The sequence below is a fragment of the Coriobacteriia bacterium genome, from assembly GCA_013336165.1.
In the GTDB taxonomy this organism is placed as follows: Bacteria; Actinomycetota; Coriobacteriia; order Anaerosomatales; family JAAXUF01; genus JAAXUF01.
On sequence record JAAXUF010000004.1, the window covers coordinates 115,344 to 173,014 of the forward strand.

Annotated in this window: 54 protein-coding genes, 1 pseudogene and 1 other annotated feature (2 of these 56 cut by a window edge); of the genes and pseudogenes, 1 reads left to right on the forward strand and 54 read right to left on the reverse strand. The window is 63.4% G+C overall.

Translation table 11 applies throughout. The features are described from left to right. The 35 genes from HGA39_04615 to ilvD form a co-directional block, all read right to left on the reverse strand. A protein-coding gene (locus tag HGA39_04615; GenBank protein NTW28628.1) for a tryptophan synthase subunit alpha crosses the window boundary here: on the reverse strand, positions 1–253 show its beginning. 545 nt of this gene lie to the left of the window's left edge; 253 of the gene's 798 nt are visible here — the first part of the coding sequence; its start codon is at positions 251–253; its stop codon lies off the left edge, out of view. After that, positions 250–1,476 carry a tryptophan synthase subunit beta gene (trpB, locus tag HGA39_04620; GenBank protein ID NTW28629.1) on the reverse strand — a complete coding sequence of 409 codons (1,227 nt, stop codon included), beginning with the start codon at positions 1,474–1,476 and terminating at the stop codon, positions 250–252. The genes HGA39_04615 and trpB overlap by 4 nt, the downstream gene beginning before the upstream one ends. Further along, the gene (locus tag HGA39_04625) at positions 1,473–2,117 is read right to left on the reverse strand and encodes a phosphoribosylanthranilate isomerase (protein ID NTW28630.1); all 645 of its coding nucleotides are present in this window, start codon (positions 2,115–2,117) and stop codon (positions 1,473–1,475) included. The genes trpB and HGA39_04625 overlap by 4 nt, the downstream gene beginning before the upstream one ends. 31 nt (positions 2,118–2,148) lie before the next feature. After that, positions 2,149–3,495 (reverse strand): TrpB-like pyridoxal phosphate-dependent enzyme, encoded by a 1,347-nt coding sequence (locus HGA39_04630; protein NTW28631.1) that lies wholly within the window; start codon positions 3,493–3,495, stop codon positions 2,149–2,151. A 55-nt stretch (positions 3,496–3,550) separates the two neighbouring features. After that, the gene (locus tag HGA39_04635) at positions 3,551–4,351 is read right to left on the reverse strand and encodes an indole-3-glycerol-phosphate synthase (protein ID NTW28632.1); all 801 of its coding nucleotides are present in this window, start codon (positions 4,349–4,351) and stop codon (positions 3,551–3,553) included. Then, positions 4,348–6,081: an anthranilate phosphoribosyltransferase gene (gene trpD / locus HGA39_04640; GenBank protein ID NTW28633.1), complete on the reverse strand. Its 1,734-nt coding sequence runs from the start codon at positions 6,079–6,081 to the stop codon at positions 4,348–4,350. Before trpD ends, HGA39_04635 begins: the two co-directional genes overlap by 4 nt. Then, positions 6,078–7,574: an anthranilate synthase component I gene (gene trpE / locus HGA39_04645; GenBank protein ID NTW28634.1), complete on the reverse strand. Its 1,497-nt coding sequence runs from the start codon at positions 7,572–7,574 to the stop codon at positions 6,078–6,080. Before trpE ends, trpD begins: the two co-directional genes overlap by 4 nt. 50 nt (positions 7,575–7,624) lie before the next feature. Further along, positions 7,625–7,898, reverse strand: a binding site (T-box leader). Between the two features lie 90 nt (positions 7,899–7,988). Next, positions 7,989–8,672 (reverse strand): SdpI family protein, encoded by a 684-nt coding sequence (locus HGA39_04650; protein NTW28635.1) that lies wholly within the window; start codon positions 8,670–8,672, stop codon positions 7,989–7,991. Positions 8,673–8,716: 44 nt separating this feature from the next. Continuing rightward, entirely contained in the window at positions 8,717–9,394 is a 678-nt protein-coding gene (locus HGA39_04655; protein ID NTW28636.1) for a bifunctional phosphoribosyl-AMP cyclohydrolase/phosphoribosyl-ATP diphosphatase HisIE, read from the reverse strand. 52 nt (positions 9,395–9,446) lie between these two features. Next, entirely contained in the window at positions 9,447–10,211 is a 765-nt protein-coding gene (gene hisF / locus HGA39_04660; protein ID NTW28637.1) for an imidazole glycerol phosphate synthase subunit HisF, read from the reverse strand. After that, a complete protein-coding gene (hisA, locus tag HGA39_04665; protein NTW28638.1) occupies positions 10,205–10,936 on the reverse strand; it encodes a 1-(5-phosphoribosyl)-5-[(5-phosphoribosylamino)methylideneamino]imidazole-4-carboxamide isomerase in 732 nt (243 codons plus the stop codon). The genes hisF and hisA overlap by 7 nt, the downstream gene beginning before the upstream one ends. Continuing rightward, the gene (gene hisH / locus HGA39_04670) at positions 10,933–11,562 is read right to left on the reverse strand and encodes an imidazole glycerol phosphate synthase subunit HisH (GenBank protein ID NTW28639.1); all 630 of its coding nucleotides are present in this window, start codon (positions 11,560–11,562) and stop codon (positions 10,933–10,935) included. Before hisH ends, hisA begins: the two co-directional genes overlap by 4 nt. Beyond that, positions 11,559–12,146 carry an imidazoleglycerol-phosphate dehydratase HisB gene (gene hisB, locus HGA39_04675; protein ID NTW28640.1) on the reverse strand — a complete coding sequence of 196 codons (588 nt, stop codon included), beginning with the start codon at positions 12,144–12,146 and terminating at the stop codon, positions 11,559–11,561. Before hisB ends, hisH begins: the two co-directional genes overlap by 4 nt. Positions 12,147–12,169: 23 nt before the next feature. After that, on the reverse strand, positions 12,170–13,264 hold the full coding sequence (hisC, locus tag HGA39_04680; GenBank protein NTW28641.1) for a histidinol-phosphate transaminase: 1,095 nt from the start codon (positions 13,262–13,264) through the stop codon (positions 12,170–12,172). Beyond that, positions 13,265–14,629: a histidinol dehydrogenase gene (gene hisD / locus HGA39_04685; protein NTW28642.1), complete on the reverse strand. Its 1,365-nt coding sequence runs from the start codon at positions 14,627–14,629 to the stop codon at positions 13,265–13,267. Further along, positions 14,629–15,357 (reverse strand): ATP phosphoribosyltransferase, encoded by a 729-nt coding sequence (locus tag HGA39_04690; protein NTW28643.1) that lies wholly within the window; start codon positions 15,355–15,357, stop codon positions 14,629–14,631. Before HGA39_04690 ends, hisD begins: the two co-directional genes overlap by 1 nt. Continuing rightward, entirely contained in the window at positions 15,308–16,495 is a 1,188-nt protein-coding gene (gene hisZ, locus HGA39_04695) for an ATP phosphoribosyltransferase regulatory subunit (protein NTW28644.1), read from the reverse strand. The genes HGA39_04690 and hisZ overlap by 50 nt, the downstream gene beginning before the upstream one ends. Positions 16,496–16,594: 99 nt before the next feature. Continuing rightward, complete coding sequence (locus HGA39_04700; protein NTW28645.1) at positions 16,595–20,086, reverse strand: DNA polymerase III subunit alpha; 3,492 nt, start codon at positions 20,084–20,086, stop codon at positions 16,595–16,597. Between the two features lie 13 nt (positions 20,087–20,099). Then, the gene (locus tag HGA39_04705) at positions 20,100–20,414 is read right to left on the reverse strand and encodes a TrpR-like protein YerC/YecD (GenBank protein NTW28646.1); all 315 of its coding nucleotides are present in this window, start codon (positions 20,412–20,414) and stop codon (positions 20,100–20,102) included. A 125-nt stretch (positions 20,415–20,539) separates the two neighbouring features. Beyond that, on the reverse strand, positions 20,540–21,940 hold the full coding sequence (locus HGA39_04710; protein NTW28647.1) for a hypothetical protein: 1,401 nt from the start codon (positions 21,938–21,940) through the stop codon (positions 20,540–20,542). Positions 21,941–22,297: 357 nt separating this feature from the next. Next, the gene (locus tag HGA39_04715; GenBank protein ID NTW28648.1) at positions 22,298–24,013 is read right to left on the reverse strand and encodes an FAD-dependent oxidoreductase; all 1,716 of its coding nucleotides are present in this window, start codon (positions 24,011–24,013) and stop codon (positions 22,298–22,300) included. A 499-nt stretch (positions 24,014–24,512) separates the two neighbouring features. After that, the gene (locus HGA39_04720) at positions 24,513–25,772 is read right to left on the reverse strand and encodes an MFS transporter (GenBank protein ID NTW28649.1); all 1,260 of its coding nucleotides are present in this window, start codon (positions 25,770–25,772) and stop codon (positions 24,513–24,515) included. 105 nt (positions 25,773–25,877) lie between these two features. Continuing rightward, a complete protein-coding gene (locus HGA39_04725; protein ID NTW28650.1) occupies positions 25,878–26,648 on the reverse strand; it encodes a fumarylacetoacetate hydrolase family protein in 771 nt (256 codons plus the stop codon). A 5-nt stretch (positions 26,649–26,653) separates the two neighbouring features. Beyond that, positions 26,654–28,216: a citramalate synthase gene (locus tag HGA39_04730; GenBank protein ID NTW28651.1), complete on the reverse strand. Its 1,563-nt coding sequence runs from the start codon at positions 28,214–28,216 to the stop codon at positions 26,654–26,656. Positions 28,217–28,232: 16 nt separating this feature from the next. Continuing rightward, the gene (locus HGA39_04735; protein ID NTW28652.1) at positions 28,233–29,150 is read right to left on the reverse strand and encodes a branched-chain amino acid transaminase; all 918 of its coding nucleotides are present in this window, start codon (positions 29,148–29,150) and stop codon (positions 28,233–28,235) included. An 84-nt stretch (positions 29,151–29,234) separates the two neighbouring features. Next, entirely contained in the window at positions 29,235–30,335 is a 1,101-nt protein-coding gene (gene leuB / locus HGA39_04740; protein NTW28653.1) for a 3-isopropylmalate dehydrogenase, read from the reverse strand. A gap of 2 nt (positions 30,336–30,337) precedes the next feature. Further along, the gene (gene leuD / locus HGA39_04745; GenBank protein ID NTW28654.1) at positions 30,338–30,832 is read right to left on the reverse strand and encodes a 3-isopropylmalate dehydratase small subunit; all 495 of its coding nucleotides are present in this window, start codon (positions 30,830–30,832) and stop codon (positions 30,338–30,340) included. Further along, complete coding sequence (gene leuC / locus HGA39_04750) at positions 30,829–32,127, reverse strand: 3-isopropylmalate dehydratase large subunit (GenBank protein ID NTW28655.1); 1,299 nt, start codon at positions 32,125–32,127, stop codon at positions 30,829–30,831. Before leuC ends, leuD begins: the two co-directional genes overlap by 4 nt. A gap of 13 nt (positions 32,128–32,140) precedes the next feature. After that, complete coding sequence (locus HGA39_04755) at positions 32,141–33,688, reverse strand: 2-isopropylmalate synthase (GenBank protein NTW28656.1); 1,548 nt, start codon at positions 33,686–33,688, stop codon at positions 32,141–32,143. A 131-nt stretch (positions 33,689–33,819) separates the two neighbouring features. Next, a complete protein-coding gene (locus HGA39_04760) occupies positions 33,820–35,400 on the reverse strand; it encodes a phosphoglycerate dehydrogenase (GenBank protein ID NTW28657.1) in 1,581 nt (526 codons plus the stop codon). 11 nt (positions 35,401–35,411) lie between these two features. Further along, positions 35,412–36,560, reverse strand: coding sequence for an alanine--glyoxylate aminotransferase family protein (locus tag HGA39_04765; protein ID NTW28658.1), 1,149 nt, complete (start codon positions 36,558–36,560; stop codon positions 35,412–35,414). Positions 36,561–36,620: 60 nt separating this feature from the next. Further along, positions 36,621–37,619, reverse strand: coding sequence for a ketol-acid reductoisomerase (gene ilvC / locus HGA39_04770; GenBank protein NTW28659.1), 999 nt, complete (start codon positions 37,617–37,619; stop codon positions 36,621–36,623). A gap of 54 nt (positions 37,620–37,673) precedes the next feature. Continuing rightward, positions 37,674–38,159: an acetolactate synthase small subunit gene (gene ilvN / locus HGA39_04775; GenBank protein ID NTW28660.1), complete on the reverse strand. Its 486-nt coding sequence runs from the start codon at positions 38,157–38,159 to the stop codon at positions 37,674–37,676. Then, the gene (gene ilvB / locus HGA39_04780; protein NTW28661.1) at positions 38,160–39,914 is read right to left on the reverse strand and encodes a biosynthetic-type acetolactate synthase large subunit; all 1,755 of its coding nucleotides are present in this window, start codon (positions 39,912–39,914) and stop codon (positions 38,160–38,162) included. It lies immediately after the preceding gene. Beyond that, on the reverse strand, positions 39,911–41,578 hold the full coding sequence (ilvD, locus tag HGA39_04785) for a dihydroxy-acid dehydratase (GenBank protein NTW28662.1): 1,668 nt from the start codon (positions 41,576–41,578) through the stop codon (positions 39,911–39,913). Before ilvD ends, ilvB begins: the two co-directional genes overlap by 4 nt. Positions 41,579–42,200: 622 nt before the next feature. Between ilvD and HGA39_04790 the strand changes: the two genes are divergently transcribed. Then, complete coding sequence (locus tag HGA39_04790) at positions 42,201–43,124, forward strand: polysaccharide deacetylase family protein (GenBank protein ID NTW28663.1); 924 nt, start codon at positions 42,201–42,203, stop codon at positions 43,122–43,124. Between the two features lie 71 nt (positions 43,125–43,195). Here the strand turns inward: HGA39_04790 and HGA39_04795 are convergent, their stop codons facing one another. From HGA39_04795 to HGA39_04885, 19 genes and pseudogenes are all read right to left on the reverse strand, one after another. Then, positions 43,196–44,287, reverse strand: a complete 1,092-nt coding sequence (locus tag HGA39_04795; protein NTW28664.1) for an isocitrate/isopropylmalate dehydrogenase family protein — start codon at positions 44,285–44,287, stop codon at positions 43,196–43,198. Positions 44,288–44,344: 57 nt separating this feature from the next. Then, a complete protein-coding gene (locus HGA39_04800) occupies positions 44,345–44,983 on the reverse strand; it encodes a hypothetical protein (protein NTW28665.1) in 639 nt (212 codons plus the stop codon). A 49-nt stretch (positions 44,984–45,032) separates the two neighbouring features. After that, positions 45,033–45,533, reverse strand: a complete 501-nt coding sequence (locus HGA39_04805) for a 3-isopropylmalate dehydratase small subunit (GenBank protein NTW28666.1) — start codon at positions 45,531–45,533, stop codon at positions 45,033–45,035. After that, positions 45,534–46,805: a 3-isopropylmalate dehydratase large subunit gene (locus HGA39_04810; GenBank protein NTW28667.1), complete on the reverse strand. Its 1,272-nt coding sequence runs from the start codon at positions 46,803–46,805 to the stop codon at positions 45,534–45,536. It abuts the gene before it with no gap. A 58-nt stretch (positions 46,806–46,863) separates the two neighbouring features. Then, complete coding sequence (gene nifV, locus HGA39_04815) at positions 46,864–48,036, reverse strand: homocitrate synthase (protein NTW28668.1); 1,173 nt, start codon at positions 48,034–48,036, stop codon at positions 46,864–46,866. Positions 48,037–48,243: 207 nt separating this feature from the next. Next, the gene (locus HGA39_04820; protein ID NTW28669.1) at positions 48,244–48,531 is read right to left on the reverse strand and encodes a hypothetical protein; all 288 of its coding nucleotides are present in this window, start codon (positions 48,529–48,531) and stop codon (positions 48,244–48,246) included. 97 nt (positions 48,532–48,628) lie between these two features. Beyond that, positions 48,629–49,168 (reverse strand): annotated as a pseudogene (locus HGA39_04825) (carboxymuconolactone decarboxylase family protein). Between the two features lie 65 nt (positions 49,169–49,233). Continuing rightward, positions 49,234–49,665 (reverse strand): FKBP-type peptidyl-prolyl cis-trans isomerase, encoded by a 432-nt coding sequence (locus tag HGA39_04830; protein NTW28670.1) that lies wholly within the window; start codon positions 49,663–49,665, stop codon positions 49,234–49,236. 82 nt (positions 49,666–49,747) lie between these two features. Beyond that, positions 49,748–50,038 carry a hypothetical protein gene (locus HGA39_04835; protein NTW28671.1) on the reverse strand — a complete coding sequence of 97 codons (291 nt, stop codon included), beginning with the start codon at positions 50,036–50,038 and terminating at the stop codon, positions 49,748–49,750. Between the two features lie 165 nt (positions 50,039–50,203). Beyond that, the gene (locus tag HGA39_04840; GenBank protein NTW28672.1) at positions 50,204–50,815 is read right to left on the reverse strand and encodes a hypothetical protein; all 612 of its coding nucleotides are present in this window, start codon (positions 50,813–50,815) and stop codon (positions 50,204–50,206) included. Positions 50,816–50,841: 26 nt separating this feature from the next. Next, on the reverse strand, positions 50,842–51,699 hold the full coding sequence (locus HGA39_04845) for a hypothetical protein (protein NTW28673.1): 858 nt from the start codon (positions 51,697–51,699) through the stop codon (positions 50,842–50,844). Between the two features lie 12 nt (positions 51,700–51,711). Continuing rightward, positions 51,712–52,005 carry a DUF1294 domain-containing protein gene (locus tag HGA39_04850; protein NTW28674.1) on the reverse strand — a complete coding sequence of 98 codons (294 nt, stop codon included), beginning with the start codon at positions 52,003–52,005 and terminating at the stop codon, positions 51,712–51,714. A gap of 73 nt (positions 52,006–52,078) precedes the next feature. Further along, positions 52,079–52,411 carry a hypothetical protein gene (locus HGA39_04855; protein NTW28675.1) on the reverse strand — a complete coding sequence of 111 codons (333 nt, stop codon included), beginning with the start codon at positions 52,409–52,411 and terminating at the stop codon, positions 52,079–52,081. 15 nt (positions 52,412–52,426) lie between these two features. Next, positions 52,427–53,623 carry a S41 family peptidase gene (locus HGA39_04860; protein ID NTW28676.1) on the reverse strand — a complete coding sequence of 399 codons (1,197 nt, stop codon included), beginning with the start codon at positions 53,621–53,623 and terminating at the stop codon, positions 52,427–52,429. Positions 53,624–53,672: 49 nt separating this feature from the next. Further along, positions 53,673–54,581 carry an ABC transporter permease gene (locus tag HGA39_04865; protein ID NTW28677.1) on the reverse strand — a complete coding sequence of 303 codons (909 nt, stop codon included), beginning with the start codon at positions 54,579–54,581 and terminating at the stop codon, positions 53,673–53,675. Next, positions 54,571–55,248: a cell division ATP-binding protein FtsE gene (ftsE, locus tag HGA39_04870; protein NTW28678.1), complete on the reverse strand. Its 678-nt coding sequence runs from the start codon at positions 55,246–55,248 to the stop codon at positions 54,571–54,573. Before ftsE ends, HGA39_04865 begins: the two co-directional genes overlap by 11 nt. Positions 55,249–55,475: 227 nt before the next feature. Next, on the reverse strand, positions 55,476–56,408 hold the full coding sequence (locus HGA39_04875; GenBank protein NTW28679.1) for a transketolase family protein: 933 nt from the start codon (positions 56,406–56,408) through the stop codon (positions 55,476–55,478). Continuing rightward, entirely contained in the window at positions 56,405–57,259 is an 855-nt protein-coding gene (locus HGA39_04880) for a transketolase (protein NTW28680.1), read from the reverse strand. The genes HGA39_04875 and HGA39_04880 overlap by 4 nt, the downstream gene beginning before the upstream one ends. Positions 57,260–57,386: 127 nt before the next feature. After that, on the reverse strand, positions 57,387–57,671 hold the final stretch of the coding sequence (locus HGA39_04885; GenBank protein ID NTW28681.1) for a YitT family protein. The gene runs 645 nt beyond the window's last position; only the last 285 of its 930 coding nucleotides appear in the window; its start codon lies off the right edge, out of view; it ends in the stop codon at positions 57,387–57,389.

Consider the following 57,671-nt stretch of genomic DNA (forward strand, 5'->3'; position numbering starts at 1 on the left):
CCAGATCGATGGTCTCGGCGAGGCCGAAGCCGCCCGGGTTTGCGCTGCGTGCGACCTCGGCGGCTTCGCGGATGACCGGACCGTCGGCAAGCGGATCGGCATACGGCACACCGAGCTCGATGAGATCGGCGCCCGCCTCGGCAAGCGCACGCAGGGCCGCAAGCGATCCCGCACGGTCGGGATAGCCTCCCATGACGTATGCCACGAGCGCCGGCCGGCCGTGCGAGAACGCTCGCGCGAGACCCGGACTCACAGGCCGGCCTCGCGCACGATGTCGATGTCCTTGTCGCCGCGGCCCGAGACCGTGACCACGACTACGCCTTCCGGCCCAAGTTCGGCCGCAAGGCGAGGCAGGAGCGCAAGCGCGTGCGACGACTCGATGGCCGGGATGATGCCTTCCGTACGAGTGAGCTGCGAGAATGCCGCGAGCGCCTCGGCGTCGGTGACCGCTTCGTAGCGAACGATGCCTTCGTCCTTGAAGAACGCGTGCTCGGGTCCGACCCCCGGATAATCGAGCCCCGCCGAGATCGAATACGCCTCGAGGGGATTGCCGGCATCGTCTTGGAGCAGGTAGCTGTAGAAGCCGTGGAGGATGCCCGGCGTGCCGAGCGACATCGATGCGCCGGTCCTGTCGGTATCCAGACCCAGCCCGGCGGCCTCCGCTCCGAACAGCAGCGGGCGCTTCTCGGCAGGCACCGTCGCCACGAATGGGTAGAGCGTGCCGATGGCGTTGCTGCCACCGCCGATACAGGCCACGACAGCATCCACGCGCTCGACGTGCTTCTCGGCGAGCTGGGCGATGATCTCGGTGCCGATCACACTCTGGAAGTCGCGGACGATCATCGGGTATGGGTGCGGGCCGACGGCGCTGCCCAGCACATAGAACGTGTCCTCGACGCGCTCGACCCAGTGGCGCAGCGCGGCCGTGACGGCGTCGGACAGGGTGCCCTGGCCGTCGGCCACCGGGATGACCTCGGCGCCCAAGAGGCGCATCTTGTAGACGTTGAGCGACTGGCGGCGAATGTCCTCCGTGCCCATGAAGACGGCGCACTCGAGGTCCATGAGCGCGGCTGCGGTCGCGGTTGCGACGCCGTGCTGGCCTGCGCCTGTCTCGGCGATCACGCGCTTCTTGCCCATGCGCTTGGCGAGTAGGCACTGGCCAAGCGTGTTGTTGATCTTATGCGCCCCCGTGTGACACAGGTCCTCGCGCTTCAGATACACGGCCGCCAGGCCCACAGCCTCGGCGAGACGGTCTGCGCGGTAGAGCGGCGTGGCGCGGCCGACATAGTCGCGCAGCAACAGATCGAGTTCGGCAACGAATGCGGGATCGAGGCGAGCGGATTCATAGGCCGCGGTAAGCTCCTCGAGGGCGGGAACCACCGTCTCGGGCACGAAGCGCCCTCCGTACGGGCCGTAGAAGCCGGCTGCGTCCGGTCCCGAGTAGACGCTTCCGGCTGAGGGGAACAGCTCGCTCATCGTGATTCTTCCTTCCGGTCGGCCGCACGCACGGCGGCACAAAGTGCACGCACTTTCTCAGGATCTTTGACGCCGGGCGACGACTCGACACCAGAGGAGACGTCGACGGCGAACGGATGGAGCGCCGCGATGCACTCCCCCACGTTTCCGGCGTTCAGGCCGCCCGCAACATAGAAAGGAGCCCAACCGGGCAGCTCGCCGATGGTATGCCAGCTGAACGTTTGCGAGGTACCGCCCGCCTGCCCCGCCACATACGTGTCGAGAAGGAGTGCGTCAACGTGCCCCCGGTAGGGCTCCAGCTGGGCTGTATCGAACTCCGTGCCAACCCGAAACGCCTTCACGACGGACGCAGGCGCGACAGCGCAGTTCTCCGGCGACTCGTCCCCGGAGAACTGCACCGCCGAGAGGCCACACAGCGTTACAGCGCGTGCAACCTCCTCGGCAGGCGCGTTCACGAAGACGCCGACGCGTTCTACTGCGGGCGGCACCGCCGAGAAGATCTCGGCCGCGCGAAGCACGTCGACCTGCCGTGGCGAAGGCGCGAAGACGACGCCGATCGCGTCGGCTCCGGCCGCCACAGCAAGAGCGGCGTCCTCGGCGCGGGTGATCCCGCAGATCTTGATTCGCGTTCGGCGAGACATCGGGTCCTCTCCTGAGCCCCGGCTAGGGCTATTATTCCGGCTCGCAGAGCGTCGAGCCGGCGGCGTAGTCGTAGTCGATGAGGCTTCCCGACAGGTACTGCTGGTAAGCTGACAGGTCGAAGTGGCCGTGACCCGACAGGCAGAACAGGATCGTCTTGTCCTCACCGGCCGCCTTTGCTGCGAGCGCCTCATCGATCGCAACGCGGATTGCGTGCGAGCTCTCGGGTGCGGGCAGAATGCCCTCGGCGCGGGCGAACTGCACCGCGGCGTCGAAGCATGCGACCTGATTCACCGCAACGGCCTCCATCTCGCCCTCGTGCATGAGCGCCGAAACCAGCTGAGAATCGCCGTGATAGCGAAGCCCGCCGGCGTGAATCCCCGCCGGCACGAAGTCGTGACCCAGCGTGTACATCATCATCTGTGGAGTCATGCCGGCCTCGTCGCCTAGATCGTAGCGGTACTCGCCGGCAGTGAGCGTCGGACACGCCTTGGGTTCAACAGCGAGCAAGCGCGTCTTGCTCTTGCCCTGCAGCCGGCGGTAGTAGTAGGGGAATGCGATGCCGGCGAAGTTGGAGCCGCCGCCGACGCAGGCAATAACGACATCAGGCTCGGCCTCGGCCATCTCCATCTGCAGAATCGCCTCTTGGCCGATGATCGTCTGATGCAAGCACACGTGGTTCAGGACGGAACCCAGCGCATAGTGCGTGCCGGGGTCCTTAAGGGCGACTTCGACAGCCTCTGAGATTGCGATGCCGAGCGAACCGGTCGACTCCGGGTTCATCTCAAGCACATGGCGGCCAGCGTCGGTAAGGTTTGTCGGCGAGGAGTGGACCGAGGCGCCGTAGGTCTCCATGAGGTTGCGGCGATACGGTTTCTGGTCGTAGGAGACCTTGACCATGAAGACCTCGACGTCGATGCCGTAAAGCGCACCGGCGATTGCGAGAGCGCTGCCCCACTGGCCGGCACCCGTCTCGGTGGAGATCTTCTTGATGCCCTCGAGTTTGTTGTAGTACGCCTGCGGAATGGCGGTGTTGGGCTTGTGCGACCCGGCAGGACTCACACCTTCGTACTTGTAGAAGATCTTGACGCCCTCGGGGAGGCCGAGGTCCTTCTCAAGCTGCAGCGCGCGGTTCAGCGGCGACGGACGATACGTCTTGAACACATCGATGACCGCGCCCGGAATGTCGATGAACCTCTCCTGCGACACTTCCTGCATCACGCATTCCATCGGGAAGAGAACCGAGAGCTGCTCGGCGGTGGCTGGGTTCCCGTCAGGTCCGAGCGACGGCGGAACCGGGTTGGGTAGATCCGGCTGGATGTTGTACCAAACCGTGGGGATGTCCTTCTCGTCGAGCATGAACCTTGTCCGGTCTGACATGATTTCGAGCTCCTCTCGTAACTGATCGCCTAATGAATCGTCCGCCGTTGGTTACCTATTCGATCGCGGGCCATCGAGCAACGCCCGTCAACTCCTGCAACACGTCCTCCGGGTACTCCGCCCTCATCAACGTCTCGCCGACAAGAACCGCCTTCGCTCCCGCCCTCGCGGCAGCCTCAACATCAACTCGACCCTTAACTCCGCTCGCCGAGACCACCGTGGCCCCCGCGCGAACCGCTGCCGCGATCGTATCGCGTGCAGCATCCGAGTCGACCACGAGTGTGTGCAGGTCGCGATTGTTGACGGCGATGATCTTCGCGCCTGCGGCCAGAGCGATCTGAAGTTCGGCTTCGTCGATGACCTCGACCAGCGGCGTGAGGCCGAGTGTCGCCGCCATGTCGATGTACTCGGCGATTCCGGTGCTGAGCACGCCCACCATGAGCAGGATCGCGTCGGCGCCATGGCCGCGAGCGACGAACAACTGCACCGGGTCGACCACGAAGTCCTTACACAGCACCGGGATGTCGACCGCGTCCGCGATATCAGAGAGATCCGTGAAGCTGCCGCCGAACGATTCCGGCTCCGTCAGCACGCTGATAGCCGCTGCCCCACCGTCTTGGTAGTGCAGCGCCTGTTTGGACGCCTCGCAGTCCGGCGCGATCGCACCGGCGCTCGGCGAGGCCTTCTTCACCTCGGCGATGACGGCGACATCCGTGCGATCCCGCAGCGCCGCGGCAAAGTCGCGTACCGGGCGGCCGCAACATGCGAGACGCTCGCGGTCAGCCGCCGAGAGGCCGCCGAACTCGGCGGTGATCCGGGCGCTCCTGCGTGCGATCATGTCGGTGAGGAAGCTCACGCGGACGCCCCCGCCGCGTCTGCGGCTGCGCGCTCAGCAGCGCCTAGGCGCTGCGAAGTCGCAACGAGCGCATCGAGCACGCCGACTGCACGTCCGGAGTCGATCGCTTCGCGCGCCAGCGCCACGCCCTCAGCAAGATCGGCGGCCTTGCCGGCTGCCAGGAGTGCGGCGGCGGCGTTCATGAGGACAACGTTGCGCCGAGGGCCGGCCTCGCCGCCGAGGATTGCCCGCGTGATCGCCGCGTTCTCGGCGGCATCTCCGCCCGCGAGATCGGCGAGCGTGCCACGCGGCAGGCCGACGGCTTCCGGCGTGACCTCGTAGGTGCGCACGATGCCGACGGCGATGTCGAACTCCGCAACCGTGGTGATCCCGCTCGCCGAGACCTCGTCCATGCCCGGGTGGCCGTTGACGACGAGCACCCGCTCGGCGCCTAGGCGACCGGCGACCTCGGCCATCAAGGGCGCGAGCTGCGGGTCGTATACGCCGAGCAGCTGGCGCTTGGCGCCGGCGGGATTGGTGAGCGGACCGAGGATGTTGAACACCGTGCGGATGCCGATCTCCTGGCGCGTCGGCCCCGCGTGCCGCATGCTCGCGTGCAGCGACTTAGCGAACAGGAAGCCGACACCTACCTCGTCGATGCAGCGCGCCACATCGGTTGCCGACAGCGAGATGTCGACCCCAAGCGCCTCGAGCACATCCGCACTCCCCGCCGCCGAGGAGACCGCGCGGTTACCGTGCTTCGCCACCGGAACGCCCGCGCCTGCGACCACGAAGGCAGTGGTCGTGGAGATGTTGAAGGTGTGCAGGCCGTCGCCGCCGGTCCCGCAGGTGTCGATGTAGCCGCGCACCGCGGGACGAACAGGCGTAGCGCACTCGCGCATTGCGCGAGCGAAGCCCACGATCTCGTCGACCGTCTCCCCCTTCATGCGCATCCCGGTGATGAGCGCACTGATCTGCGATGGCGTGGCCTGCCCGTCCATGATCTGCGTCATCACCACGTGCGCCTCGTCTTCGGAAAGCGAGGCCCCGGAGGCGACGCGAGCGATGGCGCCCGCTGCCGAGGTGATCTCGGCGGTTCCGGCGCTTGCACGCGCAGAGCCACCAACGGCTGCGACAAGGCCTGGGGTACCGGACACCCCACTGGTCAGCGGTACTTCGCCTGCCATGTCGAGGAAGTTCGCGAACAGCTTCGCTCCCTCGGGCGAAAGAACGCTCTCGGGGTGGAACTGCGCCCCGAAGATCGGCAGCGTCTTGTGGCGCAGCGCCATCACGATGCCGTCGGGCGTGGTAGCCTGCACCTCGATCGCCTCCGCCGGGATTGACGCGGGATCCACACACAACGAGTGGTACCGCGTCGCCGTAAACGGATTCGGCACGCCTGCGAAGATGCCCTGCGCGTCGTGATGGATCTCGGCGGTCTTGCCATGCACGGGCTTGAGCGCGCGACATACGGTCGCACCATAAACCTCAGCTATACACTGATGTCCCAGGCAGATGCCGAGAAGCGGCACGCCCTCCTTCGCCGCAAGACGGATCACGTCGCGCGAGATCCCGGAGTCCGCAGGCGTTCCCGGGCCCGGTGAGATCACGATGCCGCGTGCGCCAAGCGCGAGTGCCTCCTGAGGCGTGATGGCGTCGTTGCGTCGCACCTCGACCGCCGAGCCAAGCGCGGAGAGAAGCTGGACGACGTTGTAGGTGAAGGAATCGTAGTTGTCGACAACGAGGATCATCTCTTCGCTCCCTCGTCGCTGGAGCTCATGCCGGCGGTGAGCCGCAGTGCTTTGTGCATGGCGCCCGCCTTGTGTATGCATTCCTCGTACTCGGTCTCAGGGTCGGAGTCCGCTACGATCCCCGCGCCCGACTGCGCATACGCGCGACCGTTCACGAGAACCACCGTGCGGATCGTGATGCACATGTCCATCGCGCCATCGAGGCCGAAGTAGCCGACCGTCCCCGCGTACGGGCCGCGCGCCTCTGGCTCCAGTTCGCGGATGATCTCCATCGCACGCACTTTCGGGGCGCCGGAGACCGTACCCGCCGGGAACGTCGCCTTAAGAGCGTCGAACGCGTCCTTGCCGGGAGCCAGCGTCCCTGTCACATTGCTGGTGATGTGCATGACATGCGAGTAGTACTCGACCTGCATGAGTTCGTCGACCGTCACCGTCCCCGGCGCGCTCACGCGCCCGAGGTCGTTGCGGCCGAGATCCACGAGCATGACATGCTCGGCGCGCTCCTTCTCGTCCGCGAGCAGTTCCGCGCGCAGGCGGCTGTCCTCGGCGGCGGTGAGGCCACGCGGGCGCGTACCAGCAAGCGGGCGCGTCAGCACGGTGTCGTTCTCAACGCGCACCAGCGGCTCGGGGCTTGAACCGACGAGCGTCACGTCGCGTGTGCGCACGTAGAACATGTAAGGCGACGGGTTGACCGCCCGCATCACGCGATACAGATCGAGCCCATCCGCCGAGAACGGCGCCGAGTAACGCTGCGACAGCACCACCTGGAAGATGTCGCCGGCAACGATGTGCTCCTTGGCGGCTTTCACCTGCTCGACGAACTCCTCGCGCGAGGTGTGCGCCTCGATCGGCACCTCGACTTCGACGCCGTACGCGCCGAGCTCCGCACCGCGCGGGCCTTCGTCGATGCGGCGCAGGTACGAGTCGATACGCCTGAGCGCGGCATCGTAGGCGATGTCGGGCGCGCCGCCCGGACGCACGGGCGCGATGACCTGCATAACGCGCCGAGCGTGATCGAAGGCGACGACCACATCGGCGAACATGAACGTGAAGTCCGGCACGCCGAGAATGTCGTTGTCATGCCGCGGTACCTTCTCGAAGCTCGAGGCCGTCTCGTACCCCATATAGCCCACCGCGCCGCCAACGAACAGCGGCAGCCCCGGCACCCGCGCGACACTCCCTGCCTGCAGTTCACGGGACACGACGCGCAGCGGGTCTTCGGCGTATTCGCCGCGCACGCCGCCGTTCTCGATCACGACCTCATGACCGCGGGCGCTGATGACCTCGCGGTCGCCGACGCCAAGGAAGCTGTAGCGCCCGAGCCGCTCGCCGCCGATGACGCTCTCAAGGAGGAACGCATGCTCGGCGCCCTCGGCGAGCGCCATGAAGGCGCTGATCGGCGTGGCCAGATCCGCATAGACTTCGCGGGCGACCGGGACCACGTCGTAGGCGGCAGCCAGACGCGCGAACTCGTCTCTGCTCGGCAGTATCATCATGCGCCTCCTTTCCATCTTTGCCTGAGAATACAAAAAGCCCTCGTCCGTCAAGGGACGAGAGCTTGCTCTCGCGGTACCACCCTTGTTGACTCGCCGAGGAATCGGCGCGCCCACTTTGGTCCAACGGGTACTCCGGCGGCCATCGCCTTTCATACCCAGCCTCTTGTATCGGTGAGGATCCGTCGGCACTAATCAGTCGCTTGAGACCTTTGTGCCAATACCTCAGGGGCCCATTCCTTCAGAACCTTGCGCCAGGATTCCACCGTCCCCGGCTCTCTATCGCGTTGGTGCTGAAATACTCTTCCCCGTCACAGGTAACGTGTTCGGTTAGGGGCGAGGATATCATTGTTCACCTGCGAAGCACAACTGCCTCTCGGACCGTATTCTTCCAGGCCGCCGCTCCGCACCCTACTACCGGTCCTGCTTGTCTTCCGGCGGCGTCATCTCCTCGGGATGCAGCCTGCGGTAGAGCACCCACGAATACACGTAGGTGATCGGCACGAGGCCCAGCGCCGGAATCAGCAGAAGCACGATCCCCCACACAGGCGGCAAGAACGCACCAACGACCGCGAGCGCGCCAGCCAACATGAACAGCCGCCCGCCGAGCACGTTCGTCTTCGCCCACACGGTGTCATCCGACAACGTCCATGAATAGCGCACACCCATCGTCCAGTTGCGCTTCACTCGGCCCATGTAGTTGCCGAGCACAATGAACATGATGCCGACCGCAACTTCAATGATCGATGTCATCGGGAGCGCATGGTTCTGTGCTGCGAAGATTGTCCCAACGAAGACTACAGCCATTAGGCCGGTGATCAACTCGATGGCGATCGAATAGAACTGCTTCGAGCGGATGACGTTTGCTCGCTTGGGGTCAAGATACGGAGCCAGCCAAAGGAGCACATAGAGCCCGATAGCCATAAGTGGGGTCAGGAATACGCTCCAGAACGACTTCGCCGCCCAACCATCGATCTGACCTGTGGGCCCCCAGTGTATCGGTATCTGCGCGGGCATCGATGGGTAGACGATCGCGCCCGTCAGAAACATCGCGGCGATCAGCACCAGTGGGAGCTTGGGCATGTCCTTGAACCTCATCGCATCTCCCTTTCACGCATTGGCGTCCGATACGATTGTGCCCACTACTTCCGCCGCGAAGCGAGTTCCTCGGCGAGGTCGGCGGGCGTGAGATCGTTGCGTGCCATGACCACGAGCAAGTGGTAGATCACGTCGCCGATCTCGTACCGCAAGTGCTCCCGGTCGCCATCCTTGGCAGCCATGATCACCTCGCCGGCTTCCTCGGCGATCTTCTTGAGGAGCTTGTCCTCATGGCCGGAAAGCAACCGCGCCGTGTAACTCTCATCGGGCGACGCGCCGCGGCGCGACTCGATAACGTCCCACAGCCCGTCGATAACCTCGCCGAATGCACTGCTTGCCGTTCGTATGGGCACATCGAGCGCGACGTGTCCGATGCCCGGCGCAAGCCGCCGATAGAAGCACGAGAGCTCGCCCGTGTGGCACGCGCCCTCGCCGACTTGGTTGACGAGCACCAGCAAACAGTCGGCATCGCAGTCGTAGCGGATCTCGACGACGTCCTGCGTGTTGCCGCTCGATTCGCCCTTCATCCACAGCCTATTCCGGCTGCGGCTGAAGAACCACGTCTTGCCGGTCTCGATCGTCTCGACGAGCGCCTCGCGGTTCATGTAGGCGACCATCAGCACCTCGCGCGTATCGTGCTGCTGCACGACGGCCGTGATCAGGCCGGCCGAGTCGAAGGTCATCTCGTCGATGCCGAGAAGGTCGTGTTCGCGATCAGCCATGTGGCAGCTCCTTGGTGATGTCTTCGTATAGAGCAGTCTATCAGCAGCGCTTCTACAGCCTTACAGGTATTCCGGCACGCCCCATCGCCTCTTTCACCTGGCGCACAGTGTAGGTTCCGAAGTGGAAGACGCTCGCAGCCAGCACGGCATCCGCATCGGCCTCCACGCAGACCTCGGCGAAGTGGTCGAGCTCTCCGGCTCCGCCGGACGCGATCACCGGAATGTTGACGGCCCGCGTCACGGCCCGTGTCAGAGCCAGGTCGTAGCCTGTCTTCGTCCCGTCACAGTCCATGCTTGTAAGGAGGATCTCACCCGCGCCGAGACGTTCGGCCTCCTCGGCCCATCGGACCGCATCCATCTCCGTATTGATGCGTCCGCCGTTGATGAAGACCTCCCATCGGTCGCGGTCGCCCGCGATACGCCGCGCGTCGATTGCTACCACGATGCACTGCGAGCCGTAGATGCGGCTGGTGTGCGTGATGAGCGCAGGGTCGCGAACGGCCGCCGAGTTAAGCGAGATCTTGTCGGCGCCGGCGGAGAGCATCGCGCGGATGTCGGCTGCGGTGCGCATACCGCCGCCTACTGTGTACGGGATGAAGCACTCCTCGGCGGTACGAGTGGCGACCTCGAGCATCGTCGGGCGGTCCTCGTGACTGGCGGTGATGTCGAGGAAGACGACCTCGTCGGCGCCCTCGCGATCGTAGATCGCGGCCATCTCGACGGGGTCGCCGGCGTCGCGCAGGTTGACGAAGTTCACGCCCTTGACGACGCGTCCCTTGTGGACGTCCAAGCAGGGTATGACGCGCTTCATCAGCATGAGGCGACCGCAATCGCAAACGCATCGGACAACGTGAATGCGCCTTCGTAAATCGCGCGGCCCACGATCACGCCCTCGATCACGCCGGGTTCAAGCGCAGCGAGTGCTCGGATGTCGTCAAGGGTCGAGACGCCGCCGCTCGCCACTACCGGGAAACCGGCGGTGCGCGCGATTCCGACATACGCCGGGGCGTTGATGCCGGATTGCATGCCGTCGCGCGAGATGTCGGTGTAGACCAGATGCGCCACGCCAAGGTCGCGCAGTTCGCCGACAAGTTCGCTCGCCCGCGTAGCCGTGCCCTCGCGCCAGCCTTCGACCGCCACGAACCCGTCGCGCGCGTCGATGCCAGCCATGACCGCGTCGCCGAAGCGACTGACGGCCTCGCGCACGAACGCCGGGTCCGTCGCCAGCTTCGTGCCCAGCACGCAGCGCCCGGCTCCGGCGACGACCAGTCGCGCAAGCGTGTCGAGCGACCTGATGCCGCCGCCCACCTCCACGCGAGCGCCTGTCTCGGCGACGATGCGCTCGACCACAGCGATGTTGGCGGGCACTCCGTCACGCGCACCGTCGAGGTCAACGACGTGGATCCACTCGGCGCCGTCGGCCACGAACTGGCGTGCCGCCGCGACAGGATCCTCGTTGTAGACGGTGACGCGATCGTAGTCACCTTGCGCCAGGCGCACTGCTCGGCCGCCGAGGATGTCGATTGCGGGGAAAACGATCACGATGCGAACTCCTCGGCAAGGCGGCCGAAGTTGGCGAGCAGCTTCAGGCCCATGGTGGACGATTTCTCGGGGTGAAACTGGACAGCGTGGATGTTGCCGACTTGGATGGCCGAGGCGAACCTGACACCGTACTCAGTCGAACCGGAGATAGCGGCCGAATCCTGCGGTGCCAGCCGGTAGCTGTGCACGAAGTAGAACGCCGTCGACTCGGGAATGCCGTCGAACAGCGGGCTTTCGCGCGGATACTCCACGGTATTCCAGCCGATGTGCGGGATCTTCACGCCGCCCGGAAGGCGCTCGCATGTGCCCGGTACGAGGCCAAGCCCCACCCACTCGCCGTCTTCGAGGCCGACGTCGGCGAGTAGCTGCATCCCCAGGCAGATGCCGAGAAACGGCGTCCCCTGACCGATGCGGTGGCGCAGCGTGTCTTCGATACCGCTCGCGCGCAGGTTGGCGGCCGCGTCGCGAAACGCGCCTACGCCCGGCAGCACGATACCGTCGGCGGCCGCGATCACGGCGGCATCGTCGGTCACGACCACGTCGGTGATCCCGGCGTGCTCGAAGCCCTTCTGCACGCTGCGCAGATTGCCCATGCGGTAATCGACGATGGCGATGCGAGGGCTCACAGGCTGCCTTTCGTGGAGGGCACGCCGACCACGCGCGGGTCGAGCGCGACCGCGTCCTTGAGCGCGCGGGCGACCGCCTTGAACGCGGCTTCGATGATGTGGTGCGAGTTCTCGCCCGCAAGCGAGCGCACGTGCAGCGTCAGCCCCGCGTTGGCGGCAAGCGCGACCAAGAACTCCTTCGCAAGCGTGGTGTCGAACGTGCCGATGATCTCGATCGGCAGATCGACGGCCCAGCAGAGTTGCCCGCGGCCGGAAATGTCGACTGCGGCCAGCACGAGCGCCTCGTCCATCGGCACCGTTGCCGAGCCGAACCGCGTGATGCCGGTGCGCTCCCCCAGTGCTTGCGTGATCGCCTGCCCCATCACGATGCCGACGTCCTCAACCGTGTGGTGTGCGTCGACGTCCAAGTCCCCGGACGCGGCGACCGTGAGGTCGAAGAGCCCATGGCGCCCAAAGGCGTCGAGCATGTGATCGAAGAACGGCACGCCGGTCACCACGATCACGCGCCCCTCCCCGTCGAGGTCAAGCGTGGCCGCAATGTCGGTCTCGCGGGTCGCGCGGGATATTGTTGAGATGCGTCCCATCCTGGTGCCGTCCTCTCCGCTCATCATGCGCCGCCGTTTGTGCCGTTCTTCCGGTGCGCTAGGCAGTCCTCCATCGCCGCGAGGAACGCGCGGTTCTCGGCATCGCTGCCCGATGTCACGCGCAGACAGTCCTCAAGTCCCTCCGCGCGCGAGAAGTCGCGCACCAGTACCGAGTGATTGTGCAACAGATCACGCCACAAGGCGCCCGCATGCTCGACGCGGAAGAGGACGAAGTTGGCTTGGCTGGGAAAGACCTCAACCCCGCCCATCGCCGAGAGGCCCTTGATGAGTGCCTTGCGGCCACGCACGAGGTCGTGAATGTCCTGCTCGAAGATCATCCGCTCGCGATAGACCGTGGTGGCCACCATCTGCGAGAACGAGTCGACCGAGTACGGTTGGCGCACCTTCAGGAGCTCCTGAATGACTTCGGGACTGGCCAGAAGGTACCCAAGGCGAAGTCCGGCCATCGAGAAGGCCTTCGAAAACGTGCGCAAGATGACCAGGTTGTCATGGCGCGCCATGTGTGGTCGCATGGTGACACGGGAGAACTCGAAGTACGCCTCGTCGACCAGCACGATCGCGTCGGTCGAATTCAGAAGCTCGATTAGGAACGACTCGTCGGTCAGGCCGCCGGTTGGGTTGTTCGGGTTGGCGAGGAAGACAAGGTCTATGTCACCCTCGGCGACCCGCTCAAGCACCGCCTGCTGGTCGACGGAGAAGTCCGCAAGCCGGGGGATGCATTCGACCTGAGTGCCTGTCACCTGCGCATCGATGCCGTACATCGAAAACGTCGGCGGCATGTCGAGCAGCTTGCGCCCAGCCCCGCCCCATGCCAGCAGCAGGTTGAAGATCAGCTCGTCTCCCCCGTTGCCGATAAGGACGTTCTCGGAGTCCAAGCCGTTGGCCTCGGCGATGAGGGCGCGCAGTTCATGGGCGGTCGGGTCAGGGTAGCGGTTGAACGGGAATTCCGGCAGCCGCTTTGCCAGCTTCGTGAGGATCGCCTTAGGCAGGTTCGAGGGATTCTCGTTGCTCGCGAGAATGACCTCGGCCTTGAGCTCCTTAGCGTCGTAGGGTGTCAGAGCTTCAAGCTCCGGCCGAGACGGACGGATAGGCGACATCTATGAGCCACCTTCCTCTTCCAGGTCGGTCAGTTCGTCGAGTTCCTCTTCGTACGCGTCGTGCTCGTCTCCGGCCATCTCGGCCACCGCCTCGAGGCGAAGCGAAACCGCACGGGCGTGCGCCCAGAGGCCTTCCTTGCCAGCGATCTCGAGCACTGTCTCGGCATCGGCCTCAAGCGCGTCAAAGCTGTACGACAGAACGCTCGACTTCTTCACGAAGTCGTCAACCGACAGCGGGCTTGAGAAACGTGCCGTGCCGCCGGTGGGCAGAACGTGGTTGGGTCCGGCGACGTAATCGCCCACGCTTTCGGGCGTCCAGGGTCCGAGGAAGATCGCGCCCGCGTTGTGGATGCCGCCGAGCAGCTCGAACGGGTCGGCCATCTGCACCTCAAGGTGCTCAGGCGCGATGAAGTCCGATACCTCGAGCGCGGCGGCGACATCGGGGCACACGACGATAAGGCCGTTATCGGCAAGCGAGCGCGCGGTGATCTCGCCGCGCGGGGACTCGGCAAGCAGCGCCTTGAGCGCATCCTCGACGAGTTCCGGCAACTCGGGATCGGTCGTGACGAGGTAGGTCGCCGCGCGCGGGTCGTGCTCGGCCTGCGCCATGAGATCGATAGCCACGAACAGCGGCTCGGCGGTCTCATCGGCGAGGATGAGGACTTCCGAGGGGCCTGCAAGCATGTCGATACCCACGTCACCCATCACGAGCTTCTTCGCGGCGGTCACATATGCGTTGCCGGGGCCGACGATCTTGTCGACGCGCGGTATCTGCGCGGTGCCGTACGCAAGCGCGGCGACAGCCTGCGCGCCACCGACCTTGTAGATCTCGTCGACGCCGGCCCTCGCAGCGGCGGCCAGCGTGTACGGGTTCACACTTCCGTCTGCCGCAGGCGGCACGACCATCGCGATCTCACCAACACCCGCGACCATCGCCGGGATCGCGGTCATCAGCACGCTGGAGGGGTACTTCGCACGCCCACCCGGCACGTAGATGCCTACGCGCGCAAGCGGTGTCACCTTCTGGCCGAGGAACACGCCGCCTTCCTGCGCGGTGAACCAAGACTGCGGGATCTGTCGGCGGTGGAAGTCCTCGATCGAGTCGGCCGCGAGCGCAATCGCCTCAAGAAACGCCGGTTCGACGGCGGACAGCGCCGCCTCGATTTCCTCGGCGGTGACGAGGAACGTCTTGATGTCGGCCTTGTCGAACGTGGCTGTGTACTCGGAAAGCGCGACGTCACCTCGCGCCTTCACGTCGTCAACGATGCGTGCCGCCACGCCGAGGACTTCTGCATCGACGCCGCCACTTCGCGCGAGGTTGGCGTCTGTCAGGCTTTGACCGCGCCTGAGGATGATCTTGCGCATCATGACTGGGCCCTTCCTTCGAGAGCGGACGCAAGCGCATCCGCGAGAACGTACACGCGCGGATCCGTACGAACCGCCGCCGGATTGCCCACGAAGCGCGCCGTGGACTCGAGTACCTCGCCCACGATGCGCAACCGGTTCTCGCGCAACGTGGTTCCGGTCGCGGTGATGTCGACGATCTGATCGGCAAGGCCGATGAGCGGCGCGAGCTCGATGTTGCCGTGCAGCTTCACGATCTCGACCTGCACGCCCTGGGCGTCGAAGTACGCCTGCGTGATGTTGGGATACTTGGTGGCTACGCGCACTACGCCGAGGTGGCGCACCCGCTCGGCAACGGTTGCGGCTGCGTCCTCGGGCTCGGCGACGATGAAGCGGCAGCCTCCGAAACCGAGGTCGACGAGCTCGACTGCGTCGAGGCCGGCCTCAACGAGCACGTCCTTGCCGGCGATCGCGCAATCGGCACCGCCGTAGGCGATGTAGACGGGAATGTCCGTGGGGCGCGCGATCACGTACTCGGCGTCGGGCGTGCGCACGATGAGAGAGCGGCCCGGCTCGGCAAGCCCGGCCGTGTCCAGCCCCGCGGCAGCGAGCGCCGCCACGCTTTCGGCGAATAGCGCGCCCTTGGGGACCGCGATGCGTAAGGGACGCATCGCACATATGTCGCATCCGTTTGCCATCTTAGCGCCCCCCTTCTTCCTCAAAGCGCAGAATCGGCTTGCCCGCCGCATCCAGCGTGCAGAATCTGCCGCCCGGCTGCGCCAGCATCGCTTCGCGCGCGCCGAAGCGTATCGCCTCCGCAACCAGTTCTTCGCCGAGAGCCGCCGAAAGCGCGACCCGCTTCCCCAACCGACGCAGCTTGCGCGCCGTCGGAAGCGCCAGCGCGGGGTCGCCTCCCACGAGCGCGTCGAGCCCACGCACGTCCACGCGCTGGCCCTGCTCCACGAGCGCGATCATGATGCGCTCAAGTCCCAGCGCGAATCCGGCCGCCGGAGTGGGCGCGCCGTATGCTGCCAGCACGCCGTCGTAGCGGCCGCCCCCACCGAGCGGAAGCCCGACACCGCGCGCGTATGCCTCCACGACAAGCCCGGTGTAGTAGTCGAAAGAACGCATCACCGAGAAGTCGATGACCACACGCCTCGTCACGCCGGCCGCATCGAGAAGGTCCCACGTCGCGGCAAGCTCGTTGAGAACGCTTTCGCAGCCCAGTCCCGTAGTCGCGTTCCTGCACGCCTCGATCGCCTCGCGTCCACCACGCAGGCGAGGAACCGTCGACAGCGCCGAGACCACCTGCGGGGACGTCGCTTCGCGCGCAAGACGATCGAGAGCGACGAGGTCGCGTTCGTGCGCCGCCGCAAGCACAGCGCGACTCCAGTCCGGCCCGCCATCGGCTGCGGCTAGAAGCGCGTGCAGGACCGCGACGGTGCCCACGGCGACCGTGAATTCCGGGATGCGCGCGGCTTCAAGCGCCTCGACCAGCACCGCGACGACCTCGGCGTCGGCGGCAGCGCCGCCCTCGCCCACGAGCTCAATGCCTGCCTGCGTGAACTGCCGAGCTTGGCCGCGGAGCGACTCTTGCTCGCGGAAGACCTCGGCGGCATAGCGGAAGCGGTGCGGACCCGGCTGGTCGGCCAGCCGCGAAGCCGACAGGCGCGCGATCGGCACCGTCATGTCGGGACGCAGCGCGAGCAGCCGCCCATCGAGGTCGATCAGCCGGAACGCCGTGCCTTGGAGCGAACCGGCAGCGGCTTCGAGCGCCGCGAGGTCCTCGACCACCGGCGTCTCCACCAGCCCGAAGCCCCATGCCGAGAACACATCGGCTATGCGGCGCGATACAACTTCGCGCTCTTCGGCTTCGGCTGGTAGCACGTCACGGAAACCTCGCGGGGTAACAGGGCGCATCGTGCGCTCACTTTCTCTTTATCACAGTAGAGTGCTATAGCAGCGTAAAGGATCGCCGCCAATCGGTCAACGTGCCGCCCATCGCCGACGGCCTTCAGGTTCCTGCCCCACGGAAGGATCCGATACCGCGTCCGGCCCGAAAATCTCTGTCAACTCGGCCCACAATCCACTGGCGGCCCTGTCGACGGTCTGCGGCATGAGTGCTTCCATGGTCCGGTCACTCGCCTCTTCGCGCACGAGCAACGCCACGACATCGCGCCCCGGAAAGTGCGACAGGATTGTTTTGAGCTTCTCGGCACGCCCGTTAGAGAGCGCGCCTGCATCGGTTGTGATGACCAGACGGCCAGGAGGAGCCTGGAAATCCCCGTCGTCGAACTCTTGGACCTCGGAGACGATGAGCTTGCGCCCCCGGTCCGAGTCTTCCAGTTTCGCACGCATGCGCACAACGCGGTCCTCGGTCATGATGTCTCGGCAGCGCTCGTAGATCTGCGGGAACAAGACGGCCTCGATGTTGCCGTCCAGATCCTCGAGGCGCGCGATCGCCATCATCGCGCCCTTCTTGGTCGGCTTGCGATCCACGCTCGCGAGCAGACCCGCGAACCATCCCACCGTGCCGTCCTTGACCTCGTCGATAGCCCCGAGCGAGTAGTCCGCCGCGCGGCGGATCGCCTCAGCGATCCCCTTGAGTGGATGGTCCGAGACGTAGATGCCCAGCATCTCTTTCTCGAAGGCGAGCTTCATTCGCTTCTCCCATTCGTCGCCGTTGGGCGGCGGGGTAGAATCGGCAAGCCCGTGGTCCTCGGCGGCGAAGAAATCGAACATCGAGACCTGGCCCGAGTCGACGTCCTTAGCGCGCTTGATCGCCGAGTCCACGCAGCTGTCCATCATCGACAGGAGGTGCTTTCGCGTATATCCCGTCGAGTCGAACGCGCCCGCCTTGACCAGTGACTCGATCGTCTTCTTGTTCGCCTGCCGCATATCGACGCGCGCGCAAAAATCCTGCAGCGACGCGAAACGGCCGCCCTCGTCACGCGCGGTCACGATGGTGTCGACCACGCCCTCGCCCACTCCGCGGATTCCGGCGAGCCCGAAACGAATACCCTCGCCGGACACCGCCGTGAAACTGCGCCCTGACGAGTTCACGTCCGGCGGCAGCACCGTCATGCCGGCCCGGTTACACTCGGCGACATAGCGCACGATCTGGTCGGTCTTGCCGGTGTAGCTGGAGAGCACCGCCGCCATGTACTCGAGCGGATAATGCGCCTTCAGGTACGCAGTCTGCATCGTGATGACGCCGTATGCCGCCGAGTGGCTCTTGTTGAATGCGTACTCGGCGAACTTCTCGATGTCTGTCCACATGCGCTCGGCGAGTTTGGGGTCGTACCCGCTGTCCTTGGCGCCACCGATCCAGTCGTTCTTGAGAAGCGCGAGGACGTTCTTGTCCTTCTTGCCCATCGCCTTGCGCAGTTTGTCGGCTTTCGCCGCCGAGAAGCCCGACATCATCATCGAGATCCGCATGACCTGCTCCTGATAGACCACGGTGCCGTAGGTCTCTTCCAGGATCGACTTGAGGCGGTCGTCGTAGTAAGTGACCTGCTTGCGCCCGTGCTTGCGGTCGACGAAGTCCTTGACCATTCCGCTGCCCAACGGGCCCGGACGGTAGAGCGCCAGTACCGCGACAATGTCGCCGAACGTGGTGGGCTTGAGATCCTTCAACAGCTGCCGCATGCCCGGCGACTCGACCTGGAACACGCCTACCGTATCAGCGTTCTGGAGCAGCTTGAACGTCTCAGGATCATCGAGCGGCAGCTCGTCCGGCACCAGGACCACGCCGTGATTCGCCAGAACATTGCGCACGGCATTCGCGATGACCGTCAGCGTCCGCAGGCCAAGGAAGTCCATCTTAAGCAGGCCCATGTCCGCAACGGTCGGGCCGTCGTACTGCGTGATGACCGCGCCACCCTTGGTGTCGTACTTGACCGGTACGTAGTAGTGCAGCGGGTCCCGGCAGATGACGACGCCGGCGGCGTGAACGCCTTCCCCGCGCACGATGCCTTCGAGAGAGCGCGCGGCATCCACAATCCGCGCGGTGTCGGGATTGGACTTGTAGTCGGCCTTGAACTCGGCGTTTTGCTCTAACGACATATCGATGGTTGCGCCGAGTTCCTCAAGGATCATCTTCGAGACCTTGTCCGGCACACCATACGGATAGCCCAGAACCCGCCCGGCGTCGCGAACCGCTGCGCGCGCCTTCATGGTGCCGAACGTGATGATCTGCGCGACCTTGTCGGCGCCGTACTTATCGCGCACGTAGTCGATGACTTCGCCGCGGCGTTCGTCGTCGAAGTCCATGTCGATATCGGGCATTTCCGTTCGCTCGGGGTTTAAGAACCGCTCGAAGAGCAAACCGTTGGCGATCGGGTCGAGGTTGGTGATCCCCAGTGCGTAGGAGATGATCGAGCCGGCCGCTGAACCTCGGCCCGGACCCACGCCGATACCCTGCTTCTTGGCCCAGGTCGTGAAGTCCTGGACGATCAGGAAGTACGCCGAGATGCCCTTGGGGACGACGATCGAAAGCTCATAATCGAGGCGCCCGATGACTTCCTCCGGCACAGGGTCGCCGTAGCGTTCCTTGAGCCCCGCGATGCACGCTTCGCGGAGATACTCGTTTTCAGTCATCCCTTCGGGGACTTTGAACACCGGAAGGATGATCTTGCCGGTCTCAATCTCCACATCGCATTTCTCGGCGATGGCGAGGGTATTGGAAAGCGCCTCTTCGTACTCGCCGACGGCGCTTCTCATCTCCGCGTGCGACTTCATGTAGAACTCGTCACAGGAGAACTTCATCCGGCCGGGCTGATCGACTGTCGAGCCGGTACCGATGCACAGCAAGAGGTCCTGCGTGCGCGCATCCTCACGCGTAAGGTAGTGAACGTCATTGGTGGCCACCGTCGGCAGACCCATCTCGCGCGCGAGAGAAGAAAGCTCACGGTTGAGTTGCTTCTGCGACACGCCCGCATCGGTGACGATGCCCTGCTCCTGCAGCTCAACATAGAAGTCCCCGGGCGCAAAGGTCGCAGCGTATGTCTCGGCCCACTGCCGCGCAAGTTCGGGCTGGTTGCGTTCGATCGATTTCGAGATGATGCCGCTCATGCACGCCGAGGTGCCGATCAGCCCACTGCTGTAGCGCTGAAGAAGCTCTAGGTCAACCTGAGGCTTATAGTAAAACCCGTTGACTGCGGCGTCGGACACGAGCGCCATGAGATTGCGGTACCCCTCGTTGTTCTTGGCGAGCAGCAGCAGGTGGTAGAGCTCCGGCTTGCCGTCGCGCTTCGTGCGCGAATTGGGCGTGAAGTACACTTCGCAACCGATGATCGGCTTGACGCCGACCGCCCTAGCGGACTTGTAGAAGTCGACGGCACCGTACATATATCCATGGTCCGTGATGGCAAGCGCAGGCATCTGAAACTCGACCGCCTGCTTGACGAGCGCCTTGACGCGCGCCGCACCGTCGAGCAGTGAGTATTCGCTGTGTGTATGCAGGTGTACAAAAGACAAGAAATGAGCCTCGCTACTCGTTCGTGCCGGATTCTGCGGCCTCAGACAGCCTGCCGAGGATGCGTGTGTAGCCGTCGGCGCCGTAGTTCAGCGCCTTGCTCACGCGTGAAATAGTGGTCGCCGAAGCGCCGGTCTCGGTCTGAATCGCCGAGTAGTGCTCCCCTACCGAAAGCATGCGCGCAACGTGCAACCGTTGCGCCATGTCATGGATTTCGCGGATCGTGCATAGGTCGACCAGCAGAGCATATGCTTCATCGGGGTCCTCGAGAGCCAGAAGTGCCTGGAGCAGTTCATCGACCTCGGACGTGCGAACGCGATCGTCTGACATGGCTTCAAGACTCCCCGAAAGAACGCTGGCTTTAAAACCACAAGATATCGTGATCAGAATACCACGCGGGGACGACATGATGGGCTTGGGCGAGAGCCAGCGGCGAAGGCGGCTCGACGAGCGGGTCACACGCCCTTGTCGTCCACAGAAGCGAGACCAACCGGGCTGTCGAATTCCTCCACCAGGTCAATGAGCTTCTGCTGTGAATGCACGCCGAGTTTCTTGTACACATGGCGGATATGGGTCTGGGCAGTGAAGACTGAGATAACCAGTGCCTTCTGGACATACTCCGCATTCCTGCCTTTCGCGAGCAGGGCCAGGACCTCTTGCTCGCGTGGAGTGAGACTGTACTTCTCTCCTATCGCTTTGAAACATGTGTCGGGTCTCGCAGGCAGGGGTAGGAGAAGGCCACCCAAACTCGATATGCTGCGCTCCGTGAGGGCGAACGAGTTGACGCCCACTAGGACGATGGCCACCGCTTGTGAAACCCAGAGGAATGCCGTGCCCACAACGACGTAATGAATAGCCACGCCCATAGCCATTCCAAAAGCAGTCGCGGCGTTTCCCCAGCCAGCAACTCTCAGCGCAGATGCCTCGAGGCGGCTAGCGATCTCCACGAACATGATGCTGGACAGCAAGTAGAACAAAATGAACCCGGCGCCTATGATAGCGCCTGCCACGTCTAGGCGGCTGGCCCCCATGACAGGCAGCAGCAAGAAGCCGACAACAAACAGAGGAAGCACTGGACGATACAGACGGCCTGGATCGGTTTCTCGCGAGGACGGACGAAACCTTATCAGCATGAACAGTCCAACCGAGCCAAGCGCCAGCGCCTGCGAGTGGCCCGACAGCACAAGTAGCTCAAGACCGGCCGAGCCGGGGATGATCATGCTCAGCATCAGCCCGGTCGCCAGTCCGTACAGTAACCCGGCACCTTCGACTATGGTTGGCCTGACCGACACCTGTCTTGCCGAGGCCTTGAAACGCATTGGCGAGTCGGCGTTCTTCCAACTCAATTGCAACGACATGCATGATAGCCAAGGCATGGTCGCCATCAGCACAACAGCCGCGGCCACGTTGAGACGGGCAACCAGCGCGAAAACAAGGTAGAGTGCCGCCCCAAGAACCGCCGAGCACGAAACCACAATGCCTGTCAGCCGCACGCCCCCTGTCCCAAGGAACTCCATCCACACGAGATAGAGGGGGCCAAGCGCCAGTCCGATCGCAAGTAGGCCCACGTAGTAGATCCACTGCAAATCGGAGATTCCGAGTGCCGAGAAGCTAGCCAGCATCGTGCCGACCGAACCAAGACAGAGTGCCGCACCCAACACATGGCGCCGCCTGTAGAGCGGAGCCAAGCGCCCTCCGAGAAGCGCAACGCCAAGACTAGTCAATGCGAACCCGACCATGACGGCAATGCGCGCGGTGCCCAATTCATAAGGCACGGGCACCAGGGGGTTTGGGTCGAAGAACCACGTCATCCATACCCACCAGAACCCTAGACCGAAGTACCACACAGGTAGCATTCGCCTCTTGGGCGCAGTAGCCGAGTCAGCTCGCATCCCAATCCTCTCGATGGACACTGTGCTCCAGTTGAATCCCGCCTCGATACAGATCATAGTCTCGCACGGGGATCCCGGCTAGCGTCCTCCTTCATCTCTGCTGCAGCCCGAAAACCAAGCGTTGCGGCACACTTTTCAGAGTACAGCGAGCATCCCGCCGAGTCCCCCCGAGGAGCCGAACACTGCGGTGCCCACACGGCATCAAGGCCGCCCGCATCAACGAGGTGGTCGGGGCACCGCCCCGACCACCTACATGGCTTGTCTTCCTCCTGAACTAGACAGCTACGATCCTGACGCTGACGGAACCCACCTAGCGCAAGGCTACGCCTCTTGTTTCGCCACGCCCTCGGCTGCCATGTAACCGCCAGCCATGGCGTAGTTCACGCAGGCGAGGGGACCCCCGCCCCATCTGTTTTGGCCCGATCCACCGCCTGCGGTGTGATATGCAGCATATAGCCCCGGAATGGGGAGACCATCCTTGCGGATGACTTGCATGTCTGGCGTCACGGCAAGACCCGTGTCCGTACTGAACAGCGTGCTGCCCATCCGAATCCCATAGAACGGAGCCTTCTCGACAGGATGCAGCCAATTCGGCTGTGCAGGCATGTAGCTCCTATCGTCGGCACCAGCCTTGCAGAGCGCATTCCAATCCCCTACCGCCTTGACGACCACATCTGTGTCAAGCTCCAGCGCAGCCGCAAGGGCCTCCAACGTGTCAGCGCTCTTGATGGTGCCGTCCTTGATTGCCGCCTTCGCGCCCACACGCCAGTCGTTGGGTAGTCCTTCGGGCCAACGGTCTTGGTTGGGCATGTCAGGCCTGATGGGCGTGCGACAAAGAATCTGGTCCGTCGCCGCAACGTACTCTTCATAGTTGTCGTCAAAGATCACATACCCTCGGCGGCCCGGCTGAATTGTGGTCTGAATACCACCCGCCACGAGATGGTAGGGATTTCCAACTGAAGTCAAGTACGGGTATCTCTCCCCGGTGTGGTTAATGGACAACCATGGCTGCCGTGCGAGTTGGGTGGACCCATCGTATAGATAGCGAAACCACTCACCGCCGTCATGGATAGCATCGATGCCGCCTTCAAAGGCCGTAACGGAACTCATGCCGACCATCTCCGCGCCCAAGCCGAGCGCCATACGTGAGCACTCCCCCGTGTCACACGGCGAAACCGTCGCGCAAGCGCAGGAGTCATACGCCTCGGGACAGTATTTCTTGAGCATGTCTCTGTTGAAAGCAAAACCACCCGCCGCGAGAATTACGGCCTTCTTGCCGTGCATGTGGACCACATTGCCGGTCCTATCCTCCGCCTTGATGCCAACAACGCGGTCTCCATCCGTTACGAGTGCCGTGACGGTCGTTGACATGAGGAACTTGACGCCCTTCTTTATTGCTAGGTCGTACATGAAGTCGACGAGCGGCTTCACGCCACGGACCTCGTTCCCTCCGTCGAGAGCGCCTTTCCATATATGCCCAGTTGGCCCCCACCCTTTAATGTCCAGTGCCCACGGGACGCCGAAGTCGCCAAGCCAGTTGATTGTCTCGGCTCCTTTCATGCAGAGCCGCTTGAACATGACTGGGTCAATCGTGTAATCGCATGAAGTCATGAAATACTCGACCAAGGCATCCCAGTCCTGCGGATAGGAAGGTACGCCAAACTTGATTGCATCCGTGTAGCGAGTTCCAAAGGCGTAGCATACTGAGGCCTCAATAGTCGAGCCGCCGATATACGTCCCTTTTTCAAGCACAAGGACGGAGTTCCCAAGCTCGGTGGCCTTGAGGGCTGCTGCTAGGCCTCCGCCGCCTGACCCCACTACGACAATATCGGCCTCTTGGGTCCAATTCGCTGGAGCACCTACTGGGGAAATCGGGTCAGTGGTTGTGACCTTTGTCTGGCTACTGGCCGCTGAGGCGCCGCAGCCAGCAAGAACCGTGGTTCCAACGGCCGCGACGCCGGCGATAGCCGTGCCCATTAAGAAGTCGCGCCTCGAAAGCCTGCCCGGTTGTTCCCGATCTCTCTCAGATGAATTCATTTCCGTTCTCCTCTCTAGTCCTGAATGCATTGTCACAACCCATCTCTTGCCTCAGTTGGCCAGTCAAGACGGCCGATACCACCCCCTGACATGTCTCCACGTTACCGACCGAAAGTGGGAGTCAACGGGACGAACGATACTAGTCGTCGCTGAAATCTGACTATCGCTAGGGATTGAGTATTCTTCGTTTGACGCGAGCGATGACCATACTGTGGAACGCAGTATCGCCTCTGCTCAGAGGCATATTGGAACACCGAGACCACTCACCTATATGTCGTCTGCACAGCCGTTCACGCCAAGTGACGAGGTGCGCCGTAGTTCGGGCGACGGGTGCGCTGTCAGGATCCAAACCATCGCCAAATGGTCGGCGGACCTTGAATTCGCACGGCAAGGGTAAGCTGAGACGCGCGAAGAATCACATCCAACGCGACCACAAGCAATGAGCTGCGCTGAGGTCATACAGCCTACCAAGCGACGAGGCAGTTCCGTGGGAGCCCGGTCATACGCCCTTGTCGCCCAAGCGCGCGATCACTTCGTCTTCCGGAGCTGTGGGCAAAACGCGAACCGCACGCAGTCCTCGGCGGTCCACGGAGAATGCAATCGGCAGCGTCGCCAGCGCGATGATCGCGACCAGCACCCCGCCGGCGATCAGTGTGGCTTGGACGCCAAAGGCGAGCGCGAGTGTCGGTGCGACAGCAAGCGGCAGGAGCTCGCCAGCGTTCTTGTGGTACTGCGCCGTGCCCACCACGCGGCCCACGTACTCGTGAGGAGAATTCAGGTGCAGTAGGGTACGCAACAGCGGTTCTGTCGCGCCGATGACAACGCCCCAGACAACCGATCCGAATGCAACCACCCACAAGTTGGTTGAGCCCACGTATGCGATCGCACCAAGGCCGGCCAGCGCTGCCATGACGCCCAGACCCGGCGCCGAGATCATGCGCTTGGGCAAACGTGAGAGCAGTACCGCCCCGCAGACCAGCCCGAGGCCGAACATCGTATTCATCCAGCCGATCCACTGCACCCCGACGTTGAGAACGTCACGATAGAAGAGCGGCTCAAGCGCACCGAATGCGCCGAAACCGAACCACACCAGCGACCCGGTCAGAATCGTGTAGCGAAGTGCCGGTACTGAGTAACTGACGCGCAGCCCGTTCGTGAACTCGCGAAACGGATGATGCCCCGACTCGCGTCGGCGCACAGGAACCTCGATCACGACAAACCACGCCGCAATCGCTGCAATCGCCGACGCGGCGGCCATAAGCCCGAATACCGACGGGGCGCCCCAAGCCTGCACCACCAACGCGCCAAGGGCAGGGCCGATTATGAACGCGAGCGAACCTGCACCCTCGACCGTGGCGTTGATCTTCTGCAGCCGCTCGTTGTCGGAGCTTAAGTACGGTGCGAAAGATGCGCCTGCGGTAAACGTCGGCGCGCCGACGAACCCGAACAGCCACGCCAGCGGCACGAATACCGCGAAGCTCTGCACGAACATCAGCGTCACCGCAACCGGCAGTGTCAGCATCTCGGCGACAATGAGGACTTTGCGCGGGCCGAGCCGGTCGATGAACACCCCGGCAACCATCGAACCCGCGATTTCCGACAGGCTCATGCCTGCCATCATCCACGCGAGCGTACTCGCGGGCTGGTGGAACGTGTACGCCGCCATCCCCCAGACCCCGACGAAGAACGCGGCACTGCCACCCACGCGCGAGACGAAACGCGCGAGTACGACGAGAGCTATGTTGCGATCGCTGAGCAAAGGTGATCCCCGAGAACTGAACTGAACAGATCCGCCATACGCGGAATTATGCGATCCGGCGGTTATTCCATACGATACCAGACTCGGGAACCGGTGAGCCTAACTCTACCCTGCCGAGCGCACCGGGTTCACTAGCGATCCGACGCCTTCGATCCGCACCTCGACCGAGTCGCCGTCGCTGAGCGGGCCGATACCGCCCGGCGTGCCGGTCAGCACCACGTCTCCCGGCACCAGCGTCATGACCTGGCTGATGAAGCTTACCAACTCGTAAGGGGGAAACAGCATGTCGCTCGTGCGAACCTGCTGGCGCAGCACGCCGTTCACATAGCACTCGAGCAGCAGGTCCGACGGATCGACACCCGTGGCGACCCACGGCCCCAGCGGGCAGAAGCCGTCAAACCCCTTTGCGCGGGTCCACTGGCCGTCAACCTTCTGCACATCGCGAGCGGTCACATCGTTTCCGCAGGTGAGGCCGAGGATGTTCTCGGCGGCCTGTGCGGGAGTGGCCCGGTGAGTCCGTCTGCCGATGACGATGCCCAGTTCGGCTTCGTAGTCGACGCGGCCGACGCCGGGCGGTAGCGGGATCGGATCACCGGGGCCGATGACCGAGGTGGATGGCTTGAGGAAGATGACCGGCTCGGTGGGGGTCGCATGTCCCATCTCGGCGATATGCTTGCGGTAGTTCAGCCCGACGCAAACCACCTTGGTGGGTATGACAGGACACAGGAGATGGGCGCGTTCGAGCGGCAGCGATCCGTCGGGCTCCCATGACGCGAACGGGTCGTCATCGATCAGGGTGACGGTGTCGCCCTCAAGGAGGCCGTAGCGCGCGTCTCCTTGGTGAAGGAGGCGCACGATACGCTGGACACTCCCCATGTTTGTCAGTCCCCGTTCCGCATACCAAGCCCATACTCGATCGAGTCCACGAGCGCCTCCCACGAGGCCTCGATGATGTTCTCGGAGACGCCGACAGTACCCCAACTCTGCTCGTGGTCGCTCGTCTCTACCAGAACGCGCGTTACCGCGGCGGTGCCCTTATTCTCGTTGAGCACACGAACCTTGTAGTCCTCGAGCTGGAACTCGGCAAGCCGCGGGTAGAAGCGCCCGATAGCCGTGCGCAGCGCCTTGTCGAGAGCGTTGACGGGGCCGTTGCCCTCGGCGGTGGCGATGAAGCGATGTCCGCCCACATGGACCTTGATGGTAGCCTCGGTCGCGACACGTCCGTCTTCGCGTTTCTCGGCGATGACGCGGAACGACTCTAGGCGAAACGCGGGTTCGTACGTGCCGAGGCGCTTCTTGAGCATCACAGCAAGCGAGCCGTCGGCAGCCTCGAAGGAGTAGCCGCGGTACTCAAGTTCCTTGATCGCGTCGAGTGCAGCCGAGACCTGCTCTTGGTCGCCGGACAGGTCGATGCCGAGTTCGGCGGCCTTGAGCGTCAGCGACGCGCGGCCCGCGAGCTCGCTCACGATGACGCGAGCTCCGTTGCCCACCTCAGCCGGGTCGATGTGCTCGTAGGCGCCGGCGAGCTTGCCTGTGGCGCTCGCGTGCAGACCGCCCTTGTGCGCAAACGCACTTGTTCCCACGTAGGGCTGATGCGGGTCAGGCGCAAGGTTCGCGGTCTCAGCCACAAAGTGGGAGACCTCCGTGAGCAGGCTCATCTGCTCGCTCGTCACCACCGCGAGTCCCATCTTCAGAGCGAGCGCCGGAATGATCGCCATGAGGTCGGCGTTGCCGGCGCGCTCGCCGTAGCCGTTGACGGTCCCCTGCACGTGTGTACAACCTGCTGCAACCGCAAGGAGAGAGTTCGCTACCGCGCAGCCGGCGTCATTGTGCGCATGCATGCCGAGCGGGGCGCCTACGCTCGGGGCCACCTCGGCGATGATGCGCGCGACATCCTGCGGCAGGACGCCGCCATTGGTGTCGCAGAGCACGATCGCATCCGCCCCGGCCTCCGCCGCTGTCGCGCATACCGCGACCGCGTATTCGGGATTGGCGAGATAGCCGTCGAAGAAGTGCTCGGCGTCGAGGAAGACGGTCCGGTTGGCGGCCTTGAGGTAGGCGACACTGTCGCGCACCATCGCAAGATTCTCCTCGAGCGTGGCGCCGAGCGCCTCAGTCACATGGATGTCCCACGCCTTGCCGACGACGCATACCGCCTGACACCCCGTGTCGAGCAGGGCCGCGAGCCCCGGGTCCGTCTCGGCGGTGAGGTCCTTGTGCCGCGTCGAACCGAATGCAGAGACGACCGCGCCTTTGAGCGGCAAACCACGGACGCGCTCGAAGAACTCGGCGTCCTTGGGATTCGACGACGGGAAGCCGCCCTCGACGTAGTGTACGCCGAGGTCGTCGAGGCGCGTCACGATGCGCAGCTTGTCCTCGACCGACAGCGACATGCCCTCACGCTGCGTGCCGTCCCGCAGAGTCGTGTCATATAGGGTGACCATAGGGCCTCCAGGGGTCCTAGATGTGCTCGAGCCACTCGGCGTAGTCGGGCTCCTCGCCGTGGACCACGCGGAAGAACGTCGCTTGCAGGTCGAGCGTGAGAGGACCGGCAGGGCCGATGATGCGGTGATCGACCGAGCGCACGGGCACGACCTCGGCTGCCGAGCCGGTCATGAACATCTCCTCGGCGGTATACAGGTCCGTGCGAACGAGGGACTCCTCGATCACCGGATAGCCGAGATCGTCGGCGATCGCCATGACCGAGTCGCGGGTGATGCCTTCGAGGATGCCGTCGGAGACTGGCGGCGTGGAGATGACGCCGCCTCGAACGATGAAGAGGTTCTCGCCGGTGCCTTCGGTGACCTTGCCCTCCTCATTGAGCAGGATCGCCTCGGCATAGCCGTGCTGGTTTGCCTCGACGCGAGCGAACGCACTGTTCAGGTAGTTGCCGGTCGCCTTGATCGCGGGCGGCATCGAGTTGATACCGCGCTGGCGCCACGACGACACGCCCACATCCACGCCTTCGGCCAAAGCAGCCTCGCCCATGTAGGCGCCCCACGGCCAAACGGCAATGATGACCTGCACAGGGGCGGGAATCGGATCCACACCCATGATTCCGTAGCCGCGAAACGCCAGCGGGCGGATGTAGCACTCGGGAAGCTTGTTGACGCGGATAGTCTCCTTGACGGCCTCCACCAGCTCGTCGACCGTGTAGCCGAGGTCCATGAACAGCATCTTGGCACTGCGCTCGAAACGCTCCATGTGCTCGGTCAGGCGGAAGACGGCCGAGCCCTCGGGGGTGGAGTAGCAGCGAATGCCTTCGAAGACACCCGAGCCGTAGTGAAGCCCGTGGGTGAGTACGTGGATCTGAGCCTTGTCCCAGTCGACCAACTCGCCGTCCATCCAAATCTTGTCGACCTTTTGCACCTCAGCCATCGTATGTCCCCTTCTAGAGCCTTATCTGGATTCCAACAGTGTAACGCGACGCACCGACAGCGTGCCCGCGGCAGTCCCTATCTTCTACAGTATCGCCTCGGCCACCAGATCTCCCATCGCCTGCGTGCCGACGATGCGCTCGGCCGGCGTCTCAGCCGATGCGATGTCGCGCGTCCGCCAGCCCTCCGCGAGAATGCGATCGATCACTGCAGCGAGTTCATCGGCAGCCGCGTCCATCGCGAAGCTGTGTCGCAGCATGAGCTCGACTGAGAGCAGCATCGCAAGCGGGTTCGCCACGCCGAGACCCGCGATGTCGGGCGCCGAGCCGTGGCTGGGCTCGTAGAGCGCCGTCCCGTCGCCGAGACTCGCGCTCGCGAGCATGCCGAGCGACCCGGTGAGCATCGACGCCTCGTCGGAAAGAATGTCGCCGAACATGTTCTCGGTCACCATCACATCGAACTGCGCAGGTGCCCGCACAAGCTGCATCGCCGAGTTGTCGACCAGCTGGTCGACAAGCTCGATGCCCGGATACTCCGCTGCCACGCGGTGCACGACTTCGCGCCACAGGCGGCTCGTCTCAAGCACGTTCGCCTTGTCGACGCTGTGCACACGCTTGCGGCGCCCGCGCGCGGCCTCGAACGCTGTCCGCGCGATGCGCTCGATCTCGAACTCGCGGTACTCCATCGTGTCGTAGGCGCGCATGCCTGCCGCGCCGTCCACGCCCGCACCGGGCACGTCGACCTCACGCGCTCGCGCGCCGAAGTACAGCCCGCCGGTCAGCTCACGTACGATCAGCATATCCACGCCCGCGAGGTACTCGGGCTTGAGGCTCGAGGCATCGAGCAGCGCGTCGAAGATGCGCACCGGCCTCAGATTCGCATAGAGTCCCAACTCCTTCCGGATGCCGAGAAGCCCCTGCTCCGGACGCGGTTGTGCCGGGTCCGTCGTGTCCCACTTCGGCCCGCCGATCGCCGCGAGCAGCACCGCGTCGGCCGCCTTCGCAGCCGCCAGCGTCGCTTCCGGCAGCGCCGTCCCCGTCGCATCAATCGCAGCCCCGCCGAGAAGCGCACCCTCGAACCGCCACGTCACGCCATACTTCGCGCCGATCGCGTCCAGCACCTTGACAGCCTCGGCGGTGATCTCGGGGCCGATTCCGTCGCCTGGGAGCAGGCAGATGGTATGCACCGTCACAGACTCACCCTCTTCTTCACGGCCTCAATGAGCCCGCCGCCTTCGATGATGTCCTTGATGAACGGCGGGAACGGCTGGGCCGTGAACACCGCGCCGGTCGTCTCATTCGTGATGGTGCCGGAGTCGGCGTCCACGCTCACGACGTCGCCGTCGCGGATGCCGTCGACCGCGTCAGGCGCCTCCATGATCGGAAGCCCGGTGTTGATGGCGTTGCGATAGAAGATGCGCGCGAAGCTCTTCGCGATGACCACGGAGACGCCGGCGGCCTTGATCGCGATCGGCGCGTGCTCGCGGCTCGAACCGCAGCCGAAGTTCTCATCGGCGACGAGGATGTCACCCGCCACCACCTTGCCGACAAACCCGGCGTCGAGGTCCTCCATGCAGTGCTTGGCGAGCTCGGCGGGATCCGAGGTGTTCAGATAGCGAGCCGGGATGATGACGTCGGTGTCGACGTCTCGGCCGTACTTATGTGCCGTGCCGGTGAACTTCATGAGGCTGCTCCGTCCGAGTCTGTTGCGGGCGAGAGGTCTTCCGGAAGTGCGATGTGGCCGAGCACCGCGGTCGCGGCGGCAACGGCGGGCGAAGCCAGGTAGACCTCGCTCGTGGGGTCGCCCATGCGTCCGACGAAGTTGCGGTTCGTGGTCGCAAGCGCGCGCTCCCCCGCCGCCAGGATGCCCATGTGCCCGCCGAGACAAGGCCCGCATGTCGGCGTGGAGACCGCGGCGCCGGCGTCGAGGAAGATGTCGGTCAGCCCCTCATGCATGCAGTCGCGGTAGACCTGCTGGGTCGCCGGAATGATGATCAGGCGCACGTTCTCGTGGACCTTGCGGCCCTTCAGTACGCTTGCGGCGATGCGCATGTCCTCGATGCGGCCGTTGGTGCACGAGCCGATGACGACCTGGTCGACGGTGATGTCGCGGGCCTGGGCCACCGGGCGCGTGTTGCTCGGCAGGTGCGGGAAGGCCACCGTCGGCGGAATAGTCGCGGCGTCGATCTCGATGACGCGCGCGTACTCCGCATCGGGGTCCGAGTGGTACTCGGTCCACGGGCGCTCGGCTCGGCCAGTCACGTAGGCGCGGGTCGTGTCGTCGACGGCGATGATGCCGCTCTTGCCGCCGGCTTCGATCGCCATGTTGCAGATCGTCATGCGGTCGTCCATGCCCAGCGCATCGATCGTCGAGCCGGTGAACTCCATCGACTGATAGAGCGCGCCATCCACGCCGATCATGCCGATGATATGCAGGATGATGTCCTTGCCGCAGACCCACGGGCCCAGCTCGCCATCCACGACGAACTTGATCGACGACGGGACCTTGAACCACGCCTCCCCCGTCGCCATTCCTGCGGCAGCGTCGGTTGAGCCCACGCCGGTCGCAAACGCGCCGAGCGCGCCGTACGTGCAGGTGTGCGAGTCAGCGCCGATGATGACGTCGCCGGGGCCGACCACGCCCTGCTCAGGCAAGAGCGCGTGCTCCACGCCCATGCAGCCGATCTCGTAGTAGTGCGTGATCTTCTGCTCGCGCGCGAACTCGCGAACCATTTTGGCCTGCTCGGCGGATTTGATGTCTTTATTGGGCGTGTAGTGGTCGGGCACGAGCGCGACCTTCGTCGGATCCCACACGCTCGCCAGTCCCACCTTGCGGAACTCCTTGATTGCGATGGGCGCCGTGACGTCGTTTGCCAGCACGAGGTCGAGGCGGCAGTTGATGAGCTGCCCGGGCTCAACTTCTTCAAGGCCAGCGTGAGCGGCGAGGATCTTCTCGGTCATGGTCATCGGGCGGGGCATCTGTAGGCTCCTCCTAGATCGACTCTTCGACAGTGCGGGCATCCTGCGCGACAAGCAGGCGGTTTAGCGCGTTGGTATAGGCCTTCGCCGAGGCGACAATGATGTCCGAGTGCGCGCCTCGGCCGGTGAACACGCGGCCGTCTGACGACGTCACGCGAATGGTGACCTCGCCCAGCGCATCGATGCCACGCGTGACGCCCTTGACCGAGAACTCCGAGAGGTCGTTTTCCACGTGCACGATCCTGTTGATCGCCTTGTAGACGGCGTCGACCGGGCCGGTGCCGTGGCTCGAGTCGATGAAGTGCTCGCCGTCCTTGGTCACCAGCTCGACCGTGGCTGTGGGGATGCCGGGCTCGCCGCTCGTGAAGTGCACCTGCGCGAGGTGGTAGACCTCGTTCACCGTGCGCTCACTCTCGCCGACGAGCGCCTCAAGGTCCTCGTCGTAGACTTCCTTCTTGCGGTCCGCCAGCTCGAGGAACGCCGTATGCACGCGCTCGAACTCGCCGTCCGGCAGTGCGTAGCCGAGCTCTTCCAGCCTGTGGCGCAGCGCATGACGGCCCGAGCGCGCGGTCAGCACGATCGACGTGCCGCCGGCACCCACGTCCACGGGATCGATGATCTCGTAGGTGGAGCGCACCTTGAGCACACCGTCCTGGTGGATGCCGCTCGAATGCGCGAACGCGTTGGCGCCCACGATCGCTTTGTTGGGCTGCACCGACATTCCGGTGATGCTCGACACCAGACGCGAAGCGCGCACGAACTCCCGCGCGTTGACATCCGTATGCACGCCGAGCAGGTCACCGCGCTGGCGGATCGCCATGACGACTTCCTCCATGGCGGTGTTGCCGGCGCGCTCGCCGATGCCGTTGATCGTGCACTCGATCTGCCTAGCGCCTGCCGCCACTCCCGCAAGAGCGTTCGCGGTCGCCATGCCGAGGTCGTTGTGACAGTGCACGGAGATAATGACGTTCTCGATCCCAACGACCTCGCGTACCAGCCCCGAGATCAGAGAGCCGAACTCGGCAGGATAGGTGTAACCGGTCGTGTCGGGAATGTTGACGACCGTCGCTCCCGCCCTCACAACCGCCTGGATCATGCGATACAGGTAGGCGGGCACGGCGCGCGCGGCATCCTCGGCGTAGAACTCGACGTCGTCGACGTAGGTGCGGGCGAGCTTGACGGCCGCTACCGCACGCTCGATCGCCTCGTCCTCGGAGATTCGCAGCTTGTCGCGCAGGTGCGATTCCGAGACGCCGATGCCGGTGTGGATACGGGGGCGTTTGGCGCCCTTGAGCGCATCGGCGGCGACTTCGATGTCGTGCGGGACCGCGCGGGTCAGCGCGCAGACCACGGCGGCGTCACCCACCTCGGCGGCGATCCTGCGCACGCTCTCGAAGTCGCCGGGGCTGGAGGCCGGGAATCCGGCCTCGATCACGTCGACCTTGAGGCGCACCAACTCGCGAGCTATCTCGAGCTTCTCTTCGGTGTTCATGGATGCGCCCGGTGACTGCTCGCCATCGCGCAGGGTGGTGTCGAATATGTAGATCTTATCGGTGCTCATGATGCCCATCTCCTATCCGCGTGTTGACACACTCGAGTTGTCGATGCCGACGGCAGGAAAGAATCCGGCCGCCGGCCCGATAAGTCGATTCGCCACGATCCGCGCGGATCGCGTATGCGGCATCAGGTTCCTCACAGCTCCACGTACCACGCGTCGTCCATGCCGGCCTCGGCGGTGATCGTTGCGAGTACTTCGGGCGACAGTGGAGCGTCGATGGTCAGCGCCATGAGCGCCTGCCCGCCGGCCTCCTTGCGGCCGACCTGCATGGAGCCGATGTTGATCTCGGCGCCGCCCAGGATCGTGCCGACCTTGCCGATCATGCCGGGGCGGTCGGGGTAGATGAAGAACGCCATGTTGTGGCTCGGAGCCATGTCGAGATCGTAGCCGAACACCGACACCAGACGGGGCTCGTCGTTCTTGCCGATGAGCGCTGCAGCAAGCTCGACCGGCCCCCGCGGCGTGACGGAACGCAGTGCCAGAAGCGAGACGTAGTCATGCACCTCGGGACGCTTGGTCTCGGTGACCTCCACTCCGCGCTGCTCGGCAAGATATTCGGCGTTGACGAAGTTCACGGTCTCGTCGCTGACATGCGTGAGCAGGCCCTTGACGGCAGCTGTGCGCAGAATGCGGGTGTCGTCCTCGGCAAGTGCGCCGACGGTGAGGACGTCGATCTTGTCGATGCCACCGCGGGCGAGTTGGGCCAGCACCTCACCCATGCTCTGCGCGAGATCGATGTAGGGGCCGACCTTCTCAAGAACCTCAGGCGAGATCGGCGCGACGTTGACGGCTGTCGGAACCATGCGGCCCTCGAGACCCAGCGCGACGTACTCCGCGATCTGCAGGCCGGCGCGATCCTGAGCCTCACGGGTGGAGGCGCCGAGGTGCGGCGTTAGGATGACGTTCTCGAGCTCCATCAGCGGCGAATCCGTGCACGGCTCGACCTCGAAGACGTCGATCCCCGCGCCGGCGACGTGCCCACTGCGCACGGCGTCGGCGAGCGCCTCGGTCTGATAGATGCCTCCGCGGGCGGTGTTGATGAGGCGGACGCCCTTCTTCATCACCGCAAAACGCTCAGGCCCGAACATGCCGATCGTTTCCTTCGTCTTGGGAAGGTGCACGGTGATGAAGTCGGCCAGCGGCAGGATCTCGTCAATTGTCTTGTAGAGCTTGACGCCCATCTTGGCGGCGCGCTCTTCTGAGGTGTAGGGATCGTAGCCGATGATGTTCATACCGAAGGCGCGGGCGCGCTCGGCGACGAGTGAGCCGATGCGGCCCAGGCCGAAGATCGCGAGAGTCTTCTCGTAGAGCTCGGCTCCGGTGAACTTTGAGCGCTCCCACTTGCCGGCGTGCATCGAGGCGTTGGCCTGCGGCGTCTTGCGGGCAACGGCCATCAGGAGCGCCATGGTCTGCTCGGCGGCGGAGATGACGTTGGAGGTCGGCGCGTTGCAGACGATGACGCCGCGCTCAGTGGCCGCATCGACGTCGACGTTGTCCACGCCCACGCCGGCGCGGCCGACGATCTTTAAGTTCTTGCCGGCCTCGATGACCTCGCGCGTGGCGCGCGTGGCCGAGCGCACGATGAGCGCGTCGTACGACGGAATGACGCGCACGAGCCCTTCAGGCGTCAAGTCGGTGATGACATCGACATCGAACTTCGAGCGCAGAAGCTCGATGCCGCCGTCGGCGATTTTCTCAGCTACCAGTACCCTCATTGTTTTCCAGCCTACCCTTCCATGAAGACGGTCTCGGCGGCCTTGATACCTGCGCCACGCTCGAACTCGTAGCCGAGCTGGGCGAGCGTCATCTCAAGCGCTGCGAGCGTCACGATGATGTCGAAATCTCCAAAGTAGCCGAGGTGGCCAATGCGGATGATCTTGCCGACGTAGTCGTCCTGGCCGCCCGCGATGGTCACGCCATGCTTGTCTTTCATGATCTTCTCGATCGATTTGCCATTGATGCCCTCCGGCACCCACACCGGCGTGACCGCACTGCCGCGGCCTTCCTCCGGCGCGAAAAGCTTCAAGCCGAGCGCCTCGCAGCCCTTGCGTGTGGCCTCGGCGAGACGCGAGTGGCGGGCGATCACGTTCTCGATGCCCTCTTCACGCATCATCTTCAAGGACTCGCCCAAGCCGATGATGAGCGAGACAGGCGGCGTAAACGGCGTCGTGTCCTTCTCGAGGTTCTTGGCGTATTTCTTCCAGTCGAAGTAGAACTTCGGCAGGTTGGATCTCTCGTAGGCACGCCATGCCTTGGGCGACACGGTGAGTGCCGCCAGACCCGGCGGGAGCATGAGCCCCTTCTGCGAGCCGGTCATGACGACGTCGAGACCCCACTCGTCGGTCTTGCAGTCCACCGCACCGATGCCGGTGATCGAGTCGACGATCAGTACGCACTCCGGATAACCCTTGCAGATCTCGCCGATTGCCTTGACGTCGTTGAGCACGCCGCTCGACGTCTCCGACTGCGTGACGATGACGCCACGCACCTCGGGGTGCTCGGCGAGCACTCCGGCGATGTCCTCGGCGCGGACGACCTGCGTCCACTCGTAGCGCAAATCGATGACGTTCAAGCCGTAGACCTGAGAAATGGTGACCATCCGGTCACCGAACTTGCCATTGCGCGCCACGATGAGCGTGTCGCCCGCCGAGAAGCAGTTCGCGATCGCGGACTCCATCGCGCCTGTGCCTGAGCACGCGAGCAGGATGACATCGCTTTCTTCCGTCTGGAACACGTACTTCAGGTCGTTGACGACGCCCCGCAGGATCGCCGAGAAATCGGGGGTACGGTGGTGAATCATCGGCCGCGCCTGCGCGAGTAGAACCTCCGCAGGTACGGGCGTGGGACCCGGGGTCATCAGGTACTTCTTTTGCATCGCTTGGTGCTCCCCTCTTGTGAGTGCTGACAGGTCACTTTGGAAGGTGCTCTTGAGGACTTAGGCGTCCTTCTTGATCCACGAGAACATCGATCGCAGTTCGCTGCCGACTTCTTCGACATATGCCTCGGCATGAATGCGGCGCATCGACTTGAACCACGGTTGGCCGGCCTTGTTCTCAAGGATCCAGTCGCGGGCGAACGTGCCGTTCTGGATGTTCCACAGCGCCTCGGCCATCGCCTGACGCGTGTCATCGGTGATGATCTTGGGGCCGGTGTAGTAGTCGCCGTACTCGGCGGTGTTCGAGATCGAGTCGCGCATCTTGGCCATGCCGCCCTCAAACATGAGGTCGACGATGAGCTTGACCTCATGCAGACACTCGAAATACGCGATCTCCGGCTGGTAGCCCGCCTCGACCAGCGTGTCGAAGCCCGCCTCGATGAGGTGGGTCAGGCCGCCGCACAGCACGACCTGCTCGCCGAAGAGATCGGTCTCGGTCTCCTCGGTGAAGGTGGTCTCGATGACGCCGGCGCGCGCGCCGCCGATGCCCCATGCGTAGGATTTCGCGAGCTCCATGGCTGTCCCCGTCGCGTCCTGATGGACGGCGATGACGTTGGGGACGCCGGAGCCCTCAGTGTAGACTCGGCGAACCATGTGGCCGGGGCCCTTGGGGGCGATCATGATGACGTCGACATCTTCCGGCGGCGTGATCGCGTCGAAGCGGATGTTGAAACCGTGGGCGAACGCGAGCGCCTTGCCTGCGGCCATCGACTCGTGGATCTCGGTGTAGTACGTGTGCGCCTGAGTCTCATCAGGTGTGAGGATCATGATGAGATCGGCCTCGGCAGCAGCGTCGCGTACGGTCATGACCTTGAGACCGGCCTCCTTGGCCTTGTCCCAACTCTTGGAACCGGTGCGTAGGCCGACGCGCACGTCCACGCCTGAATCGTGCAGGTTCAGCGCATGTGCATGGCCTTGGCTGCCGTAGCCGATGATCGCAACTTTCTTGGTACGAATGAGGGCCGGGTCGCAGTCACTCTCGTAGTAGATGGTCGCCATGGTGGTGTCGCCTTTCTTTCGTAGTAGTCTTCTTGAGTCTGCCCCGTGCGTTTGTTAGCTGTCCCGCGAACCGCGCGATAGCGCTATTTTCCCCGTACGTGCGAGTTCCTTGATTCCGTAGCCACGGAAGAGATCTTCCATCGCCTGCAGCTTGTCCGAGGCGCCCGTCGCCTCGATCGTGAGCGAGTTGCGACCTACGTCGATGATCTTGGCCCGAAACACATTAGCGATTTCGATGATCTCGTGACGTCGTTCAGGCGCCGCGTTCACCTTGAACAGCACCAACTCACGATCGATGGACTCGGCAGGATGAAGATCCTGGATCTTGATGACGTTGATGAGCTTGTGCAGCTGCTTGGTGATCTGCTCGACCGGCGTGTCCTCGGCGCTCACCACGATCGTGATCCGCGACAGCGTCGGGTCCTCGGTGGGTCCCACAGCAAGCGAGTCGATGTTGAATCCCCGCCGCGCGAAAAGTGAAGTCACCCGCGTGAGGACACCGGCCCTGTTTTCGACCAGAACCGACAGTGTGTGCTTCATCTACTCCCACACCTCCTTGATCAGGTCGTCATCGAGCATGTCGGACACCGGTCCGCCCGGCACGCCGCCGAGCATCTCGTCGATAGAGCCGCCGGGTGCGACCATCGGGTACACGCATTCCTCGCGCACAACGCGGACGTCGATGATTGCGGGACCCTCGGCGTCGAAAGCCTCGCGCAGCGTCGCCTCGAGAAGTGCCGGGTCAGAGACCCGGTAGCCCTTCCAGCCGTACGCATCGGCGAGCTTCACGAAGTCCGGGCAGTCCTGCGCCAGCGTGGACGATGAGTAGCGGTGCCCGTAAAACAGCTCCTGCCACTGCCTGACCATGCCGAGATACCCGTTGTTGAGCACGACCACTTTGACCGGGAGCCCATTGATCGCCGCAGTCGCCATTTCCTGGCTGTTCATCTGGATAGAACCATCACCCGCGATGTCGATGACGAGGTGGTCCGGCGCGCCGAGCTGTGCGCCGATCGCCGCCGGGAACCCGAACCCCATCGTGCCGAGCCCCCCCGAGGAGCACCACGTGCGCGGCTCCGTGACGTGTATGTACTGGCACGCCCACATCTGATGCTGCCCGACTTCGGTAGTGATGACACGCTTGCGATCGCGCGTAATGCGCTGAATCGTCTCGATGGCGAACTCAGGCATGATCTCTTCGGTATTGTGGAGGTAGTGCAGCGGAAACTGACGGCGCCAGTCGTCGATCGCATTCATCCAGCCTTCGGTCCTGGGCTCGGCGTCGGCCTTGCGCAGTTCGGCGACCAGTCCCGCCAGAACCTGTTTGGCATCCCCCACGACCGGCATGTCGACGGTTTTGTTCTTGCCGATCTCGGCCGGATCGACGTCGATGTGGATCACCCTGGCTTTTGCGGCGAACGCCGAGAGCTTCCCGGTCACGCGGTCGTCGAACCGCACGCCTACCGCGATGAGCAGGTCTGTGTCTGTGATGGCGAAGTTGGTGTACTTCGCGCCATGCATGCCGGGCATTCCGATTGAGAGATAGTGGTCCTCGGGGAAGGCGCCCTTGCCCATCAGCGTCGTAGCCACCGGCAGCTGCATGAGCTCGGCAAGCTCCTTGAGCTCCTTCCAGCCACCGGAGGCCAACACTCCGCCGCCTACGTAGAGCAGCGGCTTGCGGGCCTCGGCGATGAGCGCCGCAGCCTGTTTGATCTGCTTGATGTGGCCGCGGACCGTGGGCTTGTAACCGGGCAGATTCACGTGCTCCGGCCAGACGAAGTCGAATTCCGCCTTGCTCACGTCGACGGGCACGTCGATCAGCACGGGGCCGGGGCGTCCGGTCGTTGCGATCAGGAACGCCTCCCGGATCGTCTCGGCCAGATCGTCGGGGTTCCTGACGAGGTAGCTGTGTTTTGTGATGGGCAGCGTGATGCCCGTGATGTCGGACTCCTGGAACGCATCCGTGCCCAGGACCGACTGAGCGACCTGCGCGGTGAACACAACCATCGGCACCGAATCCATATAGGCGTTCGCAAGACCCGTGATCGTGTTGGTCGCTCCCGGGCCGCTGGTCACCAGCACAACACCCGGCTTGCCGGTGACGCGCGCGTAGCCATCCGCCGCATGTACGGCCGCCTGCTCGTGACGAGGCAGCAGCACGTGCACCTGCGCCGAGTCGTATAGCGCATCAAAGATCGGCAGTGCGACGCCGCCGGGATAACCGAACAGCGTGGTCACGCCCTCCAGCTCCAGCGATCGCACCAGCGCCTGCGCGCCTGTCATTCGCTCGCTCATGAAAGCACCGCCCCCTTGTCCGCACCGGAAACCTGTTTCGCATACCGCGCCAGTACGCCCGTCGTGAATCGCGGCGCCGGTTCGTGCCACGCGGCCCTGCGGACGGCCAGCTCGGCGTCGTCGACGTTGAGTGTGAGCAGCGCGGCATCAATGTCGACCGTGATCGAGTCGCCCTCGGCGATGAGTGCGATGGGCCCACCCACGGCAGCCTCCGGACTCACGTGGCCGACGGCCGGGCCCTTGGTTGCGCCGCTGAATCTACCATCGGTGATGAGCGCCACGCTGGTGGATAGCCCCATCCCCGAGATCGCCGATGTGGGCGTCAGCATCTCGCGCATGCCCGGCCCGCCCTTCGGCCCCTCGTAGCGGATGACGACGACGTCGCCCGCCACAATCGTGCCGCCGAGAACCGCCGCGGTCGCATCGTCCTCGGACTCGAAGATGCGCGCCGGACCGGTGTGCACGCGCATCGCAGGGGCGACCGCCGACTGCTTGACCACGGCGCCATCGGGCGCGATGTTGCCGCGCATGACGCGCAGGCCACCCTCGGCGTAGTAGGGCTCGTCGATGGCGCGCACGACGCGCCCATCAGCCGGTGCCGCAGCGTCGGCGGTCTCGCCGGCGGTCCTGCCCGACACGGTGAGGGTATCGCGCTCGATCAGCCCTCGCCGGTTAAGCTCGCGCATGATCGTCGGAATGCCGCCGACGTGATAGAGGTCTTCCATATGCAGATCGCTCGCCGGGCTGATGCGCACCAAGTTCGGAGTCTTCGCACTCACTGCCGCCCAGTCGTCAAGCGTGATGTCGGCTTGCGCCTCATGAGCTATGGCGGTGAGGTGCAGCACCGTGTTCGAGCTGCCGCCAAACGCCATGTCGAGCGTCATCGCGTTTCGGATGGCCGCCGGCGTCATGATCTGCCGAGCGGTCACGTCCTCGCGCAGCAGTCCCATGATGCGCATGCCGGCCTTCTTGGCGAGCCGGATGCGCTCCGAGTAGACAGCGGGGACGGTGCCGTTGCCCGGCAGCGCCATGCCGATCGCCTCGGTGAGGCAGTTCATGGAATTGGCGGTGAACAGCCCTGCACACGAGCCGCATGTGGGGCACGCGTTGTCCTCGAGCTGGCACAGCTCCTCGGCGTCCATCGTGCCCGCAGCGACCTTGCCAACTGCGGTAAACACGGTATCGAGATCGACTGCCTCACCCTTGGGACCACGCCCCGCAAGCATCGGGCCACCGGAGATCACGATCGTGGGCAGGTCGAGCCGTGCAGCGGCCATGAGCATCCCTGGGATAACCTTGTCGCAGTTGGGGATCAGCACGACGGCGTCAAACGAATGTGCCGCAACCGCGATCTCGACCGAATCGGCGATCGTCTCGCGGCTCGCGAGCGAGTACCGCATTCCGGCGTGGTTCATCGCGATGCCGTCGCATACGCCGATGGTGGAGATCTCGATGGGGGTTCCGCCGGCCATGATGACGCCGGCCTTCACGGCCGCGCCGATCTTGTCGAGCATGAGATGACCGGGAATGATCTCGTTGGCCGAGTTGATGACGGCCACAAGCGGCCGCGCAATCTCCTCGTCGGTGAAGCCGTCGGCCTTGAGCAGGCTTCGGTGCGGGGCCCTTGCCGGGCCCTCTTTCATGCGGTCGCTCACAAGCCTCATCGTCATCGCCCTTCCCGCTTCTTCTCGCAGGTCGAAGGCTGCCGATGAACCGGCCGCACGATGTGAGTCCCGCTTGCCTCGGCATCGATGCCGGCACACATTCGGGTAAGCAGGGTCACGAGACAACAATACCGCGAAAGCGCATGCAGTCGCCCCGTGCCGGGACGAAAGCGATGCTTCCGCGGTACCACCCCGCTTGGCGTCTGGATCCTCTCGTCGACAACGATGTCGCGATTGGCAGACGCCCACTCGTACGGCAGGTAACGGATGCCACCGACCCGATCTACTTGGCCCGCCAGTCTAACGAAGGTCGTCCGCGTACGGCTGGAGGCTGTTCTTCCGGGTGGCTCAGGGGTGAGATTTCGAAGCGTCCCGCGCCGGGCTTCCACCAATGCCCGGCTCTCTGGAGAGGGATTAGCCCCTACTGTCCCCGTCAGCGCCATTCTTGCTGTTCGGTTAGGGTTGGATACTAGCGCAACGCCCCTGCTTAAGGCAACTGCCGAGAAACGGCTGCGGAACGCTTCTTGCTAGAACACATGCAGGCACAGTGTGCGATCCTGTAAGCTGTCAGACTCACGAGGAACAAGGCGCAGCACCATTTCCAATGGGGAGATCTTCGAAGATGCCTGGCAGGACAGATCGCACCGCCACACGCGCCGAGCGCGTTACCCACAACAGGCGCGTCCGTGCAGGCCGCACGGTCGCGGCTTCACTGGTGCTGTGCCTGCTCATCGCAATCGTCGCGTGGGGCGTCATTAGCTTGCAGCGTTCTCGCGCAGCGCATGCGCAGCCTTCGCAGTCGCCGCCCACAACCTCCTCTGCTCCTGCCTCCTCCGCTCCCACGCCGACACCCGCCCCCGAGCCCGCGCCTGCGCCTATTCCCGTCGTACAGACTGCCGTCCAGCTGGCCGCAGTCCCGTACCCGGGCGCACCTGCAACGACACCCACCGTCATCTCGAGTCTCAAGCCCAAGCACAAGTACATCGCGTTCACCTTCGATGATGGCTACGGCTTCCAGCTGCCAATGCTGGATCTCCTCGAGAAGTACAACGCGAAGTGCACCGTGTTCCTTCTCGGCGCGTGGGCGACCAGCAACAAGCCGATCCTTGAGCGCCTTAACAACGACGGGTTCGAGATCGCGAACCATACGTGGAGCCACGCGGATCTGACCAAGCTCTCCGCAGCGCAGGTCGAGGCCGAGCTCACGAAGGACCAACAGCTCATCTCATCCGTCACCGGCAATCAGGCGCCCTACATGCGGCCTCCCGGAGGAGCAACGAACACCACGGTCAAGACCGTGGCGGCGAAGCTCGGGTACAAGATCATCCTGTGGAACCGGTCGTTTGGTGACTCGATGACCAATCCCACGCCTCAGAAGGTCTACGACGCTGTCGTGGCAGGAGGCATCAAGCCCGGTGACATCATCCTCGGCCACTGGGGTTCCCCGAATACCTACGAGGCGCTCAAACGCCTGCTACCCGAGCTTAAGGCTCAGGGCTTCGAGTTCGTGACGATCTCAGAGCTGATCGCGGACTCACAGCCCTAAGAAGCGGGAGCACTGAGAGACAAAGAGGACCCCTAAGGGCCCTCTTACTGGATCTCTTGTAGTTGCGCCTCCTAAAACGTCGCGATGATCGCATCCGCGTAGGCCTGCGTGCCGACGGCTCCCTCGGTGCTTCCGGTGTTGGTGCGACGAATGTCGTAAGTGACGTGCTCTCCCTCAGCCAGCACCGCACGCACGCCGGTGAGGATCTTCTCGGCGGCAGCATGCTCACCGAGGTGCTGTAGCATGAGCGCGGCGGTGAGGATCTCGGCAGTGGGGTTGGCCATGTCCTTGCCTGCGTACTTGGGGGCCGAGCCGTGGACCGGCTCGAACACCGCGCACTCGGCACCGATGTTGGCACCTGGTGCCATGCCAAGCCCGCCGATGAGCCCTGCAGCGAGGTCTGAGATTATGTCGCCGTAGAGGTTCGGCAGCACGAGAACGTCGAAGTCCTCGGGATGCAGCACGAGGCCCATGCACGTCGCGTCGACGATGCGGTCCTCGAACTCAACGCCGCGGCCCTCGTACTCGGCGGCCACGCGGCGCGCGACCTCGAGGTAGAGGCCGTCGGAGAACTTCAGGATGTTCGCCTTGTGCACGGCGGTGACCTTCTTGCGGCCGTTGGCCAGCGCGTACTCGAACGCATAGCGCACGATGCGCTCCGAGCCGGTGATCGAGATCGGCTTGAGCGAGATGCCGGAGTCTCGGCGGATGGTGCCCGCGCCCTTCTCGGCGACGAAGTCGATGAGGGCGAGAGCTTCGGGGGTGCCCTGCTCGAACTCGATGCCGGCGTAGAGGTCCTCGGTGTTTTCGCGCACGATCACGATGTCGACGTCGTCGTAGCGAGCGCCGGTACCGGGGATCGAAAACGCCGGGCGAAGGTTCACATAGAGGTCGAGTGCCTTGCGCAGCGCGACATTGACGCTGCGGAAACCGGTGCCGACCGGCGTGGTGACGGGGCCTTTGATAGCCACCTTGTTCTTGCGGACCGATTCGATCACGTAGTCGGGAAGCGGCGTGCCGTGCTGGGCCATGACGTGCTCGCCGGCGTCGGCGATCTCCCACTCGATGTCAACGCCGGTCGCTTCGACCACGCGACGCATCGCAGTCGTGATCTCCGGGCCGATTCCATCACCGGGGATGAGTGTCACCGTGTGCTTGGCCATGCGAGGTACCTCCTGTATTGGTCGACGGCGGGTCACAGCGCCCGCCTCCGGCTGGTGCTACTTTTTGGGGCGATTCTTGGGCGCGCACTCGACGATGCTTCTGGCGCGGCGCTTCAGCAGGCCTTTGCCGTTCTCGGCGTCAAACGCCATGCGCTCGGCTGCGGCGATCTTGACCTCGTCGGATGCCCCGCCCAGTACGAGACGGTAGACGCTGGTGAGCATCGACTGGAACTCGGCGTCACCGTGGTAGCAGCGGATCGCCTCGTCGATGAGCGGCCACACGCGCTCGGAACGCCTCTCAGTGGTGGCGCCGTAGGCGCAGAGCAGACGGAACGCAGCCAGCCGCACGACGCCCGACTCCTCGTCGTGAAGAGCCGTCTCGGCACCCGCGAGCGCCTTGTCAACGGCACGCGCGTCGACGGCCACCAGTTTCTCGAACACGCCGAGGATCTCCCAGCGAGTCTGCAATTCGGGACGATGCAAGGCGTCTGCCAGCTCAGCAGAGAACTCCTTGAGAACGGTTGGATCGTGCAGAGCGATCTCGTGGATCACGCTTGCCGAAAGCTGGCGTGCCCGCCGGTCGTCACCCGCGAGCGCGTCGACGATCTGGCGCAGCAGCGCCTCGTCGCCCGCAGCCCGAATGGCGAGTTCTTTCGTCTCGGCGCTTGATGGCACGCCTTTGTTCGCCTCGGCCATGTTGTGCACTCCTAAAGTCTTGGAAGCCCCGCCGTGCAACAGCAGGCGCTTAGAGATTGAAACCGCCGTGCTTCTTGAAATGCTCGACCAGTCCACCGTCGGCCAGCAGTTGCGCCATGACGGCAGGCAACGGCGGGAACGGAATATCGATACCCGTTGTGACGTTTTTGACAACGCCACTTTCGAGATCGACCTCAAGCTCGTCGCCCTCGGCGATGAGATCGGTGTCGCACTCGACGACCGGAAGGCCGGTGTTGATGGCGTTGCGGTAAAAGATGCGCGCGAAGCTCTTCGCGAGCACCGCCACGGTGTTCGAGTGGATGAGCACGAGCGGAGCCTGCTCGCGGCTCGATCCCATGCCGAAGTTCGATCCCGCCACGAGGAACCCGCCTTCCGGCTTCACCTTCGCGAAATAGTTGGGGTCGAGCTCCTCCATCGCATGCACGGCCATGGCTTCCATGTCCGCGGACTTGAACTTGTACTTGCCGGAGATGATGTAGTCGGTATTGACGTCATCCCCGAACTTGAAGGCTTTGGCCCGAAACATCATCTAAAGCTCCCCTCCCACAAAATACTTCCGCGGATCTGTGATCTTGCCCTCGATCACGGAGGCGACCACCGTGGCGGGACTGCCGAGGTAGATGAACGCATTGCTGTTGCCCATGCGGCCCTTGAAGTTGCGGTTGGCCGTGGAGATGACGTTCTCGCCATCGCTCGGCACGCCGTTGTGCGTACCCACGCAAGGCCCGCATCCGGGCGTGACCACCGCGGCGCCGGCCTCGACAAGCGTCTGGATGTAACCGGCAGCCATAGCATCCAGGAAGATCCGCTTGCTCGCAGGCGCCACGATCAGGCGAACGCCGTCTTTGACCTTGCGGCCCTTGAGGATCCCCGCCGCAATGCCGAGGTCTTCGAGGCGACCGTTGGTGCACGTGCCGATGAAGCCCTGTGCGATCGGCGTGCCCTCGACCTCTTCGATCGGCGAGACGTTGTCCACCGCGTGCGGCTTGGCGACCTGCGGACCGATCTTGGCGGTGTCGAACTCGAGCGTCTCGCAGTAGACCGCATCGGCGTCAGGCGCCACAACCGCCGGTACGCGCGTGCCGCGGCCCTCAAACCAGGCAAGCGTCTTGTCGTCGGCGGACATGAGGCCCGCCTTCGCGCCCACTTCGATCGCCATGTTGGAGATCGTCATGCGCGCATCCACCGACAGTCCGTCGATCGTGGAACCGGAGAACTCCAGCGCCTTATAGGTCGCACCGTCCGCGCCGATCTTGCCGGCGAGAGCCAGGATGAGGTCCTTACTGAAGACACCGGGATTCAGCGCACCGTCGAACGTGACCTTGATAGTCTCGGGCACCTTGAACCACAGCTTGCCCGCTGCCATCGCCGCGGCGCCGTCGGTCGAACCCACACCCGTCGAGAAGACGTTGAGCGCCCCGTACGTGCAGGTATGCGAGTCGCATCCGACCATCAGGTCGCCCGGCACGACGTGTCCGGCCTCGGGGATGAGCTGGTGGCATACGCCGCAGCCGACATCGTAGACCTTCGCGCCGGTATTGACGCCGAAATCGCGCATCATCGTGTGCAGGGCGCTGACGCCTTCGAGCGGCGACGGCGAGCTGTGGTCGATGACGAGCGCGACTTTGGCAGGATCGAAGACGCGGTCCACGCCCATGCGCTCGAGCGCCTTGATGGCCAGCGGCGAGGTGCCGTCCTGCCCCATCACGAAGTCGACGTCCGCAACGACAATGTCACCGGCGTAGGCGTCGGTGCCTGAATGAGCCGAGAAGATCTTCTCGGCGATGGTCTTACCGGACAAGAGCGATCAGCCTCCAGTGCTTTCGGGCGGGCGATACAGACGCGCAGGTGGAAAATGGTTACTCGACAGCACCGCCGGAAGCGAGCTGAGCGGCCCTGTAGTCGGTGTAGATCGCGACGAGTTCCTTGTCGAAAAGCGGGCGATGCAACTCGACGTTCAAGTGGCGAATCGTCGGCAGAATAGCGTTGGCGTCCTCGCGGGAGATCTCGATGCCGTACTCGGCGAACTTCATCTCGACCGTGCGCGAACCGGAGTGCTTGCCCACCACGATCTGCCTGACCAGGCCCACCTCTTCTGGCGAGAAGATCTCGTAGGTCTTGGGGTTCTTCATGACGCCGTCGACGTGTATGCCGCTCTCATGCGCGAACATGTTGGAGCCGACAACCGCCTTCCAAGCCGGGATCGTGCGACCGGCTGCACGCATGACGTAGTCCGTGATCTCGCGGAACCGCTCGGTTTCGATGCCGATGTTGAGCGCCTCAACGTACTTGAGGGCCATGACGACTTCCTCGAGCGCGGCGTTGCCGGCACGCTCACCGAGACCACCGATCGTGACGTTGACCCACGACGCGCCACCGTGGATGCCCGCGATGGCGTTGGCGACAGCCATACCGAAGTCGTTGTGCGTGTGCATCTCGATGTCGAGACCGGTCTGCTCGACGAGCTCCTTGATCACCTTGTACGTACGAAGGGGCTCCATGCAGCCGATCGTGTCGCAGAAGCGAAGGCGATCGGCGCCCTCGGCCTTGGCGGCCTTGGCATACTCCAGCAGGAAACCGAACTCCGTGCGTGAGGCGTCCTCGGCGTTTACCGAGACGTAGACGCCATGGCTCTTGGCGAAGGCGACTGATTCGCGGATCGAGTTCAGGACCCAGGCGCGGTCCTTCTGAAGCTTGGTCTGTATGTGGATGTCGCTGGTCGCAAGCGAAATGGCGACCGCGTCGACGCCGCAGTCTATGGAGGTCTGAATGTCCGGGATCGACGCCCTGTTCCAGCCGAGGACCGAAGCCTTCAGGCCGAGATGCGCAATCTCTTCAATGACTTCGCGCTCATCGCCGCCCATGACGGGGATGCCTGCTTCGATCTGGTGGACGCCGATCTCGTCGAGCATCTTGGCAATAGCGACCTTCTCGGCGTTGGTGAAGACCACGCCGGCTGTCTGTTCGCCGTCACGAAGGGTCGTGTCGTCCAAGTAGATGGGTCGCGTGCCAAGATAACTCTCGACGGGCAACTCCCAGATCTTCGTCGTTTCCACGTGCACGAACCTCCTACCCTTCAGGGGCCTTGAGGGCCGAATGGTGCGCGGCCCAAAAGAGTAAACTCATCAGTGCTGAGGGCATAAGCCACCAGCGTGAACAGACATTGTACTTCAGGAGGACGGGGCTGTCAGGAGAATCGAGGAAGAAGACGCGGGATCTCGGGCACGGCGAGCTGAACCCTAGAGACTCTCAGGACGTCGCGACGCCCAGTACTCGTCTGCCTCGGCTTCCATCTTGTCCAGACGCGTGTAATAGTCCGCAAACTCCTTGAGGTGCGCCCAGGCAATCTTGCCGGTGACATTCAGATCGTCATCGGTGACGTTGGTCTCCGGGTCCCGAGCTCCATGCTCGAGTTCAACTTCGATCCCGCGGCGGAACTGCCCGAAGTCGACCTGACCCCAGTCCAACTGCAGTGCGCCACCCACCTGGCGTGCTTCTTCTTCAGTAATCCGACGCTTCGCTGACATGGCTTGCCCCTTCCCGCTGACTGACTGATGCGTGCGTGCTAGCCTGGCTCCCACCTTGAGCTGCGTACTCTTCAATCCGAAGGACAGAACAGCTCGCCGAGAAACCCGCCGGCGGTATTCCCAGTCCCCGGATCATGCGGGTCCAGTAGTTCACCTGAGCGATCGTGCTGGCTATCACAACCAGTTCGCGTTCCGAGAAGACCGCGAGCACTTCCTCCAGCAACTCCGGATCGATTCTGACCGGCGTTGCCGTGAGAGCTCGGGCGTACTTCAGTGCCAGCTTCTCTTCTTGGCTGAAGCTCTGAAGCTCGTCGAGGCTCCGTCTCTCCTGCAGAGCCTCGATTTCGCTCTCGCTGATACCGGATTCTGCGAACTCAACCGAATTCATGTCGATACAGAAAGGACAGGACGCCATGAAGGAGACTTGCATCCGCAGAAGCTTGAGCAGCCGCGCGGTGGCCCTGCCCTCTTCGTGGGCGACGAGGCTCTCCATGACGCCGGCTCCGATGGCCGCCTTGGGATACCACGCGAGAATGCGGGCGGGCAGCATCGTCTTGCCGGTCTTGCGTTCCGCTATCCACGTGCCGAGGCGCAATATCAGAGGCATTCTTCCCGGTGGATCGATGTAGGCTTTCATGTGTGCACTGCCCGCTCTCAGTACGATTCGTCCCGCCAAGCAGCGGTACGCAATCGATCGGATCGCTAGTTGATCTTCAAGAGCTCCACTTCGAATATCAGTGTTGCGTTGGAGGGAATAACCCCGCCAGCTCCCCGCGCTCCATACCCCAAGCTGGGCGGAATCGTGAGTTTGCGCTTTCCGCCGACCTTCATTCCTGAAACCCCTTGGTCCCATCCCGCAATGACCTGACCCGCCCCAAGGGTGAACGAGAACGGCTCGTTCCTGCTGTATGACGAGTCGAACTTGGTGCCGTTCGTGAGCCAGCCGGTGTAGTTGACGGTCACCTTGTCGCCGTTCTTGGCGACAGCACCGGAGCCGACAGCTTCGTCGACGACTATGAGGCTGGTAGCCTGCGGTGTGGCTTCGGAACTGGCGGAGACATCGGCTTGTGTCTGCGATTTCTGCGCCGAGGACGGAGCACCTGAGCACCCGCCCACAGCAACAATGACCACCATGCACAACGCAACTACCGACACCAACAAGAATCGCTTCAATACATCAACCTCCGAAGACTGCCGCACACGCCGCCCGCCTGCACTACTCAGGCACCTTGCGTGCGTTCTCTTTGACTCGGAATTCCACGATCTTTCGGATCAGTTCCGTTGGCAGCGGACTGCCGAGCGGGAACTGCACTGACCCTTTCCCCATCTTGTAGGGCGCAAGGTCTTTTTTGAACGCTTCGATTCCGGTTGGAATCGGATAGAATCCAATGTGTTTTTCGTATCCAGCGAAATGCACAAGATGTCTGCCGTTCAGGTCGAATGTGGGCATCGCGTAGCTGATCTTCTCGGTGGCATCGGGCGCAGACGCCCTGATAAGCGCTCGCATTTCTTCTAGCGCCTTCTGTGTCGCGATAGGAAATTGAGCGACGTAGTCATCGATGGAGCTGGCAATTGAACGATTCACCTTTTGCCCCTGCCTGTCGCTGATGAACGGATTGCATCATGCGGCTAGAGTGCGAACGCTCTCTAGCGACTATTCCCTTGGCGGCCATCACCGCATCGGCTGACGAATGATCGTTTTCCATGCGGACGGGGCCGCTTTTCTGACGTCGCTCAGATAGATCTCGTGATGTTTGCCAAAACGCTCGTGTCCCGACAGCCTGATGAACTCATGAACTCGGTCTATCGTTGGTCCTTCGTCGGCGAAGGGGCCGACGTGCATCACCTGTGCCGACAGTCCCTCCGCCAACGTTTCGAACCGTAGTGCCCGCAACGCGGGAAGAACCTTCTTCTGATCGAGTGTCACCAGAGTCTGCTTGAACAGATCCACACCTACAGGATCCGGCTGCATGATCATCATCGTCCACTTCCAGCCGGACTTCTCAGCCGTTGTGAAGCTGGACATGTCGTCTGCCCACCACAGTCCTTCGAGCGGCATCACTCCATAGTCGATGGCCAAGGGACCCTTCTTCATCGCGAACTTGAGCGCATAGGACAGGGCGAACAGCGCCTCGACCGCTTCGGCATACGCCGGGGAGGTGTTGGGGTCACCCTCGCCATCGATCATCAGGAAGTTCATCGCGGGAACCTCTACCGGTACTACCTCCCGAACAGACGGGCCGTACAAGTGCCGAAGTTCCTTTTTGAGATCGCGCTTCTCCACTTTCGCCCTCCTATAATGATCGGCCGTTACTTCCGGCGTAGATGCAGGATAACGAACGACGCAACCGTCGAGGTCGTTGCTGCCACGACTTCCCCGTGAGCATGCCGGTGGCTGGGGCCCATCTCGACCAGCCAACTTGCGGCCGCGCGGGGCAGTTCCAAGGGGAACTCCAGTTCGGAGCGATCCGCGACGGTGAACTGCGTCGCAAATCGCTCGAGCAGGCGCGCCTCCTTCTCGGCCTCGATGTCGAGCAGTCCCAAGCCGGATCTCAACTCCGCCAAGTGCGACTGTGCGGGGATAACGATAACAGCCGAGCCACCCGGCGCAAGGACGCGGGCGAACTCGTCGGGGTTTCTGGGCGCAAAGACGTCGAGCAAAAGACCGATGGATCCATCTCGCACGCAGATCCGGTCGTTGACATCGGCCACGAAGAAGAAAACGTCCGGATAGCGTCTGGCCGCCATTCTGGCCGCGATCTTGGAGAGGTCGGTTCCCAGAAAGGCGACGCCTTCAGAATGCGCCCACGCTGCCGCGGCCCCGCCGATGTAGTATCCCTCTCCGCAGCCGACTTCGAGCACGCCCACCGGTTTGGCTTCGCCGCCGTGATGCCGCCCGAGGGCCTGCTCCGACCAGCCGATGATGAACTCGCGGAGCGGCTCATAGAATCCGGAGTCCAAGAAGCTGCGCCGCGCCGAAAGCATCTCGGCAGAATCGCCGTTGATCGCCCTTCTGGTCTGGCGTGACGAAAGCAGATTGACGTATCCCTCGCGGGCGACATCAAACGAATGCCCAGAAGCGCATGCGTACGTCGCAGCTGAGTGGACAAGCGGCGCCTCGCACACAGGGCAGATCATGATGGTCGCAATCACCGAGTTGTCATGCATCAGGTTCTGTCCTCATTGAGGTCCGAGGGTCACTGCCAGCAGCCACGCAACCGCAGCGCAGTTGGCTGCGACCGTGATCCAGAGGATGGTTCGAAACGGCTGCTTCTTCGTCTTGTGCCGGAACACGCGGCGTGCGATCAATGCGCCCGGCCAGCCTCCCAGGAGTGCGAGCAGATGAAGGCTCGCCTCCGGTGTGCGCCAGCCACCTCGTCTGGCAGCCGCCTTGTCGGCACCGTACAGTGCGAACAACAGTACGCTCAGCACTGCGTATGTGACGAGCAACGCGAGGCCGACTTGTCTCAGCATGGTGAATCCGGCAGCGTCGGCAAGGCAGGCTCATCGGCCCCTGTGGCTCGGATCTTCACGCGCATCTGTGAGATCAGCCTCTCAGAAGGACGAAGAGGAGTGTTCCGGCGCTGAGGACGAACGCAGCAGCCGACAGCACGAACAGCAACTTGACTCTGCTATTCAGCTGTTCGCTGGCCACGACGAGGTTCTCCAGCTGCTCCGCCAGCCCCCGCAACAACCTATCTTGGTCCTTCTCGTGAGTCTCGACCGCCGCGATTCGCGACTCAAGCCCTGTGAGCACGTCGGAGGAACTCCGGTTGTCGGAAGTGCCGGCGCTCTTCTTCGGGAGTTGTGCCGAAACCAGCTTGGTGCCCTCCACCAAGCCGCTTACGATCGTGGCTATCATCCTAAGATCAAGAGCCATGGGTCCTTCTTTCGCCTACTTGATCTGACTGCGAATCAGGTCCAGCGCGGTATTGAGTTGCGTATCGGCAGTCGCGCTCATCTCGTCGGCTGCGTCCATCTTGACTTCCACATCAGGAGTCAAGCCGATTCCGTCGATGGCGCGCTTGTTGGGCGTGAGGTAGTGTGCGATCGTGAACTTGATCGCACTACCGTCACCCAGCTCTGCAATCGTCTGCACGCTTCCCTTGCCGTACGACGTCTCCCCGACCAGCTTGGCGCGACCGTAATCCTGCAGCGCACCGGCCACGATCTCGCTCGCCGAAGCAGAGTCGCCGTTGATGAGCACAACCAGCGGGGCATCCGTGATCTTGCCTCCGGTCGCGTTGGCCACTTCTTCGGGCTTGTCGCGCTGGTCGACCCGCACGATTGGGCCGCTGGCGATGAACAACGAGCTGACGTCGATCGCCTGATCCAGAAGCCCGCCCGGATTGTCGCGCAGATCGAAAACGAAGCCCTTCGCGCCCTGGGCGGTGAGATCCTGTATGGCCTTCTTCAAGTCGTTCGCGGCATTAGCGTTGAACTGTCCGAGGCGGATGTAGCCTACCGTGCCCTTAAGCTCCGTCTTGATGTTGGGAACAGTTATCTGCTCACGGGTGATGGTGAAGCTCACCTCTGTAGGAGCGCCCGTCCCATCCGGAGTAGGCCTCAGCATCGTGAGCGCGAGCGTGGTCCCGACCGCTCCGCGGACGCGGTTCACGACTTCGTCCGATGTCCAACCGGCGCGTTTGTCGCCAGCGATCACGTAGAAGATGTCATCGGCCTTCATCCCCACCTTGGCCGCGGGGGTGCCATCGTACACCTCGACAACATAGGCTTGACCGTTCTTGTTCTCGCCGAGAACCACGCCGATACCGCCAAACGACCCCTGTGTGTCCTGGTTGAACAATGCGTAGTTCTTGGCGTCGAAGTACGTCGCGTACTTGTCACCCGTGGCGTCCAGCAGCCCTTGGATCGAACCAGCGGTCGCCGAGGTCTCGCTCGGCGGGTTGAGTGCGTCGCTCTGCAACAGCTTGTTCACCGCATTCACCTTCGCGCCCACATCACTGGTCGATGTGAGGCCAAGCATCGCAAGTTGCGGCAGCTTGGAGACGGCAAAACCAGCGGCGAAACCGGCGGCAACCAACACCAAGGCAAGCCAGATGGTCAACAAGACCTTCGGCATCTTCTTCATGAATGCGTTCCGTCCTCGACTGAATGGCACACAAAACGATGTGGAATAGCTAGACCTTCATATACCGACGCATGGCGAATCCTGAACCGGCAAGTCCGATGACCACTCCGCCGAGCACAAGGATCGCTGCGACCTGAGTCGTCGAGCTTGCGCTGAAGGCCACCGACATGAACGGCAGCGCCTCGCCAAGCCGAGGCAAGGCCAAGCTTTGCAGCCCAATTATCGTCGCAATCGCGAGAGCGGCGCCTACTAGGGCCTGCGCTACCCCTTCAAGCAAGAATGGCGTCCGGATGAACCAGTTGCTCGCCCCAACGAGACGCATGATGCCGATCTCCTTGCGGCGTGCGTAGATCGCAAGGCGAATGGTGTTATTGATGAATATGAGGGCCACCAGTGAAAGCATGCCCACGAACACGGCCTCAACCCAGCGAATCACCTGCGTGACCGCAAACAACTGGCGGACTATCTGCTGGCCGTACTTGAGAGACTGTTCAGGATCATCCGGATGATCCGCCACCTTCGTGAACAGCGCGTTGCCCTTGATCGAGGCGACAACCGTTTCAACGTTGCGGGTATCCTTCAGGGTCACATCGAGCGAAGCTGGCAGAGGATTTCCGTCCAGCTGATCCGTTATCTCCGAACCCATCTCTTCCTTGAGCTTCGCCAACGCTGCGGTCTTGCTGGTGTAATCCACACCCTGGACCATCGAATCGGCAAGCAACGCCTTCTGAAGCGCACTGACGTCATCTGAAGATGCGCCGTCTTTCAGGAATATCTGGATGGAAACCTTGTCCTCAACGGACTTGACCACGCTGTTAACGATTGATCCCGTGACAAGGAACACGCCGACAAGCAGAAGCGACAGATAGATCGTGATCACGGCGCCTAGCGTCATGACCCAGTTGCGCTTGAAGTTCTGCATGGACTCCCGAAGGAAGTACCCGACATTAATCGACATAGCCATACACCCCTCGGTCCTGGTCCCTGATGATCTTGCCGCTGTCCAGGGCAATGACGCGCCGGCGCATGTTATCGACCATGTCGCGATCGTGCGTTGCGACAATCACGGTCGTGCCGGTGTTGTTGATTCTCTCGAGCAGCTTCATGATCCCGAGCGACGTCTGCGGGTCAAGGTTGCCGGTCGGCTCATCGCACAGCAGGAGCGGCGGCCGGTTCACGAACGCCCGCGCGATGGAGACCCGCTGCTGCTCGCCCCCGGACATCTCGTCCGGATAGTTGTTGATCTTGCTCTCGAGCCCGACGAGCCTCAAGACCTCAGGAACCTGCGTACGGATTACGTGACGCGACTTGCCGATGACTTCGAGCGCAAACGCGACGTTCTCGAACGCGGTCTTGTTGGGCAGCAGCTTGAAGTCCTGGAACACGCACCCAATGTTTCGCCGCAGGTACGGGACCTTCCAGCTCTTCATCTTGGCCAGATCCTGCCCTGCCACGATGATCTGCCCGCGCGACGGAAGAAGCTCCCGCAGCATGAGACGGATCAGTGTGGACTTTCCGGAACCCGAATGGCCCACGATGAAGACGAACTCACCCGAGTTGATCTCAAGGTTGACGTCGGCAAGAGCCGGACGAGAGTCGAGATAGGACTTCGAAACACCTCGCATCTGGATGACTGCGGTGCCGCTTCTCGGTAGACTGACCGGGATGTCTGTGCCTTCAGAAAGGTCAGCCGGCGTTCTGATCAGATCGCTCACAGGGATGCTCCATTTCCTGGTGACGATTCCCTTCGGGAAAGTTTAGCAAAGAGCGCACCGTTGCCGAGCGCACGCCGTATGGTCATCGTGTGGATACGCGCACGCATGAGAGCGCGCTACCCATAGCCTCGTCCGCTTCACCTGCCGAGAAGTTCGCGCGCCGCACGCACGATGCTATCGGCATCTAGGCCGAAATACGCCATAAGCTCCGCAGGTTCACCTGAAGTACCGAACACGTCATTCACGCCCACACGCTTCATTGGTGTGGGAACGTTCTCGGCGAGCACCTCGGCGACCGCCGAACCCAACCCGCCTATGATGCTGTGCTCCTCACACGTTACCACGGCGCCGGTCTTACGTGCACTGGCGATCAGCGCAGGCGCGTCGAGCGGCTTGATGGTCGCCACATCGATGACCTCTGCCGATATGCCCTCGGCAGCAAGCGTTTCCGCAGCGGCCAATGCCTCGGCCACCATCACGCCACAGGCTGCCAGCGTGACATCGGTTCCTTCGCGCAGCGTATGCGCACGGCCGATTTCGAACTCGTGCCGCGCGGGATACACCTCGGCCACACCCATCCTGCCGAGACGGATGTAGAACGGCCCGGGCGTTGCCGCCGCTACGCGGATCGCCGCCTTGGCGGCGTTGTAGTCGGCCGGAACGAGCACGCGCATGCCCGGGAGTACGCGCATGAGCGCGATATCCTCAAGCATCTGATGGCTTCCGCCGTCAGGGCCGACCGTGATGCCGGCATGCGTAGGGGTCAACTTCACGTTGAGGCAGCTATAGCAGACGGTGTTGCGAATCTGATCGTACGCCCGTCCTGTCGCAAACACCGCGAACGAGCCAGTGAAGGCGATCTTGCCTGACACCGCGAGCCCGGCAGCGATATCAATCATGTTCGCTTCGGCGATGCCGACGTTGAAGAGCCTGTCAGGATAGACGTGGCCAAGCTTGGCGGTTGTCGTCGACTTCGAGAGGTCGGCCTCCACGGCCACGACATCGAATCCTTCATTCGCCAGCTCAAGCAGTGTCTCGCCCAGCGCCTCACGAGTTGCTTTGGGGCTCACTCCTCGCTCCCTTCATCCATCGCGAGTTCCGCGACAGCCTGCGCGACCTGCTCGGCGGACGGTGCCTTACCGTGCCATCCTGCGTCGCCTTCCATGAACGAGACGCCCTTGCCCTTCACCGTATGCGCCACCACGACGATGGGGCCGCCTTCGTGCGCCTTGGCCTGCAGCAGTGCGTCGCGCACCGCGTCGACGTCATGGCCGTCGACCTCGACGGCCGTCCAGCCGAACGCCGAGAACTTCTGCGCGACCGAACCCACGCACATGACCTCAGAGCAAGCGCCGTCGATCTGAAGCCCGTTGTGGTCAACGATGGCGACCAGGTTGCCCAAGGCCTCGTGGGCAGCAAACATCGCAGCCTCCCACACTTGGCCCTCTTGGATCTCGCCGTCTCCCATCAGGCAGAAAACCGTGCGGTCGTCGAGCGAATTCTCGGGATGTTCCCCTCCGCGAAGCCCTGCCGCTAGTCCCGCCGCGATCGAGAGTCCCTGGCCAAGCGACCCGGTGGACACCTCGACGCCGGGCGTCTTCTTGCAGTCCGGATGGCCCTGCAGGATCGACCCGAGCTTGCGCAGCGTCCCCAAGTGATCTCTGCCAAAGTAGCCGGCCTCGGCAAGTGCGGCATACAGCACGGGTGCCGCATGCCCCTTCGAAAGGATGAACCGGTCCCGCGCAGGCCAGTCGGGCCGGTTCGGATCGTGTCTAAGGACGTCGCCGAAGTAGAGTGTGGCGACAATATCGGCCGCCGAGAGGGAACCGCCGGGGTGCCCGCTTCCGGCCTTGGCGATCATCTCGACGATGTCTCTGCGCATCCCGGCCGCTTTTGCCCTGATGACGTCGCTACCAGACATTCAGGTGCTCCTATTCCGCATTCTCGATCTCGTTGTGCGTTGCGCCCTGTCGCAGCCCATACGCTCCCGAGCCTTCGCAAGGATACCATTCAGGCAGCCGGAACTTCGCGCCGGCAACCACAAAAACCTAACGATTCATTTCCTTGAAGCCCTCGCCGATCGCCTCATGCACGTTCGAGATGATCACCATTGCATTCGCGTCGATTGCCGCGACGATCGCTTTGAGATCGTCGATCTCGTTGCGCGAGACCACGACGAAGATGGTTCCTCGCCTTTCGCCCGTGTAGACTCCGGTCGCCTCAAGCCGAGTCGCTCCCCTGCCGAGATCGAAGTTGATTGCGCGGCCGATAGTCTCGGCCTGATCGGTGATGATCCACACCGCTCGCTCGACCGAGACACCCTCAAGAACGAG

Excerpts from the sequence above, each read along its gene's own strand:
- trpB (NTW28629.1), bottom strand. The coding sequence starts at position 1,476 with ATGAGCGAGCTGTTCCCCTCAGCCGGAAGCGTCTACTCGGGACCGGAC.
- HGA39_04625 (NTW28630.1), bottom strand. The coding sequence starts at position 2,117 with ATGTCTCGCCGAACGCGAATCAAGATCTGCGGGATCACCCGCGCCGAG.
- HGA39_04630 (NTW28631.1), bottom strand. The coding sequence starts at position 3,495 with ATGTCAGACCGGACAAGGTTCATGCTCGACGAGAAGGACATCCCCACG.
- trpD (NTW28633.1), bottom strand. The coding sequence starts at position 6,081 with ATGATCCTCGTTGTCGACAACTACGATTCCTTCACCTACAACGTCGTC.
- trpE (NTW28634.1), bottom strand. The coding sequence starts at position 7,574 with ATGATACTGCCGAGCAGAGACGAGTTCGCGCGTCTGGCTGCCGCCTAC.
- HGA39_04650 (NTW28635.1), bottom strand. The coding sequence starts at position 8,672 with ATGAGGTTCAAGGACATGCCCAAGCTCCCACTGGTGCTGATCGCCGCG.
- HGA39_04655 (NTW28636.1), bottom strand. The coding sequence starts at position 9,394 with ATGGCTGATCGCGAACACGACCTTCTCGGCATCGACGAGATGACCTTC.
- hisF (NTW28637.1), bottom strand. The coding sequence starts at position 10,211 with ATGCTGATGAAGCGCGTCATACCCTGCTTGGACGTCCACAAGGGACGC.
- hisB (NTW28640.1), bottom strand. The coding sequence starts at position 12,146 with ATGGGACGCATCTCAACAATATCCCGCGCGACCCGCGAGACCGACATT.
- hisC (NTW28641.1), bottom strand. The coding sequence starts at position 13,264 with ATGTCGCCTATCCGTCCGTCTCGGCCGGAGCTTGAAGCTCTGACACCC.
- hisD (NTW28642.1), bottom strand. The coding sequence starts at position 14,629 with ATGCGCAAGATCATCCTCAGGCGCGGTCAAAGCCTGACAGACGCCAAC.
- HGA39_04690 (NTW28643.1), bottom strand. The coding sequence starts at position 15,357 with ATGCGGCGGGCAAGCCGATTCTGCGCTTTGAGGAAGAAGGGGGGCGCT.
- HGA39_04705 (NTW28646.1), bottom strand. The coding sequence starts at position 20,414 with ATGTCAGACGATCGCGTTCGCACGTCCGAGGTCGATGAACTGCTCCAG.
- HGA39_04710 (NTW28647.1), bottom strand. The coding sequence starts at position 21,940 with ATGCTACCTGTGTGGTACTTCGGTCTAGGGTTCTGGTGGGTATGGATG.
- HGA39_04715 (NTW28648.1), bottom strand. The coding sequence starts at position 24,013 with ATGAATTCATCTGAGAGAGATCGGGAACAACCGGGCAGGCTTTCGAGG.
- HGA39_04725 (NTW28650.1), bottom strand. The coding sequence starts at position 26,648 with ATGGGGAGTGTCCAGCGTATCGTGCGCCTCCTTCACCAAGGAGACGCG.
- HGA39_04730 (NTW28651.1), bottom strand. The coding sequence starts at position 28,216 with ATGGTCACCCTATATGACACGACTCTGCGGGACGGCACGCAGCGTGAG.
- HGA39_04735 (NTW28652.1), bottom strand. The coding sequence starts at position 29,150 with ATGGCTGAGGTGCAAAAGGTCGACAAGATTTGGATGGACGGCGAGTTG.
- leuD (NTW28654.1), bottom strand. The coding sequence starts at position 30,832 with ATGAAGTTCACCGGCACGGCACATAAGTACGGCCGAGACGTCGACACC.
- leuC (NTW28655.1), bottom strand. The coding sequence starts at position 32,127 with ATGCCCCGCCCGATGACCATGACCGAGAAGATCCTCGCCGCTCACGCT.
- HGA39_04755 (NTW28656.1), bottom strand. The coding sequence starts at position 33,688 with ATGAGCACCGATAAGATCTACATATTCGACACCACCCTGCGCGATGGC.
- HGA39_04760 (NTW28657.1), bottom strand. The coding sequence starts at position 35,400 with ATGAGGGTACTGGTAGCTGAGAAAATCGCCGACGGCGGCATCGAGCTT.
- HGA39_04765 (NTW28658.1), bottom strand. The coding sequence starts at position 36,560 with ATGCAAAAGAAGTACCTGATGACCCCGGGTCCCACGCCCGTACCTGCG.
- ilvC (NTW28659.1), bottom strand. The coding sequence starts at position 37,619 with ATGGCGACCATCTACTACGAGAGTGACTGCGACCCGGCCCTCATTCGT.
- ilvN (NTW28660.1), bottom strand. The coding sequence starts at position 38,159 with ATGAAGCACACACTGTCGGTTCTGGTCGAAAACAGGGCCGGTGTCCTC.
- ilvB (NTW28661.1), bottom strand. The coding sequence starts at position 39,914 with ATGAGCGAGCGAATGACAGGCGCGCAGGCGCTGGTGCGATCGCTGGAG.
- ilvD (NTW28662.1), bottom strand. The coding sequence starts at position 41,578 with ATGAGGCTTGTGAGCGACCGCATGAAAGAGGGCCCGGCAAGGGCCCCG.
- HGA39_04790 (NTW28663.1), top strand. The coding sequence starts at position 42,201 with ATGCCTGGCAGGACAGATCGCACCGCCACACGCGCCGAGCGCGTTACC.
- HGA39_04795 (NTW28664.1), bottom strand. The coding sequence starts at position 44,287 with ATGGCCAAGCACACGGTGACACTCATCCCCGGTGATGGAATCGGCCCG.
- HGA39_04800 (NTW28665.1), bottom strand. The coding sequence starts at position 44,983 with ATGGCCGAGGCGAACAAAGGCGTGCCATCAAGCGCCGAGACGAAAGAA.
- HGA39_04805 (NTW28666.1), bottom strand. The coding sequence starts at position 45,533 with ATGATGTTTCGGGCCAAAGCCTTCAAGTTCGGGGATGACGTCAATACC.
- HGA39_04820 (NTW28669.1), bottom strand. The coding sequence starts at position 48,531 with ATGTCAGCGAAGCGTCGGATTACTGAAGAAGAAGCACGCCAGGTGGGT.
- HGA39_04830 (NTW28670.1), bottom strand. The coding sequence starts at position 49,665 with ATGGTGGTCATTGTTGCTGTGGGCGGGTGCTCAGGTGCTCCGTCCTCG.
- HGA39_04835 (NTW28671.1), bottom strand. The coding sequence starts at position 50,038 with ATGCGAGCGCTTATCAGGGCGTCTGCGCCCGATGCCACCGAGAAGATC.
- HGA39_04845 (NTW28673.1), bottom strand. The coding sequence starts at position 51,699 with ATGCATGACAACTCGGTGATTGCGACCATCATGATCTGCCCTGTGTGC.
- HGA39_04850 (NTW28674.1), bottom strand. The coding sequence starts at position 52,005 with ATGCTGAGACAAGTCGGCCTCGCGTTGCTCGTCACATACGCAGTGCTG.
- HGA39_04855 (NTW28675.1), bottom strand. The coding sequence starts at position 52,411 with ATGGCTCTTGATCTTAGGATGATAGCCACGATCGTAAGCGGCTTGGTG.
- HGA39_04860 (NTW28676.1), bottom strand. The coding sequence starts at position 53,623 with ATGAAGAAGATGCCGAAGGTCTTGTTGACCATCTGGCTTGCCTTGGTG.
- HGA39_04865 (NTW28677.1), bottom strand. The coding sequence starts at position 54,581 with ATGTCGATTAATGTCGGGTACTTCCTTCGGGAGTCCATGCAGAACTTC.
- ftsE (NTW28678.1), bottom strand. The coding sequence starts at position 55,248 with ATGCGAGGTGTTTCGAAGTCCTATCTCGACTCTCGTCCGGCTCTTGCC.
- HGA39_04880 (NTW28680.1), bottom strand. The coding sequence starts at position 57,259 with ATGTCTGGTAGCGACGTCATCAGGGCAAAAGCGGCCGGGATGCGCAGA.